This is a genomic window from Pseudoalteromonas sp. SG43-6 (assembly GCF_014164365.1).
Classification (GTDB): Bacteria; Pseudomonadota; Gammaproteobacteria; order Enterobacterales; family Alteromonadaceae; genus Pseudoalteromonas; species Pseudoalteromonas rhizosphaerae.
Map to the genome: position 1 here is coordinate 1 of NZ_JACJEZ010000006.1, position 57,671 is coordinate 57,671.

General features: G+C 40.6%; 61 protein-coding genes, 1 tRNA gene and 1 pseudogene (1 of these 63 running past the window's edge). 26 read left to right on the top strand and 37 right to left on the bottom strand.

What is annotated here, in order from left to right; translation table 11 throughout:
* Window positions 1-63: 63 nt before the first annotated feature.
* Complete coding sequence (locus H5201_RS03630) at window positions 64-1,038, bottom strand: transposase (protein WP_182740826.1); 975 nt, start codon at window positions 1,036-1,038, stop codon at window positions 64-66.
* 692 nt (window positions 1,039-1,730) lie between these two features.
* Here H5201_RS03630 and H5201_RS03635 point away from each other — a divergent pair.
* From H5201_RS03635 to H5201_RS03645, 3 genes are all read left to right on the top strand, one after another.
* Window positions 1,731-2,597 (top strand): alpha/beta fold hydrolase, encoded by an 867-nt coding sequence (locus tag H5201_RS03635; RefSeq protein WP_182719627.1) that lies wholly within the window; start codon window positions 1,731-1,733, stop codon window positions 2,595-2,597.
* A gap of 836 nt (window positions 2,598-3,433) precedes the next feature.
* On the top strand, window positions 3,434-3,712 hold the full coding sequence (locus H5201_RS03640) for a type II toxin-antitoxin system RelE/ParE family toxin (protein ID WP_054205928.1): 279 nt from the start codon (window positions 3,434-3,436) through the stop codon (window positions 3,710-3,712).
* Entirely contained in the window at window positions 3,712-4,005 is a 294-nt protein-coding gene (locus H5201_RS03645; RefSeq protein WP_182719628.1) for a HigA family addiction module antitoxin, read from the top strand. Before H5201_RS03640 ends, H5201_RS03645 begins: the two co-directional genes overlap by 1 nt.
* Window positions 4,006-4,463: 458 nt before the next feature.
* Here the strand turns inward: H5201_RS03645 and ggt are convergent, their stop codons facing one another.
* On the bottom strand, window positions 4,464-6,134 hold the full coding sequence (gene ggt, locus H5201_RS03650; protein WP_182719629.1) for a gamma-glutamyltransferase: 1,671 nt from the start codon (window positions 6,132-6,134) through the stop codon (window positions 4,464-4,466).
* A 92-nt stretch (window positions 6,135-6,226) separates the two neighbouring features.
* On the bottom strand, window positions 6,227-6,763 hold the full coding sequence (locus H5201_RS03655) for a GNAT family N-acetyltransferase (protein WP_182719630.1): 537 nt from the start codon (window positions 6,761-6,763) through the stop codon (window positions 6,227-6,229).
* A 95-nt stretch (window positions 6,764-6,858) separates the two neighbouring features.
* On the opposite strand from H5201_RS03655, the gene H5201_RS03660 reads away from it, so the two are divergent.
* A complete protein-coding gene (locus H5201_RS03660) occupies window positions 6,859-7,227 on the top strand; it encodes a hypothetical protein (protein ID WP_182719631.1) in 369 nt (122 codons plus the stop codon).
* A gap of 182 nt (window positions 7,228-7,409) precedes the next feature.
* Here the strand turns inward: H5201_RS03660 and H5201_RS03665 are convergent.
* From H5201_RS03665 to rlmE, 8 genes and pseudogenes are all read right to left on the bottom strand, one after another.
* Window positions 7,410-7,502: pseudogene (locus H5201_RS03665) on the bottom strand (transposase); the annotation flags it as partial.
* Window positions 7,503-7,892: 390 nt separating this feature from the next.
* Window positions 7,893-7,977: transfer RNA gene (locus tag H5201_RS03670), tRNA-Leu, on the bottom strand.
* 82 nt (window positions 7,978-8,059) lie between these two features.
* Complete coding sequence (gene secG / locus H5201_RS03675) at window positions 8,060-8,410, bottom strand: preprotein translocase subunit SecG (RefSeq protein WP_169019853.1); 351 nt, start codon at window positions 8,408-8,410, stop codon at window positions 8,060-8,062.
* Window position 8,411: 1 nt separating this feature from the next.
* Window positions 8,412-9,161, bottom strand: a complete 750-nt coding sequence (gene tpiA / locus H5201_RS03680; RefSeq protein WP_182719338.1) for a triose-phosphate isomerase — start codon at window positions 9,159-9,161, stop codon at window positions 8,412-8,414.
* A gap of 72 nt (window positions 9,162-9,233) precedes the next feature.
* Window positions 9,234-10,583, bottom strand: coding sequence for a phosphoglucosamine mutase (glmM, locus tag H5201_RS03685; RefSeq protein WP_145239192.1), 1,350 nt, complete (start codon window positions 10,581-10,583; stop codon window positions 9,234-9,236).
* A gap of 2 nt (window positions 10,584-10,585) precedes the next feature.
* Entirely contained in the window at window positions 10,586-11,440 is an 855-nt protein-coding gene (gene folP / locus H5201_RS03690; protein WP_182783748.1) for a dihydropteroate synthase, read from the bottom strand.
* Window positions 11,441-11,542: 102 nt separating this feature from the next.
* Entirely contained in the window at window positions 11,543-13,486 is a 1,944-nt protein-coding gene (gene ftsH, locus H5201_RS03695) for an ATP-dependent zinc metalloprotease FtsH (RefSeq protein WP_145239198.1), read from the bottom strand.
* 66 nt (window positions 13,487-13,552) lie between these two features.
* Window positions 13,553-14,182: a 23S rRNA (uridine(2552)-2'-O)-methyltransferase RlmE gene (gene rlmE / locus H5201_RS03700; RefSeq protein WP_145239201.1), complete on the bottom strand. Its 630-nt coding sequence runs from the start codon at window positions 14,180-14,182 to the stop codon at window positions 13,553-13,555.
* 88 nt (window positions 14,183-14,270) lie between these two features.
* Here rlmE and yhbY point away from each other — a divergent pair, with 88 nt between their 5' ends.
* Entirely contained in the window at window positions 14,271-14,567 is a 297-nt protein-coding gene (gene yhbY, locus H5201_RS03705) for a ribosome assembly RNA-binding protein YhbY (RefSeq protein WP_016707974.1), read from the top strand.
* Between the two features lie 93 nt (window positions 14,568-14,660).
* On the opposite strand, the gene H5201_RS03710 is transcribed toward yhbY, so the two are convergent.
* Window positions 14,661-15,137 (bottom strand): histidine phosphatase family protein, encoded by a 477-nt coding sequence (locus H5201_RS03710; RefSeq protein ID WP_182719336.1) that lies wholly within the window; start codon window positions 15,135-15,137, stop codon window positions 14,661-14,663.
* Window positions 15,134-16,312 (bottom strand): serine hydrolase, encoded by a 1,179-nt coding sequence (locus tag H5201_RS03715; protein ID WP_145239207.1) that lies wholly within the window; start codon window positions 16,310-16,312, stop codon window positions 15,134-15,136. Before H5201_RS03715 ends, H5201_RS03710 begins: the two co-directional genes overlap by 4 nt.
* A 116-nt stretch (window positions 16,313-16,428) precedes the next feature.
* Here H5201_RS03715 and H5201_RS03720 point away from each other — a divergent pair, with 116 nt between their 5' ends.
* The 6 genes from H5201_RS03720 (at window position 16,429) to H5201_RS03745 (ending at window position 22,187) form a co-directional block, all read left to right on the top strand.
* Entirely contained in the window at window positions 16,429-17,232 is an 804-nt protein-coding gene (locus H5201_RS03720; protein ID WP_182783780.1) for a hypothetical protein, read from the top strand.
* 104 nt (window positions 17,233-17,336) lie between these two features.
* Entirely contained in the window at window positions 17,337-18,194 is an 858-nt protein-coding gene (locus tag H5201_RS03725) for a MipA/OmpV family protein (RefSeq protein WP_149981433.1), read from the top strand.
* Window positions 18,184-18,576 (top strand): DUF3019 domain-containing protein, encoded by a 393-nt coding sequence (locus H5201_RS03730; RefSeq protein ID WP_149981434.1) that lies wholly within the window; start codon window positions 18,184-18,186, stop codon window positions 18,574-18,576. The genes H5201_RS03725 and H5201_RS03730 overlap by 11 nt, the downstream gene beginning before the upstream one ends.
* Before the next feature lie 13 nt (window positions 18,577-18,589).
* Complete coding sequence (locus tag H5201_RS03735) at window positions 18,590-19,294, top strand: response regulator transcription factor (RefSeq protein WP_149981435.1); 705 nt, start codon at window positions 18,590-18,592, stop codon at window positions 19,292-19,294.
* A 28-nt stretch (window positions 19,295-19,322) separates the two neighbouring features.
* A complete protein-coding gene (locus H5201_RS03740) occupies window positions 19,323-20,618 on the top strand; it encodes an ATP-binding protein (RefSeq protein ID WP_182719333.1) in 1,296 nt (431 codons plus the stop codon).
* Window positions 20,619-20,834: 216 nt separating this feature from the next.
* Complete coding sequence (locus H5201_RS03745) at window positions 20,835-22,187, top strand: sodium-dependent transporter (RefSeq protein WP_182719332.1); 1,353 nt, start codon at window positions 20,835-20,837, stop codon at window positions 22,185-22,187.
* 16 nt (window positions 22,188-22,203) lie between these two features.
* Here H5201_RS03745 and H5201_RS03750 read toward each other — a convergent pair whose 3' ends face one another.
* Both H5201_RS03750 and H5201_RS03755 read right to left on the bottom strand, forming a co-directional pair.
* Window positions 22,204-22,656, bottom strand: a complete 453-nt coding sequence (locus H5201_RS03750; RefSeq protein WP_182719331.1) for a GNAT family N-acetyltransferase — start codon at window positions 22,654-22,656, stop codon at window positions 22,204-22,206.
* A 78-nt stretch (window positions 22,657-22,734) separates the two neighbouring features.
* Window positions 22,735-23,478, bottom strand: a complete 744-nt coding sequence (locus tag H5201_RS03755) for a sporulation protein (RefSeq protein WP_145239228.1) — start codon at window positions 23,476-23,478, stop codon at window positions 22,735-22,737.
* Window positions 23,479-23,743: 265 nt separating this feature from the next.
* Here H5201_RS03755 and H5201_RS03760 point away from each other — a divergent pair, with 265 nt between their 5' ends.
* The 3 genes from H5201_RS03760 to H5201_RS03770 all read left to right on the top strand — a co-directional run bounded on the left by H5201_RS03760 (window position 23,744) and on the right by H5201_RS03770 (window position 26,219).
* Window positions 23,744-25,315, top strand: a complete 1,572-nt coding sequence (locus H5201_RS03760; protein ID WP_149981440.1) for a cation:proton antiporter family protein — start codon at window positions 23,744-23,746, stop codon at window positions 25,313-25,315.
* Window positions 25,316-25,601: 286 nt separating this feature from the next.
* Window positions 25,602-25,883, top strand: a complete 282-nt coding sequence (locus tag H5201_RS03765) for a hypothetical protein (protein ID WP_145239233.1) — start codon at window positions 25,602-25,604, stop codon at window positions 25,881-25,883.
* Window positions 25,884-26,000: 117 nt separating this feature from the next.
* Window positions 26,001-26,219: a DUF3820 family protein gene (locus H5201_RS03770; protein ID WP_182719329.1), complete on the top strand. Its 219-nt coding sequence runs from the start codon at window positions 26,001-26,003 to the stop codon at window positions 26,217-26,219.
* A 171-nt stretch (window positions 26,220-26,390) separates the two neighbouring features.
* Here H5201_RS03770 and H5201_RS03775 read toward each other — a convergent pair whose 3' ends face one another.
* The 5 genes from H5201_RS03775 to ilvY all read right to left on the bottom strand — a co-directional run bounded on the left by H5201_RS03775 (window position 26,391) and on the right by ilvY (window position 30,655).
* A complete protein-coding gene (locus H5201_RS03775) occupies window positions 26,391-27,626 on the bottom strand; it encodes an ATP-binding protein (protein ID WP_182739676.1) in 1,236 nt (411 codons plus the stop codon).
* A gap of 6 nt (window positions 27,627-27,632) precedes the next feature.
* Window positions 27,633-28,325 (bottom strand): response regulator, encoded by a 693-nt coding sequence (locus H5201_RS03780; protein ID WP_145239242.1) that lies wholly within the window; start codon window positions 28,323-28,325, stop codon window positions 27,633-27,635.
* Between the two features lie 14 nt (window positions 28,326-28,339).
* Complete coding sequence (locus H5201_RS03785) at window positions 28,340-28,726, bottom strand: DUF3019 domain-containing protein (RefSeq protein ID WP_182719327.1); 387 nt, start codon at window positions 28,724-28,726, stop codon at window positions 28,340-28,342.
* Between the two features lies 1 nt (window position 28,727).
* Window positions 28,728-29,588, bottom strand: a complete 861-nt coding sequence (locus tag H5201_RS03790; RefSeq protein WP_182731025.1) for a MipA/OmpV family protein — start codon at window positions 29,586-29,588, stop codon at window positions 28,728-28,730.
* A 152-nt stretch (window positions 29,589-29,740) separates the two neighbouring features.
* Window positions 29,741-30,655, bottom strand: coding sequence for an HTH-type transcriptional activator IlvY (gene ilvY / locus H5201_RS03795; protein WP_145239251.1), 915 nt, complete (start codon window positions 30,653-30,655; stop codon window positions 29,741-29,743).
* A gap of 164 nt (window positions 30,656-30,819) precedes the next feature.
* Here ilvY and ilvC point away from each other — a divergent pair, with 164 nt between their 5' ends.
* The 4 genes from ilvC (at window position 30,820) to H5201_RS03815 (ending at window position 36,582) form a co-directional block, all read left to right on the top strand.
* Window positions 30,820-32,292: a ketol-acid reductoisomerase gene (gene ilvC, locus H5201_RS03800; RefSeq protein WP_182731024.1), complete on the top strand. Its 1,473-nt coding sequence runs from the start codon at window positions 30,820-30,822 to the stop codon at window positions 32,290-32,292.
* Window positions 32,293-32,486: 194 nt separating this feature from the next.
* Entirely contained in the window at window positions 32,487-34,400 is a 1,914-nt protein-coding gene (locus H5201_RS03805) for a methyl-accepting chemotaxis protein (RefSeq protein WP_182783750.1), read from the top strand.
* 81 nt (window positions 34,401-34,481) lie between these two features.
* Window positions 34,482-35,675, top strand: a complete 1,194-nt coding sequence (locus H5201_RS03810; RefSeq protein ID WP_182783752.1) for a tetratricopeptide repeat protein — start codon at window positions 34,482-34,484, stop codon at window positions 35,673-35,675.
* Window positions 35,676-35,712: 37 nt separating this feature from the next.
* A complete protein-coding gene (locus H5201_RS03815; protein ID WP_246175529.1) occupies window positions 35,713-36,582 on the top strand; it encodes a M28 family peptidase in 870 nt (289 codons plus the stop codon).
* Between the two features lie 37 nt (window positions 36,583-36,619).
* Here the strand turns inward: H5201_RS03815 and H5201_RS03820 are convergent, their stop codons facing one another.
* Window positions 36,620-36,937: a GIY-YIG nuclease family protein gene (locus H5201_RS03820; RefSeq protein WP_149981449.1), complete on the bottom strand. Its 318-nt coding sequence runs from the start codon at window positions 36,935-36,937 to the stop codon at window positions 36,620-36,622.
* A 119-nt stretch (window positions 36,938-37,056) separates the two neighbouring features.
* Between H5201_RS03820 and H5201_RS03825 the strand changes: the two genes are divergently transcribed.
* Window positions 37,057-37,416: an outer membrane protein assembly factor BamE gene (locus H5201_RS03825; protein WP_145239264.1), complete on the top strand. Its 360-nt coding sequence runs from the start codon at window positions 37,057-37,059 to the stop codon at window positions 37,414-37,416.
* Window positions 37,417-37,476: 60 nt separating this feature from the next.
* Here H5201_RS03825 and H5201_RS03830 read toward each other — a convergent pair whose 3' ends face one another.
* Window positions 37,477-37,806 (bottom strand): RnfH family protein, encoded by a 330-nt coding sequence (locus H5201_RS03830; protein WP_145239596.1) that lies wholly within the window; start codon window positions 37,804-37,806, stop codon window positions 37,477-37,479.
* Window positions 37,806-38,243, bottom strand: a complete 438-nt coding sequence (locus H5201_RS03835) for a type II toxin-antitoxin system RatA family toxin (RefSeq protein ID WP_145239267.1) — start codon at window positions 38,241-38,243, stop codon at window positions 37,806-37,808. The genes H5201_RS03830 and H5201_RS03835 overlap by 1 nt, the downstream gene beginning before the upstream one ends.
* Window positions 38,244-38,389: 146 nt before the next feature.
* On the opposite strand from H5201_RS03835, the gene smpB reads away from it, so the two are divergent.
* Window positions 38,390-38,869 (top strand): SsrA-binding protein SmpB, encoded by a 480-nt coding sequence (gene smpB / locus H5201_RS03840; protein WP_064666579.1) that lies wholly within the window; start codon window positions 38,390-38,392, stop codon window positions 38,867-38,869.
* 189 nt (window positions 38,870-39,058) lie between these two features.
* Window positions 39,059-41,653, top strand: a complete 2,595-nt coding sequence (locus tag H5201_RS03845; protein WP_182719321.1) for a TonB-dependent receptor — start codon at window positions 39,059-39,061, stop codon at window positions 41,651-41,653.
* A gap of 66 nt (window positions 41,654-41,719) precedes the next feature.
* Here the strand turns inward: H5201_RS03845 and H5201_RS03850 are convergent, their stop codons facing one another.
* Together H5201_RS03850 and fadR are read right to left on the bottom strand one after the other, a co-directional pair.
* Window positions 41,720-42,325 (bottom strand): peroxiredoxin C, encoded by a 606-nt coding sequence (locus tag H5201_RS03850; RefSeq protein WP_145239274.1) that lies wholly within the window; start codon window positions 42,323-42,325, stop codon window positions 41,720-41,722.
* Between the two features lie 270 nt (window positions 42,326-42,595).
* A complete protein-coding gene (gene fadR / locus H5201_RS03855; protein WP_149981452.1) occupies window positions 42,596-43,309 on the bottom strand; it encodes a fatty acid metabolism transcriptional regulator FadR in 714 nt (237 codons plus the stop codon).
* 433 nt (window positions 43,310-43,742) lie between these two features.
* Here fadR and nhaB point away from each other — a divergent pair, with 433 nt between their 5' ends.
* The 3 genes from nhaB to H5201_RS03870 all read left to right on the top strand — a co-directional run bounded on the left by nhaB (window position 43,743) and on the right by H5201_RS03870 (window position 46,305).
* Window positions 43,743-45,326 carry a sodium/proton antiporter NhaB gene (gene nhaB, locus H5201_RS03860; protein ID WP_182718161.1) on the top strand — a complete coding sequence of 528 codons (1,584 nt, stop codon included), beginning with the start codon at window positions 43,743-43,745 and terminating at the stop codon, window positions 45,324-45,326.
* Window positions 45,327-45,490: 164 nt separating this feature from the next.
* Window positions 45,491-46,003, top strand: a complete 513-nt coding sequence (gene dsbB / locus H5201_RS03865) for a disulfide bond formation protein DsbB (protein WP_182739673.1) — start codon at window positions 45,491-45,493, stop codon at window positions 46,001-46,003.
* Window positions 46,003-46,305 carry a DUF6170 family protein gene (locus H5201_RS03870; RefSeq protein WP_182718163.1) on the top strand — a complete coding sequence of 101 codons (303 nt, stop codon included), beginning with the start codon at window positions 46,003-46,005 and terminating at the stop codon, window positions 46,303-46,305. The genes dsbB and H5201_RS03870 overlap by 1 nt, the downstream gene beginning before the upstream one ends.
* Window positions 46,306-46,321: 16 nt before the next feature.
* On the opposite strand, the gene H5201_RS03875 is transcribed toward H5201_RS03870, so the two are convergent.
* Window positions 46,322-46,618, bottom strand: a complete 297-nt coding sequence (locus tag H5201_RS03875) for a ComEA family DNA-binding protein (RefSeq protein WP_182783754.1) — start codon at window positions 46,616-46,618, stop codon at window positions 46,322-46,324.
* 261 nt (window positions 46,619-46,879) lie between these two features.
* Here H5201_RS03875 and H5201_RS03880 point away from each other — a divergent pair, with 261 nt between their 5' ends.
* Window positions 46,880-47,194: a YebG family protein gene (locus H5201_RS03880; protein WP_182718165.1), complete on the top strand. Its 315-nt coding sequence runs from the start codon at window positions 46,880-46,882 to the stop codon at window positions 47,192-47,194.
* 70 nt (window positions 47,195-47,264) lie between these two features.
* Here H5201_RS03880 and putP read toward each other — a convergent pair whose 3' ends face one another.
* Window positions 47,265-48,776: a sodium/proline symporter PutP gene (putP, locus tag H5201_RS03885; RefSeq protein WP_149981458.1), complete on the bottom strand. Its 1,512-nt coding sequence runs from the start codon at window positions 48,774-48,776 to the stop codon at window positions 47,265-47,267.
* A gap of 378 nt (window positions 48,777-49,154) precedes the next feature.
* Here putP and H5201_RS03890 point away from each other — a divergent pair, with 378 nt between their 5' ends.
* On the top strand, window positions 49,155-50,378 hold the full coding sequence (locus tag H5201_RS03890) for an EAL and HDOD domain-containing protein (protein ID WP_182718219.1): 1,224 nt from the start codon (window positions 49,155-49,157) through the stop codon (window positions 50,376-50,378).
* Window positions 50,379-50,445: 67 nt separating this feature from the next.
* Here H5201_RS03890 and H5201_RS03895 read toward each other — a convergent pair whose 3' ends face one another.
* The 10 genes in view from H5201_RS03895 to ccmA are tightly spaced (at most 9 nt apart) and all read right to left on the bottom strand, a layout consistent with a single transcriptional unit that may run on beyond the window.
* Complete coding sequence (locus H5201_RS03895; RefSeq protein WP_182718166.1) at window positions 50,446-51,177, bottom strand: VacJ family lipoprotein; 732 nt, start codon at window positions 51,175-51,177, stop codon at window positions 50,446-50,448.
* Between the two features lie 9 nt (window positions 51,178-51,186).
* Window positions 51,187-52,485, bottom strand: a complete 1,299-nt coding sequence (ccmI, locus tag H5201_RS03900) for a c-type cytochrome biogenesis protein CcmI (protein WP_182761086.1) — start codon at window positions 52,483-52,485, stop codon at window positions 51,187-51,189.
* Window positions 52,486-52,947 (bottom strand): cytochrome c-type biogenesis protein, encoded by a 462-nt coding sequence (locus H5201_RS03905; protein WP_182739671.1) that lies wholly within the window; start codon window positions 52,945-52,947, stop codon window positions 52,486-52,488. It lies immediately after the preceding gene.
* A complete protein-coding gene (locus H5201_RS03910) occupies window positions 52,944-53,516 on the bottom strand; it encodes a DsbE family thiol:disulfide interchange protein (protein ID WP_182718169.1) in 573 nt (190 codons plus the stop codon). Before H5201_RS03910 ends, H5201_RS03905 begins: the two co-directional genes overlap by 4 nt.
* On the bottom strand, window positions 53,513-55,480 hold the full coding sequence (locus tag H5201_RS03915; protein ID WP_182783756.1) for a heme lyase CcmF/NrfE family subunit: 1,968 nt from the start codon (window positions 55,478-55,480) through the stop codon (window positions 53,513-53,515). The genes H5201_RS03910 and H5201_RS03915 overlap by 4 nt, the downstream gene beginning before the upstream one ends.
* 1 nt (window position 55,481) lies before the next feature.
* Window positions 55,482-55,961: a cytochrome c maturation protein CcmE gene (ccmE, locus tag H5201_RS03920; protein ID WP_149981464.1), complete on the bottom strand. Its 480-nt coding sequence runs from the start codon at window positions 55,959-55,961 to the stop codon at window positions 55,482-55,484.
* Window positions 55,958-56,161: a heme exporter protein CcmD gene (gene ccmD / locus H5201_RS03925; protein WP_182739670.1), complete on the bottom strand. Its 204-nt coding sequence runs from the start codon at window positions 56,159-56,161 to the stop codon at window positions 55,958-55,960. Before ccmD ends, ccmE begins: the two co-directional genes overlap by 4 nt.
* Before the next feature lie 2 nt (window positions 56,162-56,163).
* On the bottom strand, window positions 56,164-56,901 hold the full coding sequence (locus tag H5201_RS03930; protein ID WP_149981466.1) for a heme ABC transporter permease: 738 nt from the start codon (window positions 56,899-56,901) through the stop codon (window positions 56,164-56,166).
* 1 nt (window position 56,902) lies between these two features.
* Window positions 56,903-57,589 carry a heme exporter protein CcmB gene (gene ccmB, locus H5201_RS03935; RefSeq protein ID WP_182718172.1) on the bottom strand — a complete coding sequence of 229 codons (687 nt, stop codon included), beginning with the start codon at window positions 57,587-57,589 and terminating at the stop codon, window positions 56,903-56,905.
* Window positions 57,589-57,671: the 3' portion of a cytochrome c biogenesis heme-transporting ATPase CcmA gene (gene ccmA / locus H5201_RS03940; RefSeq protein ID WP_149981467.1), read on the bottom strand. It continues 538 nt past the right edge of the window; only the last 83 of its 621 coding nucleotides appear in the window; its start codon lies off the right edge, out of view — the gene reads right to left on this strand; it ends in the stop codon at window positions 57,589-57,591. Before ccmA ends, ccmB begins: the two co-directional genes overlap by 1 nt.

Here is a 57,671-nt window from a genome sequence, read left to right on the forward strand (position 1 = left end):
ATAGAAAGGCTGCAAATTCGCAGTTTTTGAATTGCTTTAGATGGTTTACTACATCGCTCTATTTTATGCTAATAGCTTTTCACAATTTCTCACGTTTGCTCGCCGCTTTCTATTTAAATGTTCACAGTATCCTTCCTGCGATGTTGGCCTCCCGACTGCGCCATGAAACACCCGTGTAAAGTGGCTCGTGAGTTTTAACCAATTATCTGCTGAGATATTTACCCGCTCCAATAACCGTGAATGAGTATTATCTATATAACCGCGCTTATCTTCTCGTATACAACGACCTGTTAACTCTACAAGTTCTAAATAAGATTTTAACTCAAATGGTAAGCCCTTTGCCATGTGCTGCCTTGGCATACCGGCAAAGCGTAGTAACTGTATTGGTTGTTTACCGTCGGTTGCACTTTCAATCCGTTTTTGTACGCTCGTGTAATCCGATGTTTCTGGTGTGTGAGCTATCTTCGCTCTGATTGGGTTTAAATCAACATACGCCATACATGCAGCCAATGCGGCTTCATCTAACAGTGCTTGTGATTTGAAACGGCCTTCCCAAAATCGCCCTGTACATCCATCTTCTTTATTCGCCCTGCGAGCTATATCTTCATTTAATAATCGCATAAACCAGCTAATACTTGATAAACGCTCACGGTACTCATCGACGGTCTCATTTAAAAAGAAGCATTCTGCTTTCGTTAGCTTGCCCCCTTGAACATATTTATTTGTCAGCATGGTGCCTTTACATAATTTATGCCAACGGATAATAATGGCTTTATCGTTCAGTCGTTTCGCTTTTTTATCATCAGCATACAACACTAAATGCGTATGATTACTCATCACTGCATATGCGCAAACATCAATACAAAACACGTTAGAAAGAGCCAATAGCTTCTCTTCAACCCAACACCTGCGATGCTCATATGATTGGCCAGTAAAACGATCTTCGCCACATAGATAGGCTCGACGTACGCACCTAGAAATACAATGATAGTACTTTGTATCAGCCAAACTTATCTGACGCTTTCTCGCAATAGCCATGTGACAACCTGCTCATTTATTGTGCTAATAATAAAATTAGTACGTAACTGATACATTGCAAATCATAAGATGGGTGTCTTCTTAGCATCCTTCTATGGGCGGTTCATCTCCCGTTATCAATATTGATCCAAATATCTCTCAATGACACTAAACCTTGTGACGCTAAATAGTCATTACCTAGCGCAATGTTAATTCCTTTTGTTTTGAGCTTCGACAAGGGCCTTCGCTTCCAAGCGCCTACTTTTGGTACTGGTAATTCCACAGGCTATGGCGAGTCGTTCACTGACCCTCCTCCAAGCGTTAGCGCGAATGCGTGTTTATCAGATCTCCCCCTTTTTTACCTATAAAGAACAGGTGCATCGACTTTCTCTGCACAACTGCATCATTTACGGTGGCCGTTAGATCGCATGACTTCGCTATCTTGTGCTAGCTCGTCTCCAGCCTACGCCTCATATGATGTTTTTTCTCATCAGCTCACATTTATTTATCATAAAGAATGCTAGCTGCTTCCTCCAGACTATCTCTCGCGATTTAGCCCTTGCCATTCGCGAGTGTCTATCGTTTAATAATAGCGTGTTATTTAAACGGTGATCTTCCTACAGAGGACTTTCACCTCATAAGTCAATGCCCATGTCGGGCGTACACAATCGTGTCATGCCGAAGTTATGCCTCATCGAGGGAATGGAGTCTAAATGAAATCAATTATATGGTTATTCTCAATTTTTATTAGCTTTGGTGCACCAGGTACAGAGCAAGAGTTACAACCAACAACGTCAGGACTATATGATGTTGGTGGGTTTAAGTTGTATCTTGAGTGCTACGAAAATGACAAGCCTCAATTAATAGTTGAGCAAGGCTTCGGTCGTTCTGGTTCTGATGGGGTTTGGTTGGAGAATATTAAACAATTGAAAAATGATTTCAGTATTTGTTTATATGATCGATCAGGTCTTGGAAAAAGTGAAAAAGGTCCCGTGCCTTTCACCGTCGATGATATGGCTAAAAGGCTAAAAAAACTGCTTCAAGTAGCCGGTGTTAAAATGCCGTATTACTTTACTGGTGGCTCATATGCATCTTATATCATTACGGCATTCAATAACCTATATCCACAAGAGGTTATGGGGGCTGTGCTGATTGATCCACCTCCTTTAGGCTACTTTTACACTATGGGTACAAGGTGGCCTGAAAACTTTAAAACAAACAATGAAAAATTGGAGCGTTTTTATAATTTTGAGCAAAGTGTTCATGATCCAATGTTTGAAAGAGTTCCTGAAAACGTAGATCATATGAAAAGCTACAAAATTCTATCTGAAGCAGCTAAATTCGGTGATAAGCCAATTATAATTTTACGTTCAAAACAGACCGAAGAGCGTTATGACCCTCCTTTTGTTCCCGAGGAAATCGCGAAGTCAATGGACTCCCTATATGCAAATGCAGAGAGTTACTTTAAAAGTTTATCTACAAATAGCCGAATTATCTATTCGGAATCAGAAAAGCATCATCTGCACATCGCAGACCGTGATTTGGTTGTAAAAAGCATTAAGGAACTTGTTAGAAAATGAGGCTTAACAAGTTGCCCAAAATCGCCGCAAACAACGCGGCTGGGACAAATACTCACTGGGCTTCGCCCAACAACGTTCGCATTTGCCCATTGGCAAAGCGTTATGTTTTACGAGGCATCGAGTAGATGAAGCTAATCTATTACTCTAATGCGCAGCGTCTCTGAACCTCTTTATGAATAATTCAATAAAAGATTTTTTGCACAAAGAGCAGAGAATGAGAAGTAAATGAGGATTATCTTAAAGGCTAATATTAGCATGCGTAAAACACGATGCATTAATAAAGGTAAGCTGCTACCTCATCAAATAAGCCACTTAAACACCTGTCATACATTCCAAAACGCCCATTAAAGCAACAGCAAATGCTCTTTTTATATTTTACGTAAAAGTCAGTTGTCGATTGAATCAGAATAGGAACTCGGCTATGGTTAATGCATCAATAAAAATAAATTAAAAACGGGTTATTCTACAAGCTCGTTATACGTTTCAGGAGGCTTGGTTTAATTCCTTAAGTGACTCGGATAAAGATATGGTAAAAAGTATTATATCTGATGCTGTAAATGAATCTGTTTTTGGTTTCCTTTGTGTACTCGATGGTGTCAGGTCAATTTTTGATACAGGTGACTCTAACAACCTAAAGTTAACGCACGGTGACACACTGCTTAACGACATAGAAAATGAATGCTTGCACGATTTGTATAAAACGTATAACAAGCTGTTAAACAAGAACAAAAAACAGTTAGTTTCGCTTCGTTCCACATTTTAGCCCACTGTTTTCATCCGCTTAATTGGGCGATATTTTTATCGACGAGTGATGCGCATCGCGCTATACTTGTGCCATGATTAAATCTTTCAAACATAAAGGCCTCAAGAAATACTTCCAAACAGGAAGTGTTGCTGGAATTCAGGCCAAACATCAACGCAAATTGCGCATGCAACTTGCAGCAATAGATACCGCACAAGAAATTGATGATATCAATTTACCCGGTTTTAAATTGCACCCTCTCAAAGGGGATCGTGACGGGATTTGGTCTATTACTGTAAATGGTAACTGGCGCATTACTTTTGAGTTTATCGATGGTAATGCATACATTCTCAATTATGAGGACTATCACTAATGACTATGCATAATCCACCACACCCAGGAGAGTTTATCTATGACGTTTACCTAGAGCCTGCAGGCTTTAGTTGCCGTTATTTAGCTAAACAACTAGATGTAGCATCGTCTACATTAAATAGAGTTCTAAAAGGTCAAAGTGCAATCTCACCAGAAATGGCACTTCGCTTATCTAAAGCCATTGGCAGAACTCCTGAGAGTTGGTTAGCAATGCAAGATAACTACGATCTGTGGCATGCAAAACAACAAATTAATTTAACCAATGTCCACGCAGTAAACTTTGCAGTGCCATAAAAAATAATCGGGTAGCCGGAGGTCTCTAACCTCCAGCCCCCACACCACCCATCATGCACTTTTATTAACAGGAAGTGCTATGGGCGGTTCATCTCCCGTAATGAATATTGATCCAAAGATCTCAATGACGCTTAACCTTGTGAAGCTAAATAGTCATTGCCTAGCGCAATGTTAATTCCTTTTGTTTTTTAGCTTCGACAAGGGCCTTCGCTGCCAAGCGCCTACTTTTGGTGCTGGTGATACCAAATGCTATGGCGAGTCGTTCGCTGACAGCCAATTTCATTAAACTGCGTACTGCCCGAGATAAACTCGCGCCTACAACACACTCCCCTAGCACCTAGTTACCTAGCCCCTGAAACCTTTTTGTAATTGGGCTTCGTTACCCTCACCCCAACTACAATCGCTTAATTTAACACCAAGCAATCTTACAACTTATGACTTACCGCTTAAAGCTGCGATCAAAACACCATCGCCTTACCGCGCCCTGACGCTTCTGAGCCGGCATCTAGTTTGCCATCACGTTCGATGATCACATGCATATCACCAAAATGGCGCTCGTCTAAGGTGTAGCCCATTTTCTCTAGTGCTTTAACAACGTTTGCATCTAAACCTGCATGATGACGTATGACATTTTTAGGCCAAAGTTGATGATGAAAACGCGGGCTATTTACCACTTCATCGGCGCTCATATTAAATTCAACCGCATTTAAAATAGATTCGTACACCGAGCTTATTATGGTGGTGCCGCCCGGTGAGCCGGTGACCATTTTAACTTTATTGCCTTTGAGTAAGATAGTTGGCGTCATTGAGCTAAGCATACGCTTATGCGGCTGGATTTCATTGGCTTTACCACCGAGCGCGCCAAATACATTCATCACCCCTGGTTTGGCACTAAAGTCATCCATTTCATCGTTAAGCAAAAAGCCCGCGCCAGCAACGACTACACCACTGCCATAACCTAAATTAATGGTGGTGGTATTCGATACTGCATTACCCCATTTATCAACTATAGAAAAATGCGTGGTTTGTTCGCTTTCATATAACCCAGGTTTAATGTTTTCAGTCGTCGATATTTTATCGAGTGTGATGCTGCTACTGCGCTTTTTAAGATAATCCATGGCGATTAGTTCGCTCTTTGGCACATCAAAAAAGTCTGGATCACCTAAGTACTCTGCTCTATCAGCAAATACGCGTTTGCCAATTTCTGCTAATAAATGAATATATGCTGTGGAGTTGTGCTCAAGCCCTGCTTTGGGTTTAGTCAGCTCGTACATTTTTAACCATTGTATTATTGCAATACCGCCGGAGCTTGGTGGTGGTGATGTAAGTACTTGGTAACCGTTCCAAGCTGCTTTCATTGGGGTACGTGATTTTGCTTGATAGGCTTTTAAATCCGCTTGCGTAATGATCCCGCCATGTTCAGCCATAAAATCGGCAATGATTTTAGCCGTTTCTCCTTCATAAAATCCTGCCTTACCTTGCTCGCGAATACGTTTTAACGTGGTTGCAAGCTCAGGTTGCTTAAAGTTTTGATTAGCTTTAGCGCTGGCAAAATAATCAGCAAAGTTAATTGTTACGTCTTTTTTAGCCATGCGGGCAATGTAGCGCTCAATACTGCTGGCTAATTTCGGGTGAACAATAAAACCCTGTTCGGCTAACGTTACTGCAGGCTCAACAAGGATTTTCCAATCTAGTGTGCCGTGTTTTTGATGAGCAAGCCACATACCCGCCACACTACCGGGTACACCACTGGCGTAAATGCCGTATATCGATTTATTTGCAACCACATTACCTTTGTCATCCAAATACATATCGCGATGGGCGGCAATTGGAGCTGTTTCGCGGTAATCTATAAAGTCGCCTTGCCCGTCTTTTTGGATCAGCATAAAACCACCACCGCCAATGTTTCCCGCTTCAGGCAAAGTAACGGCTAATACAAATTGCGCAGCAATGGCTGCATCAACCGCGTTACCGCCCAGCTCCAAAATGGCTCTTGCTACGTCACTACTGTAACTATCGGGCATAGCCACTGCCGCTTGGGCTGTTTTTCCACTAGCTGCCAATGCAGTTATGTGTAACTGCATTACAACGACACTAAAAATCAGTAAATGTTTTACACCAGCAAACATATTTAATTCCTTGTTGATTTTATTTTTTGATTATTTTATTAACCCCATTAATACACATTCAGTTAACAAGGGTCAAACTACAATGAATAACTTTACACAAATTTTCGATATAACACGGCTGGTAACTCGCCGAACTCGTCGCTATAGGTATAGTGTTCAATAAACTGCAGACCCAGCTTTTCCATCACTTTAATCGAGCCGTTATTGTCTTTTAGTGCAGTGGCGCTAAGTGCCTTGATCTCAACATTGGCGGTGATCACATCGGCAACGGCTTGCGCGGCTTCACTGGCGTAACCTTTACCCCAACTTGTACGTTTAAAGCGCCAGCCAATTTCAATATCACTAAAATCAGGCTTTGCAGTAAAAAAACCCATTGGCCGAATTAATATCCAACCAATAAAACTGTCATTATCATTAAGGTTAACTTGCCAAAGCCCCCAGCCCTGTTGTGGATTGCGGTAGGCTTGCATGCGCGGAATAAAAACGTCTTTGATGGTACTTATGGTCGTCGTCTTGCCACGAGTAAGGTACTCCATAACCTGTGGGTCGTTATCGAGTTCAAACAGTAGCGCACTGTCATTTTCATCCATTAATTTAAAATTAAGTCGTGCTGTTCGAGGTATATTCATTTTCGAGCCTGTATATTGCTTGTTTTAAGATTGCCATCAATACTGTACCAGAGGAAATATTCCTCGGGACATCATTATTATACAAAGGAACAAATATGAACAAATTAGCAAGTTTAGTTTTATTAGGCTGTGTAGCACTAACCGGTTGTGAAGATGCCAGCGAAGCAAAAAAAGATGCCGCAGAAGCTAAAACTGAGGTTAAAAAAGCACTTAATGATGCATGGGATGACGTAAAAGAAACCAGCAATCAATTTAAAGGTGATTCACTTGATGAGCTACTACAAGAAAGTAAAAAACTTGGTCTTGATATGTATGATGATGGCAAAGAAGTTGCCCTTGATGCCTGGATTGAAAGTAAAGAAGCAGCAGGTGAATTAACAGAGAAAACCAAGCAAAAAGCCCAACAGCTCGTTGACGAATTACAAGCTGTACGTGAAGAACATAACAAAGAAAGTAATAACTAGTTTACCTGCGGCCTATAGTTTACTGAGGTAGCCCCTACTATTGTAACTATGGACTGACTAACAATTTAATAAACATCCCCGGGCAAGCCCTTCTGCTAACGCAGTACTCACTTCGTGAGCGGGGTATTTGGTTAGAACATAGCTAACTGATGATCCAAATGGAGTTGGTCATAATTATTTCCTTAGTTTTTCACATACTTTCTTATCATTGATCCGTCACCATGTTTTCCTACCGTATTTGCAAAATAACCATCAGACCAAAACTCTCCACCCCATCACTGGAAAATAAACACTCAATATCGCTTTATCAGCAATATTGAGTGTTTCGCCAAACAACAGGCCTACTGACGTGCACGTTGCAGTCACTCAGGCCTCCAATGGATAAATCCATATATCAAAGAACGTAATAGTTATTGATAACTTGGACTAACCGTCGTTTTTCGTCTGTGCGCTACAGCGCTATACTTGAGGTGATGCTAATTTTAATACCAATCGACTTAAATATTTAATCATTCTAGCGCGCTAAATAAAGCGCTAACTGCGTTAGTAACTTAACACGATTGATATAATAAACAGGAGGAGCTAACCGAGGTGAGAGTCTGTGCTAATTGCAGACCACGAAAAGCAAAAAACCAGTAACATCGCTGTTACTGGTTCTTAAAAGATGGTGCGGTTGGGGGGACTTGAACCCCCACGCCCGAAAGCACTACCCCCTCAAGGTAGCGTGTCTACCAATTCCACCACAACCGCATTGTTAAAGCTTTCGCTTTAGGTGTTAAACATATGATTTATTTGAGGATGATAAATCGTTTAACGATACTTTTAATAAATATTAATTTGGTACGTCAGATTTCTCTTTCGTTGATGTTACTGGAACATCATCAGCTGCAGGAGCAATTGTTTCAACTGCTGGTGCTGCTTCTAGGTTTTCCCACTCATCAGTCTTTTTTATCTGACCTGCAGTTAAGTTACCTAGTACAATACTTAGCACAAAGAAAACACTGGCTAAGATTGTAGTTGTTTTTGTCATAAAGTTACCTGCACCTGACGAACCGAAAACGGTTGCAGAGGCACCAGCACCAAATGATGAACCCATGTCTGCGCCTTTACCTTGTTGAATTAAAACCATACCAACAAGCGCTAAAGCAACAACTAAATAAACTACTAATAAAATTTCGTACATCTTATACGGTCCCTTTTGCACTTTCGCAGATTGCAGTAAATAACTCTGCTTTTAGACTAGCGCCACCAATCAGGCCGCCGTCTATATCTGGTTGTGCAAATAATAATTCACTATTTTTTTCATTTACGCTGCCACCATAAAGAATGGTCAGCCCTTGTGCTAAATCACTACTGTTAGCAGCAATTTTATCACGGATAAATTTGTGCACATGTTGTGCTTGTTCAGGCGATGCAGTCTTACCTGTGCCAATGGCCCAAACGGGCTCGTATGCTATCACAGAATCTTTCAGTGCTGCTAGACCTAATTTATCAATTACTGCATCAATTTGTGCAGCAACGACTAATTCAGTTTGACCTTGTTCGCGTTGCTGTTCACTTTCACCAACACATAAGATAGGTGTTAAACCCACTTGTTGTGCACGAGCAAACTTAGCTGCAACAGTGTCATTACTTTCGCCGTAGATACTACGACGTTCAGAGTGACCAACTAAGGTATATTGGCAACCTATATCTTTAATTAATTGCGCATCAACTTCACCAGTAAATGCACCCGGTTCATTTTCAGAAACCGTTTGTGCCCCAGTTGTTACACCTGTTGCTGTTAGCATAGGTAACAATGGGTAAGGTGGAAATACCACAACGTCTATCTGATCTGATTTTACGTTGTTGATAGCGTCAGATAATTGCTGTACTAACTCTTTCGAGCCGTTCATTTTCCAATTGCCTGCGACCATTGGCTTGCGTATTGCCATTTTTCCACTCCACATTAGAAAGCGGGCGAGATAGTAACTCGACTCGCCCAAAGTTACAAGAGGTTATTGTTCTTAATCAGTTTGTTTGCTCATAGATTCGACAACTGCAGCAATTTTTTGTGCACTATCAAGGACTATTTTCTCTTCTTCGGCTTCTACCATCACGCGAACAACCGGCTCAGTGCCAGATTTACGTAATAACACACGGCCTTTACCAGCAAGTTGTTTTTCAACATCAGCAACCGCAGCAATAACCTCTGGTGCAAGTGTTGGATCTGTGCCCGCTTTATAGCGCACATTAATCATCTTCATCGGGTATTTAACAAACCCTGCGCCAAGATCTTTTAGCGTACGATTTTGCGCCACCATAGCAGCCAAAACTTGTAGGCTTGAAATGATGCCATCACCGGTGCTGATCAAATCCAGATTCAATACATGCCCTGAGCTTTCACCGCCGATTTTCCAGCCTTTTTCTTGTAGTAATTCCATTACATAACGGTCACCCACTTTACTGCGAGCAAACTCAATACCTTTCGCTTTAAGCGCGTTTTCAAGACCCATATTAGACATTACCGTGCCAACAACACCGCCGCCTAACATGTCATCATTGGCGGCTTGGCAGGCAATAATATAAACAATATCATCACCATCAAAGACACGGCCATTGTGATCAACCATCATTACACGGTCGCCATCACCATCATAGGCAATGCCGACATCAGCATTATGTTCTAATACTTTGCGTTTTAATGCATCAACATGGGTCGCACCGCATTCTAGGTTGATGTTTACACCATTTGGCTCGCAAGCATGGCTAATTATCTGCGCGCCTAATTCACGCATTACTGATGGTGCGATATGATAAGTTGCACCATTGGCACAATCTAATACAATCTTTAAACCTTCTAACGACAGGCCTTGTGGGAATTGGCTTTTACAAAACTCAATATAACGGCCATCAGCGCTTTCTAAACGGCGGGCTTTACCTAGCTTATCAGATGCTACACAGGTCATTGGTTCATCAAGCATTGCTTCAATTTGTAGCTCAACTTCATCAGCTAACTTCAAACCTCGGCCACAAAAAAACTTAATGCCGTTGTCATGATATGGGTTATGAGATGCACTGATCACAATTCCAGCTTCAGCACGAAATGTTTGCGTTAAATATGCAACGGCTGGCGTAGGCATCGGGCCAAGTAATACCACATCGATACCTGCGGCGATCAAACCCGCTTCAAGTGATGTCTCTAACATATAACCAGAAATGCGAGTATCTTTACCAATAATGACTTTCTTAGTGCCATTTTTTGATAGTACCTTGCCTGCAGCCCAACCTAATTTAAGTGCAAATTCTGGTGTAATTGGGTATTCACCTACCATGCCACGTACACCATCGGTGCCAAAATACTTTCTTTCTTTCATTTTTAAATTCCTTGTTCGCAAGCTTGCCACACGCCAAGCACATCTGCGGTTTCTTTTACATCATGTACACGAATAATTTTTGCGCCATTTTGCGCTGCAATTAATGCCCCTGCTAAACTGCCAGCAAGGCGCTCGTTTGTTTGTCTATTTAATAAGTTGCCAATCATTGATTTGCGCGATAGTCCTGCTAAAACAGGTAAACCAAAGTGGTTAAATTCATTAAACCGCGCCAGTAATTGGTAGTTGTGACTGAGGGTTTTACCAAAGCCAAACCCTGGGTCTAAAATAAGTTGCTGGCGCTGAATACCCGCTGTTTCACAGGCATTGATCCGCTGTACAAAAAAATCATTTATATCACTGAATAAATCATCGTAATGTGGAGAGTTTTGCATACTTCGAGGTTGGCCTTGCATGTGCATTAAACACACCGCAACGTCTGGATACTGAGCAACTGTTGCCAGTGCGTTTGGCTCTTGTAAAGCACGCACATCATTAACAATATCAGCACCAGCTAGAATAGCTTGACGCATTACTTCACTTTTACTGGTATCAATCGAAATGATGCAATCATTAACGGCGCTATCACTGTGGGCACGAATTGCCTCGATTGCGGGTATTACTCTGGCTAATTCATCCTCAAGGCTAACATCAGGCGCACCAGGACGTGTTGATTCGCCACCAATATCTAATATGGTAGCACCATCTGCGAGTAACTTTTGAGCTTGTATGACAGCGCTGTCTGTTTGATAGTAGCGCCCACCATCTGAAAAAGAGTCAGGAGTGACATTCAAGATCCCCATTATAACTGGGGGGTCGAGGTGTAAACTGCGACCTCTAGGTAACTTAACTGTGGTCATCTATCACCTTCAATACATCCATTGCATTGATATATATACTTTATTTAACCAGTTACAAAAAAGCCCCGACAATCGGGGCTTTTCGTTTAGCTATTTTAACTGTTATTCAGCTTTATCATCAAGATTTGTTTCATCTTTTTGAGCTGGCTTGTCGTCTTTTTCAGCAACTGGCTCTGCTTTGCTCTCTTCAACTGCTGGTTTTTTATCAGCAGTATCACGGCGGTCATGCGCATCACGTGGTTCACGTACAGGCTGACGTGCCATTAGATCATCAATTTGCTTAGCATCAATCGTTTCATATTTCATTAATGCATCTTTCATTGAATGCAGAATATCAATATGATCTTTCAAGATTTGCTCAGCGCGTTGATAGTTGCGATCTGAGAACAAACGAACTTCAGCATCAATTACTTTTGCCGTTTCATCCGACATGCTCATGGCACGACCACCGCCGCCACCCATGTACATCTCATTTTGATCTTCAGCGTATAGTAATGGCCCTAATTTTTCACTTAGGCCCCACTGTGTAACCATTTTGCGCGCAATGTCAGTAGCACGTTCAATATCGTTACTAGCACCGGTAGTTACTTTATCTTCACCATAAATCAGTGCTTCAGCAATTCGGCCACCATATAAGCTTGAAATCATAGATTCCAATAGCTCTTTAGAGTGACTAACACGGTCTTGCTCTGGTAAATACATCGTTACACCAAGGGCACGGCCACGTGGAATAATCGATACTTTATAAACAGGATCGTGCTCTGGTACTATGCGGCCAACAATTGCATGTCCGGCTTCATGATACGCAGTCATTTCTTTTTCTTTCTCGCTCATCACCATGGTCTTGCGCTCTGCGCCCATCATGATTTTATCTTTAGCAGCATCAAATTCAGCCATGCTAACAACACGTTTATTACCACGTGCAGCATATAGAGCCGCTTCATTGACTAAGTTTGCAAGATCAGCACCAGAAAATCCCGGTGTACCACGCGCAATAACAGAAGCTTCTACGTTATCGCCTAATGGCACTTTTCGCATATGTACTTTAAGGATCTGTTCACGGCCACGGATATCAGGTAAGCCAACCACTACTTGGCGGTCAAAACGACCAGGACGAAGTAATGCTGGATCAAGTACATCTGGGCGGTTAGTCGCGGCAATAACGATAATACCTTCATTGCCTTCAAAGCCATCCATCTCTACTAGCATTTGGTTAAGTGTTTGCTCACGCTCATCGTGACCACCACCCATACCTGCGCCACGTTTACGGCCTACGGCATCAATTTCATCGATAAAGATGATACATGGCGCTGCTTTTTTCGCTTGTTCAAACATATCTCGAACACGCGAAGCACCCACACCAACAAACATCTCAACAAAGTCTGAACCTGAAATCGTAAAGAATGGTACTTTTGCTTCACCAGCAACGGCCTTAGCAAGCAAGGTTTTACCCGTACCTGGAGGACCAACCATTAATACGCCTTTAGGAATACTACCGCCAAGTTTTTGGAATTTAGATGGATCACGTAAGAAATCAACAAGCTCTGTTAGATCGTCTTTAGCTTCATCACAACCGGCAACATCTGCGAAGGTGGTTTTAATTTGGTCTTCACTCATTAAGCGTGCTTTACTCTTGCCAAACGACATAGCACCTTTGCCACCGCCGCCTTGCATTTGACGCATGAAGAAAATCCATACCCCAATTAGTAATAACATTGGGAACCATGAAATTAAGATGCTCGCTAAGAATGATTGCTCTTCTGGCTTCACACCTTTTACATTCACATCACTTTTTAATAAGTCATTAAGAATGTCTTTATCATAAATAGGCATGATCGTTTGAAAGCGATCGCCATTGGTTTTAGTGCCAGTAATTGTGCCACTGGTACTTTCGATTGCCACTTCTTGTATAGCGCCACTTCGGGCATCTTTTACAAATTGACTGTAACTAGTTTGACGGTCTGTTTGATCGCCACCATTAAAGCTCTGAAATACTGACATTAGCACAACTGCAATGACCAGCCAGAGTATTAGATTTTTCGCCATATCGCTCAAGGGGTTAACCTCTTGTATCCAATTAATTTAAATTCAACTAAACGCCTGACAACTGTACTACAGTTTGTAGCCTGTCGCTACTATATATACTTCACGTGATCGCGCACGTGAGGCGTCGGGTTTACGGATTTTTACAGTTTTAAAGCTATCACGCACTGTTTTTAAGAATTCATCAAAGCCTTCACCTTGGAATACTTTAACAACAAATGCACCATTTTTCTTTAAAACTTGGCTACACATATCTAATGCTAATTCCACTAAATACATGCTTCCAGCTTGGTCAACGGAGCTATTACCACTCATGTTTGGTGCCATATCAGAGAGCACCACATCAACATTTTTACCATTAATGCGATTTAATAACGCATCTAAAACAGCTTCTTCTCGGAAATCTCCTTGCAAAAAATCAACGCCGGCCAATGAATCCATAGGTAATATATCACAAGCGATCACCTGCCCTTTATCGCCTACTTTTTCTGCTAAATACTGTGACCAGCTTCCCGGCGCAGCTCCCAAATCAACAACAGTCATGGCTGGGCGTAGTAATTTATCTTTATTTTGGATCTCGTCGAGTTTAAAAATCGCACGAGAGCGCCAACCTTTCTTTTGTGCCTCGTGAACATAAGGATCATCAAAATGTTCCTTCAACCATCGCTGTGAACTGGCCGAAAGTTTCTTATTCGTCATAAATTAACACGCAACTAATTAGTAATATTCTCTAGATGGCGTTAGAATACCCTTAATTCAAGCCATATTCAGCAAAATTTGTAACAACATGAAATTATCGAACAAACAAAAGCAGTTTTTAAAAGGTCAAGCACACTCTCTAAAACCAGTTGTACTTCTTGGTTCTAACGGTTTAACTGAAGGTGTATTAGTTGAAATTCAAAGCGCTCTAGAAATCCACGAACTTATTAAAGTAAAAGTACCTACTGATGATCGTGAGACTAAAGCACTGATTTTTGAAGCTATTATTCGTGAAACCGGTGCTGAGAAATTACAGTCAATCGGCCACACCCTTGTGCTTTATCGCCAAAGCGAAGAAAAGAAGATCCAATTACCACGTAATTAATTTTCTATTCCGCTATAAAAAAACCAGCAATTGCTGGTTTTTTTATATCTGCGACGCAACTGCAATAAATTGTAAATAAATATATTACATTGCTCAAAAATTCATCTTCATATCACTCAACTGATAACCTTGCGCTTCGCTTTGTAAGATAAAATAGCGGTTAAATTCAGTTTCAGGCATCTTTTCAACATCTATTTGCGCTATTAATTTTGCCAATTCTGCCGTGGTATTACTATGGCCTACAATCACCACTACGCCATCTTGCGCTAAAACAGTGTGTTTAAATGCGGCTAAGTCACGAGGGTCGTAGCTTTGAATTGTAATATTAAAATGTTCAGCAATAGGAGTTGCGGTCTCGATAGTGCGATTATAGTCCGTACTAAAAACTGCTGTTGGCTGGACTTTACTAAGCAGACTCACTAACTGCTGCGCCCGTTGCTTGCCGGCATCCGTAAGATGGGGATCGTTGCCTGTTAATTTTTCACTATGGCGAAACAAAAAAATACTTTGCGGTGCTGCTGTTAAATTCGCAGTAAACAGTAATATTACGCTCGCTAAAATATAGTTCATTTGTCTTCCTCTTTATACATTGCTAGTTGTTGTGAGCGTTTGAATAGCAACACACGATCAATAAACTCTGTCGTTAATTCATTAATGATACCGGTTTCGGCGTTAAGGATCAGACTGAAACCTATGTTTAAGTGCGGTATTACTACAAGGTCACTGCGATATCCTTGCACCCAGCCGCTATGATAGTAAATGGTTTCATTATCATATTCGTAAACCCGCCAGCCTAAGCCATAATAGGCCTCGCTAAGGTGCTTTTTCCACACTCGACGCCGTAACTCTTTTTTTGTATGCGTATAAGGACGAGTTTGACTGGCTAGCACTGCACTGGATAATACCGTTGGGTAATATCCTAACTGCGCTTTTAACCAAATAGCCATATCACTGGCACTAGCATTAACGCCGGCTGCGGGAAGTACCTTGTAATAATTTTTTTTCAATTTTGCGGTATGCCAGCGTTTGCGCCCTCTTACATGGGGATGAGCATAATTATCATCTGTTACCATCGCGGTATAACCCAGGCTTGCATCATTCATATTTAATGGTGAAAATATAAATTCACTCATCCACCGAGAGTAATCCAATTTAGTACTGCTTTTGATCACTTCAGCAATTAAGCTAAACATCACATTTTGATAGCCATAGCACTGCCCTGGCTGGCAAATAGGTTCCACACTCAACAACTTTTGCACTATATCAGGGTAACTCATTCTTGATTCAATCAAGTTATCATACGCATTAGGTACTAAACCGCTGGAGTGACTGAGTAAGTGAAAAACTTTTAAATTATTTTTGTAATCCGTATTGGCGAAGGCTGGAATAAATTTACTGACAGGGTCGTCTAAAGAAAACTTCCCCTCATTGGCTAACTTTGCACTGAGTGAGCCTGCAAACGTTTTAGATACCGATGCTAAGCGAAACCGAGTATGGGCATTGACTGCTAAGCCCTTATTTAGCTTTGTTACCCCAAACCCTTGTATATGCGTATCATCAGGGCCATTAACTATCGACAACGCAGCCCCTGGGATCCCTTTGCTTTTTAATTTATGTTCGAGATGTTGTGTGTAATCATTGACAAATTCTTGCCACTGTTGCTCGCTGGCATGAACCTGCGATTGAAATAACACTAACGTGATAACGAAAAAAAAGGAGTTGATTAACGACACAAAGGACTTCATTTTTTATTATTTTTATCTAGATTAAGACATTCTTAGCTTTATAATACCATGAAGTTTTATTAAGACTAACGTACAATATTCCGATTATCGAGCTTTCAAAGGGTTTTACAGTGTTTATACGTTATTTATCAATAGTTTTTTTCACTTTCATTACAACAGCTTGTGTGACTGCGCCGCCACCTGCTGCGCCTTTAGAAATGCCACTCAAGCCGCAATTAAAAAGCCAAAGCTATCAAGTAGCCTATGAAACCGAACATGCTTCACCGAAAGTAAAATCAGTACAATTGCCAGCGCATAAAATTACTCGTAACCAAACTGTGCAAGTTATTGCCGATAAAGCAAGTGTCACGGATACCCTATTTAAACAAATAACTGATGCATTAACGACTATGAACTTACGTGTCGTTGATCAAGGTAATAGTGATTATACCCTAGCTATACACCAGCTAGAGCTCAACTTTATTGAAGATACCGAATATCAAATACAACCACCAAATAAAGCGTATCCTTTATTTGCGCAAATAATACAACTGTATCCGATCCAACAATGCTCAACCATCAATGCAGAGGTTAGCATGCGCCTGATCCATCGTGCATCAGGTGATGTAGTGTGGTTTGGAAAATCCTCAATCGACAGTGCAAGCTTCCACCGCGAACCACTTATTTACAGCTTCAGTGATGAACAAGTGATCAGTAATGAGCTTGAAGTAGCCACTTTTATCCATCAACAAAATACTGAGCAAGCACGTCTTGCCCGTGCCAATCAAGAAGTCAGTATACCAAGCTATAAAACCATTTCTAAAATGACCAGTTTAGCTAAACTTCAAGGACCGTGTAATCGCACTGAAGTGAGTGCTCTAACACCGATGATGCACTATTATCTGAGTAGTATTTTGATCGATAAAATTAAAGTACACTAAGTTCATGTCTGCAGAATGACTACTGGCTACAATTTTTTACAGATCAAAGGAACTCTTTGACAATATAATACACTTAACAACTGCTTAATTTATTTGGATCATGGATGCAACGTAAACAACACACTCTACAGAAACTACTGTTATTACTGATCAGTGTGGGTTTATGGAGCACCTCTAGCAATGCCAGCAATCGCTATTATGCTGATAATACCTTAGAGCCTACCTCAGGCTTTGCTTGGGATTGGAGCGCGGGTGCGGGCTATTATGTTGAAGATTCTTATTTAGTTGGAATGGATTCTTACAGTGACGGCCTAGAACTTGATATTAACCTTGCTATTTCTTACGAACGCTTTTATTTAGATATTGATCATAGCCAACTCAGTGGCGGCATTATTATTGGTTATAGCATCATCAATAAGTATGATTGGGATCTTGATATTCTTGGCACTAATATGCAAGCTGGGTTTGATGAAACAGGACTCGACTTTTATAGCAGTGGAGTGGTGTCAGAACTTAAAGGAATACGAAGCCGAAAAAGTGACTTTGATACTGGCTTACGCCTTACCCGCCGCTTTGAAAACTCACAAATCTCTTTTGAATACTTACATGACATTTCCAGTGCTCATAATGGCTGGGTTGTAAATAGCTTTTTTAGTCATATTTTACCATGGCAAAACTGGGAGTTTCGCACCGGTGTTGGTATCAGCGCTTACTCAGCTGATTTCACCAATTACTATTTTGGCATTACAACAGAGGAAGCCACCGCTACTCGTGCGGTCTATCAAACAGACACCGCAATGAGTATGATTTTTGAATTCCACGCCGAGTACCCACTCAATCAACACTGGGTATTTTTAGGTGGCTGGCTATCTACCTGGTTTTCAAATGAAATTTCCAACAGTCCCATTGTATCTCAGGATTATCAGCATAAAGCCATGGTAGGCGTGCGCTATGTATTTTAAAACCACAGTAATTTTATTACTGTTACTTAACACAAAGCCGTTATTGGCCGATGGCGAAGAACCGCACGACAGTAGTTTAATTGCATTGCCCGATACCTGTGTTGCACTGCGAGAAGGACGCAGCTGCTATGCTGATATTGAGTTAAGCTGGCAACAAACTAGCATCGGTAATTACTGTTTACGTGATGCAACATCGAAGCATATTATGCAATGCTGGCTTAGACAAAATAGCGGGAAGTTAAATTATGCTTTTGATTCTGTTGAAAGCATTTCATTTGAGTTAATAAACAGCGATACCGGTAAGATCATTGCATCAACACAAGTACAGTTGCAATGGGTGTATCAAAATCGCCAAAAGAAACGCCGCTGGCGGCTTTTTTAAAACGAGATAAAGCATGAATAATTACGGCACAATATTACTTGTTGAAGATGACGGCTCTTTAGCCCAGTGGGTGGCAGAGTATTTAACTGAGCAAGGCTACACAACTCATATTTGTGAGCGAGGCGACCAAGTTGTCAGTCATGTAAAAGAGCTCAAGCCTGACTTAATTTTACTCGACATTATGCTCCCCGGCCAAGACGGTATTAGTGTCTGTCGTGAACTACGTCAATTTTACCAAAGCCCTATTATTATGCTAACCGCTCGAGACGAAGAAATGGACGAAGTGATTGGTCTTGAAGTCGGTGCCAGTGATTATATAATGAAACCGGTCAGGCCGCGTGCATTACTAGCGCGGATCAAAGCGGCGCTGCGCGCCAATAACGATAATTCGGAGTCGCAAGCGGATGATACCATTATTCAGGTAGGCTCTTTAAAAATTGATACACAATCTCGCAATGTTTTTATTAATGATATTGATCAAGGGGTATCCAGCGCTGAGTACTTATTACTGCATTATTTAGCCTGTAACGCAGGGCAAGTTGTGTCGCGAGATGCTGTATTCAAAGCAACCAAGGGCCGTGAATATGATGGCCTTGATCGCAGTGTCGATGTGCTCATTTCTGCGCTGCGTAAAAAATTTAATGATGATCCCCAGCAACCTGAAAAAATTAAAACAATTTGGGGGCGAGGCTATTTACTCGTCGCAAGCGCTTGGTGATCGCCGCTAAGGTATACTGGCGAACGCTATGAAAAAGTTTTATCTTTCCTTATTAGCCAGTGCCCTGCTCTCGATTGTGATATTAGGTTGGTTAATTGATGCTTTTAGTCAGCAAACTCATACCTCGCAGGATGAGTTTGGCTTTCAAAGTAAACTTTTAATGGGCTTCAGCCAGCAAATTGCCAGCCAACCCTTCATGCAAAGAGCAGACTACACCGCCTTACTTGCACAACAGTTTTCGTTGGGATTAAGTTATCGAGCCACGCAATCTTTAGCGCTGCCACCATCACTGCTGGAAGAGATCAATGCTGAAGGCGGACTGATTTTAGAAGATCAAGAAGGGTATTACCTACTCTACAGTAATGATTTGCTTGCGCCTTTTCATCTTAAATTACGTTTAGAAAAACCCCACGAACAAGATCAACAAAATGATATGTTACTTACCTTAATGTTTTACGCTGGGTTATGTGTGTTTATGGGGTTTATTATTGCACCATTAGCTAAACGACTAGGCGTGGTTAATGACGCAGCTAAAAAGTTTGCCAGTGGCGACTTACATGCTCGCATTCGGGTATCCCATTTCACTTACATTAAAGATGTTGAGCTTACTTTTAACCGCATGGCAAGCCAGATCGAAAAATTACTCGATGAAAATAAACTGATGGCCTCGAGTTTATCTCATGATATACGCACCCCCATTGCCTGCCTACGATTTGGCTTAGATGCGGCACTAGATAGTCATAGCGAAGAAAAAATAAAACATTATTTAAATCGTATGGAAGCTGATTTAGACCAAATGGAATCAATGTTGAAAAGTTATTTAGCATTTGCCACGCTTGAGCAAAAAGCCAACCAACTGACCTACTCACACACTGAGTTAAACAGCTACCTAAGCACCCTAATACAACAACTAGAGCCTAAGTTAGTACAGCAACAACTTGATTTACAACTTATCTGTCATGATAATTCTCATATTTATGCAGATTTACACTGGTTAGCACGCGCAATCACTAATCTGCTTAGCAATGCCTGTGACTTTGCCAAACAAAAAATTATTCTCACAGCATCAATGAAAGAGCAAACACTGATAATCACTGTTGAGGATGATGGTCCAGGTATCGAAGAGCAAAATTGGCACAAAGTTTTTAGTCCTTTTTTTCAAGAACAGAGTCATCGCAATCGAGCCGATCAAAGTTATGGCCTAGGACTTGCCATAGTAGCTAAAGTAGCTGATTGGCATCATGGCAGTGTAAGCGTAAATCGCAGTAAGCAGCTAGCGGGTGCATGCTTTACCCTTAAAATACATAACCCAGAACAATTGTAACTTTTATGTTACAGTTTACATTATCATAAATCACCTCATTATGATTAGATAACAACAACTTAAATTATAAATGTTAACAGCATTGGCATTCTAAGTTTTGTAAATACAGTCAGGCGTTAATTCTTCACGGCTGCAGTTAAAAATAAGAGCTTTTTATTTTTTAACATTTACAGTAGATTGTCAGCGCCGTCACTATATAGAGAAGAAAAAATAATTATGAGCGCAGTCAGAGGGGAGTTTAGCTCCCGTTTTGGATTCATTATGGCCGCAGCAGGATCTGCAGTAGGTCTTGGTAATATCTGGGGTTTCCCAACACAGACAGCCAGCAATGGAGGCGCGGCCTTTTTAATTGCTTACCTTGTATTAGCATTTTGTTTAGCTTACCCAGCACTGATGGCAGAGCTAACAATTGGTCGCCATGGTCAAGCCAATGCGGTTAGTTCATTGCGGAAAATTTCAAATAACCCGCTCCAAAAACGTTTTGCGTTTGTGGTCGGTTTTGGCGGTATCATATGTGCCGGACTGATCCTCAGCTTTTATGCCATTGTCGCCGGTTGGATGATCAGTGCCACTCTAGAGCCCATTGCGACTTTAGTGGGCAGTGAGAGCTCTTCAACTTGGTTGAGTGAGCAGTCAATCTCTAGAAACCTTATATTTACTGCTGGATTTATTATTCTTACTGTCGCAATCATTAGCCGCGGAGTAGAAAATGGCATTGAAAAATGGTCAAAACGCCTAATGCCCGCATTGCTGACTATTTTATTTGCACTGATTGTTTATGTGATGATGCAAGAAGGCGCTATGACAGGCCTAAAAGCCTACTTAGTGCCTGATTTCAGCTCTATTTTAGACCCTGAATTACTTGTTAGTGCACTGGGACAAGCGTTCTTTTCGTTGTCATTAGGCACTAGTGTGATGATCATTTATGGCTCTTACATTAGTAAAAAAGAAAATTTAGTTTCACTTGGCGCCTACGTTACCCTGATTGATGTGTTTATTGCTTTTGTTGCTGGGTTACTAATTATCCCTGCGATGTACGTTGCGCAGGCACAAGGGGTGGAAATATTCTCAGCTACTGGAGAGTTGCTTTCTGAAGACACTTTAGTATTTCAAGTATTACCCGCTCTTTTTGATGGCATGGGCACCATTGGCTTATTCGTTGGCTTTGCCTTTTTTGCATTGATGAGTATAGCTGCTCTGACATCATCTATTTCAATGCTTGAAGCACCGGTTTCGTATGCTGTAGAGCGCTTTGATCTTGGCCGTGTAAAAGCCACCTGGTTAATAGGAACGATTATAGCATTGGTGAGCTTTACAATAGTTCTGAACTTTAATGCGCTGTTTGGTTTAGTTATTGCGCTCACAACTAAATTTGGTCAACCTATTCTTGGTTTAATGTGTTGCTTGTTTGTCGGCTGGATTTGGTATCGCAACTCACTATTAAACGAAATACAACAAGGCTGCCCAGAAGTTGCTACCAGCCTATTTTGGAAAATATGGCCATGGTATATTAAATTCATTTGCCCAATTGCAATTGGTTTAGTGTTTGTCAGCTCACTATTAGGCTAACTCAAAAAACCGCTCTTTACACTGAGCGGTTTTTTAAAATCATATCTTGATGTGCAATATTATCTTCTAAATAAGGCTCGCCAATACATTGAAAACCCAGCGACTGATAAAACGCGAGTAAATAGGTTTGCGCGCCAATGTATATATCCTTGTTCGGCCAGTGCGTAAAGCAACACTGGATCGCCTCTTTAACCAATAACGCTGCTAACCCCTTACCTCGTTGTGATTTTTCAACCAGCACGCGGCCAATAGCGCTGTACTGCTCATTTTTCTCATAACAGCGTGCGTATGCAGCTAATTGTTCAGCCTCGAGCCAATAGAGATGCTGAGTTGTTACAGTGCAATCAATATCGTCTAATTCAGGGTATGGGCATTGCTGCTCGACTACAAATACATCGACCCGCGTGCGCATGATAGTAAACAGTACCTGCGCAGACAGTTGAGAAAATGGTTTTGTTGTTAATTGCATAAAAACTCCTAACATAAAAAAGCCCAGTCAATGCAGGGCTATTTACTAAGCTTAGCTAACTAACCGAGCTCTGAATAGCTAGGCAAGCAAACGTTCTAATTGATCACATAAATGCGAAAGATTAACGTGATCATGTTCAATCGTCAGGTCAACATAGCCATCACCACGAAAACCACGGTCAAGCTCAATTAAAACATGAGTTTTATGAGCTTCAGGCACAAACGATAGTTCAATCTCTTGAATACCGAACAAGCTACGGCTATTTGGTTTATATTCCAGCTCTTGATAACAACCAGAGACAGAGTTAAACGTACTAGCACGTAAGAAGCCCTTTTCAACATCCGCTTTTACCAAGCTAAAACCCAGTTTATCCATCGCTTGCATAAAAGTAGTTACGGCATCATTTGGATAAATATGAAGATGATCTTTATCCGTAGGATCAAGTGCTAAATCAATATCTAAACCTGTTTCAAGCCACACATGTGATTGGTTATAACCGGCGTTGATTTCGGTGATCGGTGTTTCTGAATGTAAGCGCGCTTCAAACGGTATGTGTTTTTGTTGACCAGGTTCAATTGTACCAATATCGGTTATACGCCACTTATCAATAATATGATTGGTAAAATAAGCACCGTCTTCACCTTCCACTTTTACGCGCGTCATTAATGCTAAATCAAGACCTGTTATCGCTTGGCTAACATCCCCTGCGGTGATCACTATTTGGGCATTAAATAATTGCCCAGGTTGTAAATGCTCAGTTTCAAGCACGGTATCTACTGTTGCTGCACCAATACCGACTGATGCAAGAATTTTTTTAAACATCTATTTCTCCTTAAGCTTAATTCACCTAAACCTGAATCACGCTTAAATTCCTTTGTTACTGCATCTTAACCATATTTAAAAGCTGCTGTCAGTGAAAAAATAACTATTTTTTGAGTTTTTAGCAGAATAATTAACTAAACGAGTGTTTTTCATACACAGGTATATCTCTATGCGCGCAATTTATATGCATAATATACACGAATGATTTTCAAAAATGCTGATATTTCGCTACACTAGGTAACCAAATGAAGTGATATTAAGAATTATGGAACTATTATATTTTGCTGTCGCATTTGTGTGTGGCTTTGCCGTGTACCAACTTAAACTTCCTCCGCTAATCGGTTTTTTGATTGCTGGCTTTGTACTGAACTTATCTGGCTTTAAAACCACTGAGCTACTTAATACGATTGCTAATTTAGGGATCACGTTATTACTATTTAGTATTGGTCTAAAACTAAAAGTTAGTCATCTTATTAAGCCACAAGTTTGGGCCCCAGCCTCTTTACATATTATTATTAGTAGCGCTATTTTTTGCAGTTTGATGCTGTTCTTAGGCGCACTTTCGTTGCCATTATTTGCTGACCTAAGTTGGCAAAGTGCGTTACTTGTTGGTTTTGCTTTTAGCTTTTCTAGCACAGTTTTTGCTGTAAAAGTACTTGAAGAACGTGGTGAAATGGCAAGCCTTCACGGCAAAATAGCCATTGGTATTTTGGTTATGCAAGATATCTTTGCAGTGATCTTTTTAGCCATCAGCACAGGTAAAACCCCCAACGGTTGGGCTTTTGCGCTATTAGTTGCCTTGCCATTGTTACGACCAGTCATGTTTTGGGTGTTAAATCGTTCTAAACATGGTGAGCTACTACCTTTGTTTGGCTTTTTCTTTGCACTTGTCGTTGGCTATCATGCATTTGAATTTGCAGGCTTGAAAGGTGATTTAGGCGCGTTGATCATCGGTATGATCTTTGCTCCTCATAAAAAAGCCAGTGAGCTTGCAAAATCACTACTTAATTTAAAAGAAATTTTATTAGTTGGGTTTTTCTTAACAATTGGTTTAGGTGCTGATCTGACGCTCAACTCATTACTTATAGCGCTTATTATTGTATTGGTGCTACCAGTCAAAGTTGCCCTGTATTATGTACTAACGAATGCCTTTAAGTTACGCGCTCGTACTTCTTTATTAAGTGCTTTTAGTCTAGCTAACTACAGCGAATTTGGCTTGATAGTCTGTATGGTTGCTGCCAGTAGCGGGTTAATCACCTCTGAGTGGTTGGCTGTTATGGCTATTGCAGTATCAATGACCTTTATCATTGCATCCCCACTAAATAAACGTTCAAACGAAATTTATGTAAAGATCGAAGCTTGGCTCATGCGTTTTGAAAGCCCTACTCGCTTAGCAGAAGAACTTCCTGTGAACTTAAATGACACCAAGATTGTTATTTTTGGTATGGGTCGTATTGGCACCGGTGCATATGAAACAATTAACATCACCCATCCTGGCGTTGTAGCGGGTATAGATATCAAACCTGAAGTGGTCGAAAAGCATGTTACACGAGGTCGTAAGGCACTCTTGGCAGATGCAACCGATCCAGACTTTTGGCAAAGGGTAAATCACTCCCATGTAGAGATGATCATGCTCGCGATGCCGAAACATATGCAGAACATTTTTGCTTTAGAGCAATTGCGTGCTTCGGGTTACCAAGGTCAAGTTACTGCCATTGCTAACTATCCAGATCAGCAAAAAGAATTAGAAGATATGGGCGTTGACTCTACTTATAACTTCTATTTAGAGGCCGGTAGCGGCTTCGCTGAGCATGTAAAACAAAAATTATTTCCATAATATAGAAAGGTTCTCAGTACCACAAAAGGTACTGAGAACTATTTTCATTTAATTTTCATATCCTTATATATAGCCGCCTGAAACAATCCCGCAGAAGTCCCCAAATAAGAGTCAAGCGCATTTACAAAGCTTTACATCCAGATTGGCATTTACCCATGAAAAAAGAGTAAACTGCACTTGTTGAGTAATACGTAAGTATCTATTTTTAGCACAAAAAAAGCCTTCTCATGTTTGTGTATGCGTATTTATCGGCATTTTGTCTTTTACTATTAAATAAGGTTTTTAGATGAAAAATAAGTTTGCTACACAGTTTCAGACAGTGGCGGATGATGTAAATAACCCAAAACTGGTTGAACTTCAAAATCGCCTTGATGAAATACAAAGAAATGGAATGACAGCGTTAACAATGCGCGCAGTGCTATTTCAAAAAATGCTCGATATATATCAAGTGCCGGAAAATCATTTCTTGCGTGATAGCGAAACACCAAGCCGCATCGATGATCCGTCAATTATAAACAAACTTAAACAACTTGGATTTACCAAAAAGCATCAATACCAGATCCATTAGTAATTATGAGGGCCCTACTCTCCCTCATTAAATAGGCTGTTTCTTGCCCGTCACAGCCTATTTTCTCTCTCTCTTTTGTAATACACTTCACGCATAACCTAGCAAACTAAGTTAACCATGGATCCAGAGCTTTTAAAAATAGCGATTAATACAAAAATGCCATTTGGTAAATATGCAGGCCGCCCTTTGCTGTTATTACCAGAACCATACTTAGTCTGGTTTAAGCAGCAAGGATTTCCTCACGGCACACTCGGTGCTCAATTAGCAATGATGTATGAAGTTAAACTCAATGGCTTGGAGCAGATGCTCATGCCGCTTTTAAAAACACATAAATAAATTAAAAGTAATAAATAATGGAACTTACTTAGCAAAGTGAAGTCTACTCTTTTGCTACTTGTTGATTTTGGTTTTAACCGCAGAAAAGCGCCTATTAGGCGCTTTTTTTTTGAGTATCAATTTAGCCACAGATATAGCAATAGAAAAGGAGTTACTTACCCTGAACTCTGGTTACTTAGGCAAATAGATTGTAAATTTGGCGCCACCTAATTCTGAATTCGATATCGAACAGCTGCCTTGGTGCCAAGACACTATTTTTGCCACAATGGCTAAACCAAGCCCAAAGCCTCCAGTCTTTTTATCGCGACTTTTATCAAGTCGGGCAAAAGGTTTAAACACTGCATCCCATTGTGATTGTTCAATGCCAGGGCCATCGTCTTCGACCGATAAAATTAACTGCCCAGTATTTTCAACTAAGCTAATTCGCACTTCGTGACGAGCATATTTCAACGCATTGCCTACTAAGTTTTGGATACTGCGGGCGATAAAGTGACTGTCACAAGTGTAACTGCATAAAGCTGGTAATTGCATATTGAGTTTTATTTGCGTAGCAAAATCAAGTTTAGTGACAACACTTTCTACTAGCTGCACTAAGTTACATGTTTGCACCGTAAGATTAGGTTGTTGGCTATCAAGGCGAGCATAATCAAGCATTTCTTTAACTAACGACTCTAACTCCACAATATCTAATTGCATGTTATCGATATATTCAAAGGCTTTTTCGTCAGCTACTTTATCCTCAAGCATTGCCAACGCAAATTTTAAACGTGCCAGTGGCGTTCTAAACTCATGCGATACCGACGATGTAAGTTCTTGTTGAGCGGTTAATAAATGCTGAATACGCTGCTGCATAGCACTTAAGGTGTCGGTAATTGGTAAAAAGAATGATTTCGAGGTGGCGCTCAGCTCAAAGTCTTGTGATCCACCAACGGCTTCACAGGCCAGTCGCAACTTAGCAAAATCACGCCACAGTAAAAAACTCCATAAGCCAACAGGGATCCCAACGACACACAATAATAATAGATAAGGCCAAACGGATGAGAATACTGGCGCAGAAACGGTAATTGGACCCACTTGCAATAATTGCTCATTATCAACAACGATATACCAGATAGCTCGCTGTTGTTGATCAAATAGATAAATATAATTATGTAGGTTAAGTTCTTGTTGTTGTTGTGCGGGCAACATTAGGTCTTGTTTTTGTACTATTTCACTTTGAAAGCGAGTGGCTATTTTAGTAAGTCCTTGCGGGGTTTGCGCTAATAGCCATAGGGATTGACCAAACTCATCATCGAGCGCAATTTGTTGTTGACTGTCTTCATAGGGCCAAAGTTGTTCAATTACCCCACTGACTAAAAACAGGGAAACTATAATATACACATATAAACTTGCAAATAGCTTCCCCATTAATAGTTACATACCCCATGCATCGGAGACAAATAAGTAGCCTTGTCCCCAAACGGTTTTAATACGGTATGGTTTATCGCTGTTATCACCTAATTTTTTACGGATCCGAGATACACGTACATCTACGGTGCGGTCTAATCCATCATATTGGCGACCAATCATGTGTTGATGAACATGTTCACGACTTAGTACTTCACCGGAATTTGAAGCTAATAACCACAGTAATTCAAATTCATGGGAAGTGAGGGTGATTTCGTTATTCTTTAAGCGAACAATACGGCTGGTTTTATCAATACATAAATCGCCAAATTGTAATTCCTCTGGCGCTTTTACTGATGCTTGGCCACGGCGTAATAGCGCATTAATACGGGCAAGCAATACTCTTGGCTCAGCTGGCTTAATAACATAATCATCGGCACCAAGTTCCAAACCAATGACTTGATCAAAGTCTTCACCTTTGGCGGTCAACATTAATATTGGTAAGCTAAATTTATCTCTCACTTGACGACAAACACTAAAGCCATCTTTACCTGGCAGCATTACATCGAGGATCATCAAATCAACCGGATTGTTTTCAAGGTAACTAAACACTTCATCGCCACGGTCTAGCACCGCCACTTCAAGGCCATTATTTTCAAGATAGTCACGGGTTAATTGCTGTAACCCTAAATCATCTTCTACAAGTAAGATCTTTGCCATTTGCAGCTCCAAGATTAAAAAAAGCTCCACGGAGAACGTAATCGGCGCCGAGTTGTTTTAGCGCGAGTGCTCTGTACTTCAATGCGTGTTGTCGCCAGTAATTCATCCGTGTGAGGATTGACTAGGGAGTATATGGTTTCAACCTGAACACGCGCTTTATGATTGAATTCTTCTAAGGTAACCTGTTGCCAACATTGCAGTTGTTGATCTTCGCTGTATAAACAAACGTCCATTTTATGGGGCATATTTAAAGCAAATTTTACATCAACATCGCAAAAGTCTTGTTGTTCGGAAACCACACAGACTTTTGGAGTAACTGTTAATATATCTTTTTTTGCGGCAGCTAACTTTGGCCATACCAACAAAAAAATGACGCACGCACCAAGTTGTAAATACTTCATATTAAAAAATATGATCAAACCCTATAAAGGCAGTCAGAGAATACGTTTGTTCAAACAGCGGACTGTCGTCAGCTAAGGCGGAATAATCATAATAAGCCAGATGAAAACGCAATGAGTTGGCTCCATTTAAGGGCCAGCGGGCATCTATTTTAGCATAAGGCTGCCAACTACTGCCAACCTCAATTGCACGAACTGGAGACTCTTTTTCTGTTACGCCATAAAAATATGTATTCAGTGCTGCCGATTTATACCAGATGCCAATAGTCGGCTTAATCTGTAACTCACCAATGTTCTTGTGCATTTGCCACTGCAGTGCACTTCGCCACCCGTCATACACTCCGGATACATCAGCTAATGCCTGCACGGAAAATACATGCTGCTGATAGCTATAATGGTAACTCAGGCCAGCATCGAGTGCCCATTTACGTTTATTAAGCTCACGGATATCTAGACTAGGTTGTTGGATTTGAAGTTCATTTTCACTGTTCGTAAATGAACTTTCTGATCTTAATGCAAAAATGTTACTTGGATGCCAATCAACAAAAAAACGAGTTTCCGAATTAAACTCAGTGACTAGATTAAAGGTATGTGGGGAGTCTTGTATCAGGCTATAGCCTAAGCGACCATTATCAAAAAAGAACTGTTCACCGTAATAAGCTATATCTGGGATCAACACTAATGGTAAATCACCTCCACCAGCTAATGGATTTGTTATGACTCCTAATCCCGTGTTAAGGCTCAAGTGCCACTGCCCTGTTGTTATATCCTGCACAGGCTCAATTTCTGATGGCTGTGCAAAACAAGGTACTGTAAGCCATACAGAGATGCAAAGCGCAGTAAGAATATTAACTATCGACTTCATTGTTGTTATTTATGCCAAAAGAGACAACCCAATATCGTTATCATAGCAAGGTATTAATAACTAATCCCTAGACGATTACAATCATTCACACTTTTGATACATATGGAACGATTCAAGGTAAATAAACTTTACATCTGCGTATTTAGACTCGGCTAAGGAGCTAAGCTATTAACGTTTTTCAGTGATTGAGCAATCTCCCATAATGCATTTAACGCGGCATCTGGTAACTCTTTACGTAATACTGCCAAACCAATCTCAAACCCGGCAGGGGCCTCTTTTTGATCACTGATCACCTGAACGCGATCTTTTAATGGGCTATTATCTAAAACAATTTTTGGCACCATGGCAATGCCTAGCCCTAAACTCACCATTGACACCATAGCTTCATGCCCCGCTACTTGCGCATAGATCTTTGCATTAATACCGTGCTTACGCCACCACAGCTCTAACCTTTGACGAGTAAAACCTTGCTCTGGCACTATAAACTCAAGCTCAGACCAATCTATCTTATCGCCAAACTGGGCCAGTTTTTCAGTGAGCAACGACGGAATACGTGGCGCGATAAATACCAAGGATGAATAACCAATACTGGCAAATGCAATTTGCGTCGGTAATTTATCAGGCTTTGCGGCAATTGCCATGGCTTCGTGTCCGTCAAGCACACGGTTTATTGCCACTGCGGGATCGCCAGTATTAAGCTTTATTTCTATATGTTGATGTTGCAAACGCAGTTGCTCTAATAGTTGATGCAAAAAACTATAAGAGGCCGTTACTGAACAGTAAATGCTTACTTTACCGTAAATAGTTTGCTCAGGATTTTGTACATTTGCTCGAAAACGCTGCCAATTAGCTAACGTAGCCGTTGCATAGTCGATAAACGATTCTCCTTCAGCTGTTAACTTTACACTGCGATTATCGCGACTGAATAATGCGACTCCAACTTCATCCTCTAACTGTTTAATATTGCGACTTAAGGTGGGAGCACTTATGTGGCATAACTCGCTGGCACGGGCAAAATGTAAGGTTTTGGCAAGTGCCAGAAAGTAATGTAATCGTTTATGGTCCATAGTGATCCCAATAGTTAGCGGTTATTAATTAAAGCATTTCATTTTTTGAAATACTTTAATGCAAATATATCATTTTACGCAAGGGTAAAAATTCCTTATGGTGACTTTAAGCAAAGCAGCAAGCGCTTGCATCTAACAAATACGAAATTTATAGGATACTAACAATGGCGAATTATTTTAATACTCTTCCCTTACGCGAGCAGTTAGCACAACTAGCACAATGTGAATTTATGGATCCGGCTGAATTTGCCGATGGTGTTGAAGCACTTAAAGGCAAAAAACTTGTTATTGTTGGGTGTGGTGCACAAGGTTTAAACCAAGGACTGAACTTACGAGATTCAGGTTTAGATGTTGCCTACACATTGCGTGATTCTGCAATCAGCGAACGTCGTCAATCATTTCTTAATGCGTCAGAAAATGGTTTTACTGTAGGTACTTACGAAGAATTGATCCCTACTGCTGATGTTGTGTTAAACCTAACACCTGATAAACAGCATACTGCGGTTGTAAACGCAATCATGCCGATGATGAAACAAGGCTCTACGCTTGCTTATTCTCATGGCTTCAACATTGTTGAAGAAGGTATGCAAGTACGTGATGATATCACTGTAATCATGGTTGCACCTAAGTGCCCAGGCTCTGAGGTTCGTGAAGAGTATAAACGCGGTTTTGGTGTCCCAACTCTTATTGCTGTTCACCCAGAAAATGATCCTCAGGGACATGGTCTAGCCCAGGCTAAAGCTTATGCAGCGGGTACTGGCGGTCATCGCGCTGGGGTATTAAAGTCTTCATTTATTGCTGAAGTAAAATCAGACCTAATGGGTGAGCAAACAATTCTTTGCGGCATGTTACAGACAGGCTCAATTTTATGTTTTGATAAGATGATCGAAAAAGGTATAGATGCCGGTTACGCATCAAAACTAATTCAATACGGTTGGGAAGTTGTTACTGAAGCACTTAAATACGGCGGCGTTACAAATATGCTTGACCGTTTATCAAACCCAGCGAAAGTAAAAGCGTTTGAATTAAGTGAAGAATTAAAAGTAATCATGCGCCCGCTTTACAATAAACACCAAGACGACATCATCGATGGCACGTTCTCTCGTGTAATGATGGAAGATTGGGCGAATGATGATGCAAACCTTTTGAAATGGCGTGCAGAAACAGCTGAAACAAATTTTGAAAAAACCCCTGCCGGTGATGTTGAAATCACCGAACAAGAGTTTTTTGATAACGGTATATTGATGGTTGCAATGGTGAAAGCCGGTGTAGAATTAGCGTTTGAGACCATGACTGCAGCGGGTATTATAGCTGAGTCAGCATATTATGAATCGCTACATGAAACGCCATTAATTGCCAATACCATTGCACGTAAAAAATTATTCGAAATGAACCGCACGATCTCCGATACTGCAGAGTATGGTTGCTACTTATACAATCACGCATGTTTGCCACTGTTACAAGACTTTATGCAAAACATCGATACTGATGTGATTGGTAGAGGCTTAGGCGAGCGCTGTAATCATGTTGATAACCAAACACTAATTGCAATCAACAAGTCGCTGCGTGAGCACCCTGTTGAAATCATTGGTACCAAATTGCGTGGCTACATGTCAGCAATGAAGAAAATTGTTTAACCCTGGAAAGTAACAATTTCGCTTGTTAGAAACCAAGCCCACATGCTAAACGCAGTGGGCTTTTTCATTTTATTTACTTTGTCAAAATACATCTTAGAGTAAATTACAAACTGAGTACTTACTCTAATAGATGATGAACTGCATGAAAAAAACATGCTAAAATACCCGCATAATTTGTAAATTCAGTACCCACAATGTCGTATAAAACTCTTAGTATCACGCGTAAGATCACTATTTTAGGGATCGCTATTGCCCTGTCAGTTGCCAGCTTAATTGGCATTACGGCGCTGTTATCCGCCAAAACCATTATCGAACAACGGATGATACAATCTGAGTTGCCCAGTAAACTACACGCAATTAATAACTATATCAGCTTAGAAATAAATGAATTGCTTAGTGCGGCCGAACAAGTATCAAGTAATCATTTTATACTCGCGTGGGCAAATAGTCGTGATAACAATGATGAAGTTTTAATCAAAGAATTAAATCGTCTGGTAAAACAATACGGCTTAGCAACCGCATCATGGGCAAATCGCGATACCGCGCAGTACTGGAATCAAGATGGCTTTTTAAGAGTATTAGATAGGCAGCAAGATGGCTGGTTTTTTGATTTTAAAAACGCCAATCAAGCTTACTCTATTAGCTTATATCAAGAGCCTAATGGCGACACAAAAATGTTTGTAAATCATCAACAGATCAATGGCATCGGCTTAACTGGACTGGCAAAAAGTATTGATGATATGCAGGCACTGCTAAATAAATTTACTATCGAGCAAACCGGTTTTGTATTTATCACTGACGATAAAGGCGTAATTAAACTCCATCAAGACGTTAATAAAGTAGAAAAAACAAATCTAGATAGCTTGTATGGTCATCAAGTAAGTGGTCAATTATTAACAAGCAATGAATTTAACTTGCAAGAAGTCGAACTCAATGGCGACACTTTTTTCCTAGCGGCGAGTCCGATTAAAAACACTCAACTCTATGTGGTTGCACAAGTACCAAAAGCAGAAGTGTTTGCCGGGATCACCACTTTACAATGGCAAATTTTAAGTTTTGCTATCGCAATTGCGCTGTTGGCATGTATCGTTAGTTTTTTACTGGCTCGTTCGTTAGCTTCACCGCTATCAAAAATGGCAGAGTTATTTACTCGTTTAGGATCTGGTGATGCCAATCTAGCTTACCGTTTACCTCACAGTGACCAGCCTGAGCTATCAGCATTAACGAATGGTTTTAACCAATTCATTGATAAAATTGAAACCGCCATTGCGCAAGTCTCCCACGAAAGTTTAAAAATTCGTCAAAGCTCAGATCAGGTATTTACTCAAGCCAAGCATAACTCACAGGCAATGGACAACCAAAAAGAGCAGACTATCTCTGTTGCAGCAGCAATCAACGAAATGGGCGCGACAGTGCAAGAAATTGCCCACAGCGCCGCAACTGCCGCAAAACTGACCGAAGATAGTAAAGCGAATACATTACAGAGCCACCAGCAAGTAGTGCAAAGCCAACAGAGTATTACCGCATTAGCCAGTGATATTGACACAATTGCGAGACAAGTGACTGAGCTTGCCAATAAAACCCAGACTATTGCCAGTATTGTTGACTCTATTCGTGGTATTTCAGAGCAAACCAATTTATTAGCACTAAATGCAGCAATTGAATCAGCACGTGCTGGTGAACATGGCCGCGGCTTTGCCGTGGTTGCGGATGAAGTACGAGCCTTAGCCAACCGTACGTCACAATCAACGACTGAAATTCAATCAATGATTGAAGAGCTCGCGAAAACAGCTACCAATGTGGTTGAACATATTGCCCAGTCCAAAGATAAAGCTCAACACAGCGTAGCAACAATGCAAAGCTCTGTGCAGTTGCTTGATGCCATTACCAATACCGCTAATGAAATTAATGATATGGCAACCTTGATTGCTACAGCTACTGAGGAGCAAAGTAGCGTGGTTGCTGACGTCGGCCGCAATATTGAACAAATTAGTGAGATCAGCGATATGGCAATGCGAGAACAAATTGATACCGAGCAGGCGATCAAAGGACTTGCAACCAGCGCACAAACCTTAGCAAGTTTAGTCGCCACCTTTGAAAAGCGCTGACACAGTTTGTAACATTTAACATCTACCCCGACTAAAAAACAGACTAAACTTAATAAGTCAGTAATTAGTTGGGGTATGATTATGACAATATTAACGCGGCTTTATAAGCTAGCAGTCATTGTGCTGCTTTTTAGTATCTCTGCCTGTACCAGTGTGAGTAATCAACCAATACTCATCCCGCCACCAGTGACTGAAAACCAATCTTTCACGCTTTACCCGGTAGAAAGTAGTGAACAGATTTTTACCTTAAGCGATACAATAACACAACAACTCGATGCAGCCTTTCCAAGTACTAAACGCAATTTAAACACAACTCGAAAATTACTAAACTTTTTGTTAGAAAATGGCGATGCATCCTTACTATATCAAGCAGGGGCTACCCTAACCGCCAATCAAGCCTACCGAGATTTAAATGCTAACTGTTTATCATTATCGATTTTGGCCTATAGTATCGCGGAATATTTAGGCATGCAGGGGCAATTTCAAACGGTTCATATTCCTGAGTATTGGGCGCTAAATAAAGGCTATAACTTATTGACTGGGCATATTAATTTGATCGTCACACAGCGTCGTAATAACCACACTAATGTGACTTATGTGTATGACGCAAAAACCTCATTAGTGATTGATTTTGATCCGAACTCGCGAGGCGAGAAATTTCAGACGACCCCCATCAGCAAACAACGAATTACCGCGATGTTTTATAACAATAAAGGGGCAGCGGCAATGCTCAATCAAAATTATGATTTAGCCTATAGCTACTTTTTAGCGGCAACAAAAGCAGATAAATATTACTCTGCTGCATGGGGTAACTTAGCCGTATTACTTCGCCTTGATTCTCAGTATGATAACGCCGAATTAGCCTATAATTATGCTTTGCTGCTTAATAACGACAACAATACAGCACTGGGCAACTTAGCTTTACTGTATCAACTCACCGACCGTCCTGAGCTGGCCGACAAGATTTTATCTAAACTTGATTTGAAGCGCCAAAGTAATCCGTATTATCATGTGTCATTAGGAAATAACGCATACCTTGAACAAAACTATCAAGATGCCATCAAGCATTTCAATAAAGCAAAAAGAATTGATGATAATATTCATGATAGCTACTTTGGTCTTGCCCGCACGTATTATCAGTTAGGTGATTTTAAGCAAGCGTATCGCCAATTACGTTTGGCTAATAAACATGCCGATTTTGACCATGATAAGCAACGTTATCAAAATAAATTACAGGCACTAAGTGACATGACCGCGCGAGTAATTAATCATTAACTATTTTATTTTGCTATTGAGCCTCAGCTTTTCAACATTGTGCCAAAGTAATAGCAGCGCGCAGCAACAGCTGATTGATGATCTGAGGCATCTGAGCTCTACGGCTCTAAGCGGTAGAAAAACCAATACCGACGGCGCGCATACCAGTGCCCAATACATTAGTACGCGACTGCAAACGCTCGGTTACAATACACAATTACAGCCGTTTAGTTACAGCCATGGCTGGTCTTCAAAAGCAACGGGGCAAAATGTAGTTGCGACTTTAAAACCACCGCACTTAGTCAAGACTCATTTGGTAATTACCGCTCATTATGATCACTTAGGTATGCGTGGTAACACTTTATATGCAGGCGCAAACGATAATGCCAGTGGCGTCAGTGCCTTGTTATTCCTAGCGCAACGCTTCGCACACACAAATCTGCCTTTCCAACTTAGTTTTGTTGCTACTGACGCAGAGGAAAATGGTTTACATGGAGCTGAATATTTTGTTAGTCAATTGCAAATCGACGACAGCGTAACCGTGCTAAATATTAATTTGGATATGTTAGCAGTAAAGCCGCCAAAAAAAATCTTATATGCCTTTGTCTCACATGCACAACGCAGTGCTTTACAAGCACAACTACAGCAGGTGCCTGAGCATAATTTAAAGATAAAAGTAGCTAGTTCATCAACCACAATGAACAGAATGACCCTCGGAGATAGTATTGATTGGCGCCGAGCAAGCGACCATTATGCGTTTGCTAAAGCCGGAATTGCTTATATTTACTTTGGTATGGGTCATGACCCCCACCATCATAAAAGTTCCGACCTACTAAGTAATATTGACCAAGCACTTTATATTGATGCTGTTAATTATATTGCCGTATTTATTAGCCAACTTGATATAAATGATATAAACACTCTTTGAGCTAAATTGTAGATAGTAAATATATTTTAAACTAAATTCAGGTTAGCAAAATCCCAGAGCTAACAAACACTCGCTTTTGTGCCTTACTTAAGCGTTTAATTTTTATCTCAAGCTTGGTGGCTTCACTGCGAGAACCGACTTCACATTGATATATTAAAGTCAGTGGCCCCTTCCCCTTTAAGTTTTTAGCCCCTTTGCCCGCTTGATGTGCGGCAAATCGTTTTGCCACATCCGTGCTGATCCCAGTGTACCAATGCCCTAAACGTGTTTGTACAATATAAAGTGACCACGTGGAAATCTTAGTTGTCATAGTATTTTCAGTAGTAGTTAAACTTTTTGCGGACTCAGAGGTCAAAATTACGCTCCAAACATCGATAGTAAAAATTAAGTCACAAACAATTACTCAAAAGGGTTTTACCTTAGGTGACTAATCGGTATCATGCAGTTTATAAAAAATAAGGATCCAAACAAACAATGCAGTCGTTAAAAACTTTTTCTCTTTGGTTTATCGTTGCTCTGACCTTAAGTGCAACCGCCGGTTGTTCTAGCTGGGTTTATCGTATCAACATCCCACAAGGTAACTTTTTAGAACAAACCGATGTTGACAAGCTTCGTATCAATATGACCCGTGAGCAAGTTCTTTATGTATTAGGTAAACCTGTTGCAGAAGACGCTTTCGATAAAAACACGTGGCATTACTTATATTCTTTTAACCTTGGCCGTGATAACGAACAACGTAAATCACTGACTATTAATTTTGAAAATGAAAAATTGGTATCGCTCAGTGGTGACTATGAACAACCCGCAGAGTTTAATACACCGCTTGAGCAATAACGCTCCAGTTCAGTAAATTACGAAAAGGTTAGCAACAGCTAACCTTTTTTGTTTGAGCTATTATTTAGCTTTATCAAGCGGTCGCCCACCTGTAATTTTATTAGCACGACCTTCGTCTTTAGCTTTTTCTGCACGTTTTCGTCGTGCGTCTTTAGGATCAGCAATTAAAGGACGGTAAATTTCAATTCTATCGCCATCCTCAAGCACTTGCGTAAGCTTGCAGGTACGGTTCCATATTCCTAAGGTTAATGCTAAGCCATCAATTTCAGGGCACTTAGCGAGGATACCTGATTGCATCACGGCATTTTCTGCCGTTGTACCAACTGGTACTTCAACAAGCAAACACGTTGCCGTGGTAGGTAATGCATACACAACTTCAACTTTTATCATCATCGCAGTCCATATACCTGTTTAGCGCGTTGAGTAAATGCATTCACCATGTTTTTTGCAACATCGTTAAATACGCGCCCAAACGCAAGTTCAATTAATTTACTCGCAAATTCAAACTCAAGCTGTAGCTGAACTTTACATGCATTGTCATCCAACACTTGAAAATGCCAACGCCCTTGCAAGGCTTTAAATGGCCCATCAACTAAGCGCAATGTTACTGTATTGTCATCTAAAAAGGTGTTTTCAGTAGTAAACCATTTTTTTATACCCGCTTTGGAAATTTCCAAACTTGCCGTCATGGTATTACCTTGCTGTGCAATAATTTTTGCATCCGAGCAATGGGGTAAAAATTCAGGATAAGCATCCACATCATTGACTAAATCAAACATTTCTTTGCTGCTATACATTACTAGCGCACTTTTTTCTATTTGTGGCATACTCACTCCCAACTGTGTGGGCGAATTTTAGCAAGCTTTGCGTTTTTCCCCAAACTTTCATGGCGCTTTATTTACAAACACTTTTTTATTAGCAAAAATAAAAAATCGATGTAAAAAGCAGAGCTTTACGTATAATATGGGCCACTATGGCTAAGAAAAATTCATCTAAATCGACAAGTAATACTATCGCGCTAAATAAAAAGGCGCGTCATGAGTATTTTTTACACGACAAGTTTGAGGCTGGTGTTGAACTACAAGGCTGGGAAGTAAAAAGTATCCGAGCTGGTAAAGTAAACATCTCTGAAACATACATTCACCTTAAAAATGGCGAAGCGTTTTTGCTTGGCAGTCAAATACAGCCTCTCAATAGTGCTTCAACCCATGTTATTTGCGATCCATTACGTTATCGCAAGTTATTATTAAGCAGACGCGAGCTAGATCGCTTAGTCGGTGCGACTGAGCGCGATGGCTATTCATTAATCGCCACTGCCATGTATTGGAAAAAATGCTGGGTGAAACTTGAGTTCCACCTTGGTAAAGGTAAAAAAATGCATGACAAACGTGAAGACGGTAAAAACAAAGACTGGTCTCGCGAAAAAGAACGGTTAATGAAGCACAAAGTTTAATCTATCTAAACAACCTCAAAAACGCCTAACCCAGTTAGGCGTTTTTATTTATATCCCTTAAATCCTTCTAACTGTATCAAATATAGTACACCTCTTTACAATTCAATTTGATAACAAACCTGTTACATGGTATTGATGTGTGTGGTTCATTTGACCAGATAAAATTAACATTATAACAAGGATTTAAGGATGAAGAACATACTCCCATTTAAACCTAAGCTAATCGCTTGTGTAACACTTGCACTTTCAACAGCGGGTTATACTTCTCAATCATTTGCTGCGGACGAAGCAAAAAAAGTTGAACGTATTGAAGTGACGGGTTCTAGAATAAAGCGAACAGATATTGAAGGCCCTTCCCCAGTACAATCAATTAGTCGCGCCGATATCGATAATATGGGCTATGACAACTTACAACAATTACTGGAAAGAATGCCTGCTGCTGGTAATGGTACTTTTTCTACTCGCGGTAATAATCAGGATTCGACCGCTAACGGCTCTGCAGCGGTATCGCTACGAGGTTTAGGCGCTGATGCAACACTTGTATTAATTAATGGCCGTCGAGTAGCTATAAGCGCATTTGCGGAGAGTATCACTAACTCATTTGTTGATATTAACAGTATTCCGGTCTCTGCTATCGAACGTATTGATATTCTTAAAGATGGTGCCTCTGCAATTTATGGTTCCGATGCCGTTGCAGGTGTGGTGAATATTATTTTGAAAAAAGACATCGATGGTTTAGAAGTTAATTTAGGTTATGGTGGTACTGACGGCCCTAACTATGAAGAAACCTCAGCAAGCATAGTTTGGGGTACCTCAAACGAAAAAAGCAGTGCGTCTGTGATCATCGATTACTTTAAAAACACCTCTTTATCATCAGATGAAATGGGCCGCTTAGGCACTGCTAATCAAACCGCGAATGGTGGTGAAGATTTCCGTTCATCTCGTGGCTTTCCAGGTACATTTGGCGTGAATGGCGTCCAAACTCCAGATCCAAGTTGTCCTGCAGATCAAATTAGTGGTAGCGATAGTTGTGTGTTTGATTATGGACCCTATGGCTATATTGCCCCAGCTTCTGAACGCGTTGGCGCGATTTCTCAGTTTGAATATAACTTTGATAATGGTATTACTGCCTTTATGGAAATGGCTGTTCAACACAACAATTCAATTGCCGCAGGTGCTCCAACACCATTAGATAAAGATGCAGGTTTAACAGTCCCAGGGAATCATCCAAATAATCCTTTCAATCAAGAAGTAATTATCAACTACTATAGAACTGTTGATGCGGGTGCCCGTCAATGGGATATTGAGTCAGACACTTTGCGATTTGTTGCCGGTCTACGTGGTGAAATTAGCGATTGGAGCTGGGAAGCCGCTGTACAAAAAGGCCGTAGTAAATCAATGCAAACCGGTGATCGTACTCAAGGCTGGGTAAGAACTGATTTTTTACAGCAAGAAATAGATGCCGGCAACTACAACCCATTTGGCGGCACTTATAATGATCCTGCAGTCATTGAACGTATTTCAACCAGCCTAGTTCGTCGTGGTGAATCACATATGACCTCTTTTGATGCCAACATCACTGGCGAAGCGTTTAGTTTTGGTGACAATGTCGTGATGATGGCGGCTGGTATTGAGTACCGTGAAGAGGATGTCAGTGATACCCCTGATGATCAATTTCAGCGAGGTTTAATTTTTGGTACTGAGTCCGTTTCTGCTGCCGCTGAGCGGGACCAATACGCTGCCTATGTTGAATTCTCAATCCCATTAGCTGATAGCTTAGAATTACAACTTGCAGGTCGTTACGATGATTACAGTGACTTTGGTACCACAACCAATCCTAAAGTAGCGCTGCGCTGGGCACCTACTGATGAAATTACTGTTCGCGGCTCTTGGGCACAAGGTTTTAGAGCACCTTCACTAGCACAAATAGGTCTAGGTCCATCAGAGAAAAGTCAATTCTTTATTGATAATTACCGCTGTAGTGCTACAGGTCTTGATTGTAAAGCTCTTGATTACAATATCCAATTTGCTGGTAACCCTGATTTACAAGCTGAAGAATCTGAATCATGGAACGTTGGTTTTATTTGGGCTCCTATGGCTGAACTTGGCTTTAGTATTGATGTATGGAGTATTACTCAAGATAACAAAATTGATGAACAAGCATTCGGCCCAATTTATGACGCAGAATGTAACAACCAAAACAGTACGATTTGTGTTCGCCTAGCCCCAGCCGGAAGCGAAACCCTTGGTGTTATCCAAAAAATTCATAGCACTTTTAAAAATGTCTCTTCGCAGGAAGTGTCTGGTGTTGATTTCTCAGCAAATTATAATCACTCCTTGGATGATCTTGGTTTACTTAAGTTCAACTTAGAATGGTCCTATCAAGACAAGTTTGAAAAAGACGGTCGCGATTATACTGGTGAATATGGTTACCCTGAACACCGCTGGATGTTCTCAACTAATTGGGAGCTTGGTGAATTCAATACTAATGTAAATATCAGCTATGTGGGTGAGTTTGAAGATACGCCTGATATTGATTTTGATGGCACCCTCGATTTTGATAGCAACACGTCAAGAATGGTTGATTCACAAGTCTTAGTTGATTTACAAACGGCTTATCGTATTACCGAATCGACCAAGATCTCGATTGGCGTAAATAACCTATTTGATGAAGAGCCACCATTTGCAATTGGTGATGGTGATGGTGATTTATACGGTTATGCTTCCGCGGTTCACAACCCTCGCGGACGTTATATCTACACCAAAGTGTCATTCGCTTTCTAGCGACTACCCTAAATAAAAAACCCGCCAAATTGGCGGGTTTTTCATATTCTAAAACAAAGGCCTAAATTATAGGTCGCTTTCGTTTTCTGAAAGGAACTTAGCAACGCCTGCTGGGCTTGCATCCATACCTTTTTTACCTTCAGTCCAACCAGCTGGACATACTTCACCGTGCTCAGTGTGAAACGCTAGAGCGTCAACCATACGAAGCATTTCGTCGATGTTACGACCTAGTGGTAAGTCATTTACTACTTGATGACGTACATTACCTTCTTCATCAATTAAGAATGAACCACGAAATGCAACGCCCGCTTCTGGATGCTCAACATCGTATGCTTTACAGATTTCGTGCTTAACATCTGCAACTAGTGCGTATTTAACTGCACCGATACCGCCGTCTGCAACAGCAGTGTTACGCCATGCGTTGTGTGAGAATTGTGAATCGATTGAAACACCAATTACTTCTACGCCACGCTTTTGGAATTCTTCATAACGCTTGTCAAAAGCAATTAGTTCAGAAGGACATACGAAAGTGAAATCTAATGGGTAAAAGAAGATGACTGCTTTTTTACCTTTGATTGTTTCGTGAAGATTGTAGCTATCTACGATCTCGCCGTTACCTAGTACTGCTGCAGCGGTAAAGTCTGGTGCCTGGCGGCCTACTAATACACCCATTTTATTCTCCAAATATTTGAGTTTGCTTTTAATTGCTTACGCAATGCTTGCCTTTAATATGGGATCTAAAAAATAAATACCAAGGGCTAGCATGCATAATTATCAGAATATTTTAGAGACTAAAGACTTAAAAGAACAATCGTATTTTCCGATGTCACTCATCGAAAAATACGAACGCAGTGTATCACTCGCTGTTTGTCATTAATAACAGCGAAAAAAAACCTGCATATGCAGGCTCCTTATAGATATAACTACACAGTAAATGCAGAGTTAATCCATGATATTTTCCGGCATATCACCACGGATTTTTTGCCAGATCTCACCTGTTTGATGACCATATTTCCGCATCATTGAAATTGCGCCGTCATGTTCGCGTTTCTCAGCAAGTATGGTTAAATCTTTATAGAATTGACGCGCTAACTGACGCGTGCCTGGATCTGAAAAGTAATGACAGCCAATTTTAGAGTAAAAACCCTTAAAACCATTAAGAATAAGTACATAAATACGGTTATTACCTGCAACAGCCAACTCATGATGTACTTTATAATCATAATCAGCGAAAGCTTGTGCACTATCTTCAAGTTCATCACTTTTTGAAAGAATTTCTATCACGCGATCAGGTGCTAGTTTAATGGCAGCGCGAGTATAGATAGCGCTAATATTAGTACGCGCAGAAAGTAACTGGTCGGTTAACTCGGGCATTTTATCTTCATCAAGACGCGCTAAGGTCTCTAAAATATTAAGTCCTGAGGTTTCCCAAAAGTTATTTACTCGAGTCGGTTTACCGTGTTGGATTGTTAACCAACCATCACGCGCTAAACGCTGCAGTACTTCACGTAAGGTTGTACGAGTAACACCGATTAATTCTGATAACTCTCGCTCAGCGGGAAGAATAGAACCTGGTGGAAAATCACCATTCCAAATTGACTCAACAATGTACTCTTCGGCAAACCCTGCTGGGCTTTTCGCTTTAAAAATTCTCATTCAATTCCCACTTGAGTTACCACATAACATTACTTTAAACGATTAACTGACTGATTGTACCAGATGAAGCCAAACTAACAAGTAAAGTCACTTCATTAATTCACCCACGACGACAGGCTTAAGCCTCTACTCTCGCCACGTTTTTAAAATGGATACAGGCTAATTTATCACTCTTTCAGTGTCGCTTTCTTTTATACTAAATTGAAGGGATTGACCACAAAGAGTAATAGACATTTAACGTCATTATGCACACTATACGGACTGAATAAAAATACCCATTTCGCTATTTCAGCTACACTTAATATAGCGCGGCATATTAAATGGATAAAAGGTACGTGATGTTGTTTATAGCTTTTTTGTTTACACCACGGCTAGACTGAATTAACTTAACCAACAACAGTTATACTTAAATGTACAATAATAAGGAACACCTATGCAACAGAGTGTTTTCAATGCAATTTTTAAGAATTTTTTAGGCTCTGCCCCACAGTGGTATAAATACACAATTATTGCTTTTTTAGCTATTAACCCTGTGTTATTTCATATCAATCCCTATATGGCTGGTTGGGCATTAGTTTTAGAGTTTATTTTTACTCTCGCGATGGCGCTGAAATGTTATCCACTGCAACCAGGTGGTTTACTTGCAATTGAAGCACTGTTTATAGGCATGACAACTGCCGGGCAAGTAGAGCATGAAATTGTTCAAAATGTAGATGTAATCTTACTGTTGATCTTTATGGTCGCAGGTATCTACTTTATGAAAGATTTATTACTCTATATTTTCACCCGCTTGGTGGTATCAGTTCGCAGCAAAACTGTACTTTCCTTAGCATTTACTATTTCTGCAGCATTTCTTTCTGCTTTTTTAGACGCACTTACAGTAATGGCGGTGGTCATAGCTGTCGCTATGGGCTTTTACAGTATTTACCATAAAGTCGCCTCAGGGAAAGACTCCACTAGTGAACATGACATTAACGATGATAACCAAGTACGCCCAGTTAATCGTCAGGAACTTGAAGAATTTCGAGCTTTTTTACGTAACTTATTAATGCATGCTTCGATTGGTACCGCGCTTGGTGGAGTCTGTACTATGGTGGGTGAACCACAAAATCTTATTATTGCAGAACGAGCAAGCTGGCAATTTGGGGAGTTTTTCTTGCGTATGTTGCCTGTTACTATGCCTGTATTCATCGCTGGTATTGTTACTACAATATTACTCGAAAAAACAAAAACCTTCGGTTATGGCGCAAAGTTACCAGAACCGATTCATCAAATACTTGCTGATCACGCAAAAGAGCTCGATAACAAACGCACTAAACGCGATAAAGTTAATCTGATGTTTCAGTCATTTATTGCTGTATGGTTGATCATTGCATTAGCTTTACACCTTGCCACGGTTGGCTTAATTGGCTTATCCGTCATTATTTTTGCAACTGCGTCCGCTGGTATAATCGAAGAACACCAACTAGGAAAAGCGTTTGAAGAAGCATTGCCGTTTACTGCACTGTTATGTGTATTTTTCTCAATCGTTGCAGTAATTATTGATCAACACTTATTTACTCCTGTAATAACTTGGGTACTGACATTTGAAGGGCAATTACAGTTAGTTATGTTTTTTGTCGCTAATGGCCTACTCTCGATGGTCAGTGATAATGTGTTTGTTGGCACTGTTTACATCAACGAAGTAGCGGCGGCTTTAAAAGCAGGACAAATTAGTCGCGACCAATTTGATTTATTAGCAGTAGCAATTAATACTGGTACTAACTTACCAAGTGTAGCCACACCGAATGGACAAGCTGCATTTTTATTCTTACTAACATCAACACTTGCTCCCGTATTACGTTTATCTTACGGGCGTATGGTTTATATGGCACTTCCCTATACCATTGTACTTACGGTTGTTGGTTTAAGCTCTACATATCTAGGGCTTAGTGAGGTAACTGATTTACTCTATCAATGGGGTTGGATTGAACACCACAGCGCAAGCTTACAAAGTATAGGAAGTTCAGGGCATTAAATATCCAAACTCTGGACAGTAAATCCCTTAACCCATATTTAGGTTAAAGAGTAAAAAACAAAGCTGCTTCGGCAGCTTTTTTATTGTTACAAATCATATTTATCCTTGCGCCTAGTTTAATGACTAAGTCATAATTCATCTACAAATTATAGATTGGATATTTTATGACTTGGTTAGCAAATTTAGCCCAACAGCGCAGTGCTTGGTTACTGCTCGCTTTTAGTGCTTTTATTTTTGAAGTAATCGCATTGTTTTTTCAATATCAAATGGGCTTAGAGCCATGCATTATGTGTATTTACCAACGTACTGCCATGCTGGGGTTATTAGCCGCAGGGTTACTCGGTGCAATTAAACCCACGAATGTAATATGCCGTCTAACAGCATTTTCTGCATGGGCAGTTGCCAGTATTTGGGGTTATTTAATTGCACGCGAACATATCGATATGCAAACTACCACCGATCCTTTTGCGTTTAGCTGTGAATTCGAACCTAATTTCCCATTACCATTGCACGAATGGATGCCACATTTTTTTGCTGCAACAGGTGACTGTGGCAACATCGATTGGCAATTTGCAGGGCTAAGTATGCCGGCGTGGATGGAGATCATTTTTGCCGCATTTACTCTGATACTAATGGCCGTTGTAGCAAGTCGTTTAATAATTAAAAAGTCGCTGTGATGATGGCATTATTTTCAAGTCAAGTAACGCAATTAAAATCGTTTAAAATACGTCAACGTCAGCAAATAATTGCGATTGCAGTGAGTATGTTAACTCCAATGCAAAAAATCAGTTTGCGTATTATAAAGCTGGTTTTATTGATCCCAGTATTTCTATCATTAGCGTATGTTGAAGGTTGGTTGTTACTTCCAGCTTTACTTCTGGCCGGGTTAAGCTACCCGTTGTTAACCACTCCAGTCGAAATTCAATTCTCTAAACGCTATTTAAGGCACGCTATTAAGCAATTTGAGCAGGGCGAATAATTCGCCCTGCTGATTTTTAGAATGTAACTTTGCCATCCAATTTAGCGACTAATTTATCGCCAATACCTTTCACCTGCGCTAAATCTGCAACAGACTTAAACTTGCCTTGCTTGGTACGGAAATCAATTATCGCTTGCGCTTTTGATTTACCAATACCCGGCAGCTGAGTAAGCTGTTCGACTGTTGCTTGATTCACATTGACTAACTGAACTTTCTTCATACTTTCAGCAGTCTCTGTTTTAGTTACAGCTGCGCTACTAGGCAATGAAATAGCTAAGCCAAGCACTACCACTATTAAAGTTAAAAACTTCATGTTTCTCCTCCATGATATCCATACGTGGACTCAATTAATAGTTGATTTTAATGCCTTCACTTTTGGACTACCTCCAAATAAAGTCATACTAAAAAAGTGCGACTATTTAAATAAAGTAAAGTTGTACCTCTTTGTCAAATCCTAGTAGTAAAAAATAAAAATGTTCACTTGCAAAAAGACCAATAAACAATTACTGTACATAAAAACAGTAATCAATCAAGGTGAACTTGTTATTCACCAAGCAAATTGGCAGGAGAAATCATGGCTGTTGTTGTTAAATATGTTGTAGAGAGAAACGGAGTCGAGCGTATGACGTTTACTACTAAAAAAGAAGCTGACGCGTATGACAAAATGCTTGATATAGCAGAGTCGCTTGAGGTTATGCTTGAGAAAGTTGATGTGCCACTAAGCGAACAACAAATCGAATCGCTCGCACTTGAGATTGCTAAAAGTAAAGACGACTTTATGAATGTACTTAAAGGCGGCAAAGAGGCAATACAGAAAACACCTACGGCGAAAGTAAAAAAAGAAAATGTAGCGTCGATTAAAGCCAGCGCAGATAAAGAAGCAAGCTAAAAAATTACAAGTTAACTTACTAAAAAAGGGCAATTAATTGCCCTTTTTTAGTTATAAAAATTACTACCCGTTATAGCCCTCGTTCAACTTCATCAAATAATTCGGTGATCTCTTTATTTGGTGGCGCTGTTGATAAGCTCACTGTAATGATTGCAATTGTTGCAAGTATAAAGCCCGGTATAATTTCATAAATGATACTGCTGAGGCTCTCACCATTTATAGTGATTGGCGCGTATATCCAGATCAACACTGTCCCTGCACCCACAACCATGCCACTGATCGCACCTTGTAGATTCATTCGCTTCCAATACAAGCTAAGTAATACTAACGGGCCAAACGCAGCCCCAAAACCAGCCCATGCATTACTTACTAAATCTAAAATAGAACTATCGCGATCATAAGCCAAATAAATAGCAAATAATGCAACGAGTAGTACACTAATTCGCCCAACTAAAACCAGCTCGGTTTGTGATGCATCACGGTTTAAATAAATTTTATAGAAGTCTTCAGTCAAAGAGCTTGAACAAACCAATAACTGAGATGAAATAGTACTCATAATCGCAGCTAAAATAGCAGCAAGTAAAAAGCCGGCAATAAGTGGATGGAAAACCAATTCAGATAATACTAAGAATATCGTTTCTTTATCGTCAATCAGCATTTGATTTTCGATCATGTAAGCGGCACCAAATAGTCCAGTTAACACTGCACCAATCGCTGATAAAGTCATCCACGACATACCAATACGACGCATAGTTGGCATATCTTTCACTGACCGTACTGACATAAAACGTACTATGATATGCGGTTGACCAAAATAACCTAAGCCCCATGCCATTGCAGAAATAATAGCGATAGTTGAACCACCAGCAAACCAATCTAACATATTAAGCGAGTGGACTTCGCTCTCTTTCGGAGCGCTTAACAGCAAGTCATAGCTGGCATTAGCAAGTGTGTCTAACACTGGCTGGTCTAGCATCGTATAAGTAACAATAGGTACAGCAAGTAGCGAGACAAACATAATGCAACCTTGCACAAAGTCAGTCAAACTAACAGCTAAGAAACCACCAAACAATGTATAGAGTACGACGACTCCGGTTGTCACATAAAGCCCTGTTTCGTAACTCATCTGAAATGAGTTTTCGAATAATTTACCGCCAGCGACAACGCCTGAAGAAGTATAAAGTGTAAAGAAAACGATGATCACGATTGCCGAGATGACTCGTAATATATTTTTATTATCAGCAAAACGATTAGCAAAGTAATCTGGGATGGTAATCGAGTCATTCGCTTTTTCAGTATAGACACGTAGCCTTGGCGCGACTAAAAAGTAGTTTGCCCAAGCACCAAGTACTAAACCTATCGCAATCCAAACTTTACTTAAGCCAAATAGATACATAGCACCGGGTAAACCCATAAGTAGCCAACCACTCATGTCCGATGCACCTGCAGATAGTGCAGCTACAGCTGGTGATAAACTTCTGCCACCCAACATATAACCCGACACATCGGCGGTAGACTGCTTATAAGCGTACAAGCCAATACCTAGCATTACGATAAAATACGCAGCTAAAGAAATAATCATTCCAGTTTCCAAACTCGCCTCCAACTCTGAAGTTAAAACCTGGCTTTCAATCCTAATAATGACTCATAAATCAATACTATATAAAGTCATTATTGGTGTAAAAACCAACCTAGAACTTGACTATATCACGCAAAGGGTGAATAACTCCACTTACTGAGGTAGCCAAGTAATGATATAAGGTGGAGTTGTTTTTATCTGATGGTTAATTATTTAACTACAGAACATGGTAATTAATACTTAATTACCTTAGGATTAGATCGATGATGTATCAATTAATTAATACTATAGCATTGATATTCTAAATATAATTAATGCTATTTATGCTGTTTTATCTTATATTGCCCAAGTAATCGCTTAACTGATGTGGACCCGCTGTTTATGTATTTTTATGCTGCACGCCAACCAATTTTAGATCGAAACAAACAACTTGTAGGGTATGAGCTACTCTTTCGTGATGGCGTTGATAATGTATTCCCTGATATTGATGGTGACGAGGCAACCACTCGGCTAATTGAAGGTAGTCAATTCAATTTTGGTTTAGAAGATCTCACCGATAATAAACCAGCGTATATCAACTTTACGCTTGAAACATTACAAAAAGGCTACCCAACTCTGCTTGGTAAAGATCAGATTGTTGTAGAAATACTCGAAACAATTCAACCTGGGAAACGCTTGCTCGCGATCGTCAAAGACTTAAAACAAAAAGGTTATACGCTCGCGCTGGATGATTATATTCACCAGCCTGTATGGCGTCATTTTTATCCTTTTATTGATATTATTAAAATAGATTTTATCAATTGTGACGTTGACACTATCCACACCATAATCGAAGAAATTAAACCTTATCCGCATATAAAATTATTAGCAGAAAAGGTAGAAACCTACGAAAAGTATCAATTAGCATTAGATCTTGGCTTTACTTACTTTCAGGGGTTTTTCTTTTCCAAACCAGAAATGGTGCAAAGTAAAACCTTGCCGCCATCAGAGATAGCTCTTGCCGAGCTGCTTTATGAGACATCCACTGTTGAAGTCAATTTAAAGAAAATTACCGACGTATTTGAGCGAGATGTAAACCTCTCTTATAAATTATTACGTTATAGTAATTCAGCGGCATTTAAGCGCAGAGCTGAGATCAGCACCATCAAACAAGCACTAATTGTGCTAGGTGCAGCAGAAATTAAAAAGTTTTTATCCTTGTTGTTTGCAGCTCAAGTTGCTGGTGATAAACCCGCAGAGTTAATACGCTTATCGTTAACCAGAGCACGCTTTACTGAGTTGCTAGCTATAAACCATAATAAACTCAAAGATACGGGCATGGCTTTTTTAACCGGTATGATGTCATTAATGGATGCCATATTAGATGAAGATATGCAAAGCGTGATGAAAAAGCTACCATTATCCAACGACATAAAGTTAGCATTATTAGAGGATCAAGGTTTACTGGCACAATATCTGCGCTTAGTAAAATTATACGAACAAGCCAATTGGCAAGGTGCAAACGCGATTAAAGATGAGCTTGGTCTTGGCGCTGGTAAAGTGCCAGATGCGTATCATGATGCCGTTAACTGGGCTAATGAACAAATGAAAGTGCTGGCAGGATAATAAATAATACCGTAAATAACAATGCCAGCTTAGACGCTGGCATTTTTATTTAACCTGAAAATACACATTAAAGGCTTTCTAAAAAGTCTTCATCAAAATCGTCGGGCTCTTTTTCAACCGGTGGATTACCATCATACAACTCATATAACTGACGTTGAAAGTAAATGTCTTTCATAAAAATATACGGATCGAGTGACTCATTCAATAAGCTTTCTTGTGGTATTAAAGAAGCCCGAGCTTCTACAGCCTTTAACGCAAACACCAATACAGTTTGTGGCGTGGTTAAGGCAATTTTTGGTAACACATAGCCATCAACCACTGCACCCGTTAGGTTACGCGCTGTTGACGGTCCCATTCCCGGTAGCATTAAATAAGCACCGTCGCCTATTCCCCATACCCCCAGAGTTTGACCAAAGTCTTCATCGACAATATTCAAACCAAGCGATGTCGCAACATCAAATAAGCCAAAAATACCCACAGTTGAATTAACTAAAAACCGCGCTAAGCTCACGCCTGCGTTACCCGCTTTACCTTGTAGCGTGGCATTAACTACATCAGTTGGTGCACTAATGTTGCCAGTAAAATTGACGATACTACGGCGCACCGGTGTTGGTGTTACGGCCACATACCCTACCGCAACAGGGCGCAGAACATAAGCATCAAGTACATCCATATTAAAATCATACATTGGACGGTTAAATGATTGTAGTGGATCTCGCTCATCTATTTTTTCGTCAGGCACTTGCGCGCATCCTGCTAGCACCAATAGCCCAAACAAAACTAAACTCTGTCTTAACATCTTTTATCCTTAAGGTATTAATTCATTGATAAGTAAATCGTAAGCCTTGGTTTGGCTACGTTCTAACACATCTGAACGCCCTTCCAACTCACCCGTTGAAGGCATTACTGATGCATCCTTTGAAATGCGTGCAGTTAAAATAATTTTATCAACGCTTGAAAGCGTTAACCCTGCGACCATAGCATTACTATCACTTAACTGTACTTCAATTGGAAAACTATAATCTGTTAATTTTACCACTGCGAGCGGCATTGGCGGACCATTGGCAGCTTTTGCAAATACGAATAAGGTACCTTGGATTGGAAGCTTGTCCGCAAGCTGTGGCGCAAGATTAACGGTAACTTTGATAGCACTCATTTTAGCTGCGTTATTATCCTCGCCACTGCCCTGCTCAGCTTGTGGTTGCAATGCAGGTGCTAGTTGTGTGTTTTCAGCTGTAATATTTTGTTCAATTTCAGTAATTCGCTGAGCAATCATGTCATAGCGAGTATCTTGCTCATCCATACTCTTTAAAAGCACTTCGAATGCTGCTTTTGCTTGCAACCAATCATGACGCTCATAAGCAATTAACGCTAACAATGAAATAGCATCAAGGTTAGTTGGATCGTCTTTGAGCACTTTAGAGAGCATACCCGCAGCGCGCGTCATATTTACATCACTGCCTTCAAGTAATAGTACTTGGCTGTAACTGATCAGCACAGGCATGTTGTCAGGATCCATGCGTAGCACTTTATCAAATGACTGTTGCGCCATGTCGTATTCATTCAATGACATTGCAACACGACCGAGTAGCATCCAAGCCACTTGATCATCACCACTTTGCGCAAGTTTAGTGCGTAGCCCTAACGCAAACGCTTGTAATTCATTTTGGGTTAAAGGTTCGCCTTGTTGCATCACGGCTCGTTCACCATAAACTGCTAAATTATCCATGGCGCTGTGCCAGTTCTGCAACTGTTGTTGTGAACCAGTTGCGGTATAAAATACAGCGGTAAAAGCGATTAAAAATGCACTGCCTGTTAATGCAAAAATACGGTTATTGCCTCTGCTCATCAGTGATTTTTCAGGCGATAACTCATTTAGTAAACGACGTTTGAGCTCAATCACAGACTCATCATGGTTAACTTGGTCAATACGTTGATTTGCTAAATCATTTGCCAGCTCGCCAAGGCGCTGATGGTAGATGGCAATAAGCTCTGAATTAGCATTGTAAGTGAGACTTTGTACCCGCTCTTTACTCAAAAACGGCAATGCCACAAACGTCACAGCTAATAAGGTTAATAATGCAAAAGAAACCCACATTAGTATCATTTAAATCTGCTCCTGACGTTCATTTTTCGCAATGAGCTTGGCTAATAACGCCTCATCTTGCTCACTCCATGTTTGCTTAACCGCAGCCTTACGTTGACGAAAAATAATAAAGCCAAAGCCAAATACCACTATCAAAATAGGTAATACCCATAGCACTAATGTTGCTGGCGTTACTGGCGGATCGTAGTGAACAAAATAGCCATAGCGGTCAATCATATATTCAATCACATCGTCTTTCGATTTGCCTTCTTTGACTAACGCCAATACTTTTTCGCGCAAATCTTTCGCAACCACAGCATCTGAATCTGCGATATTTTGATTTTGACATTTAGGGCAACGTAATTCTTTAGTTAACTCAGTAAAGCGTTGCGCTTGTTCGTTGTTATCAAATTGGTAACGATCTTGCTCTGCCATAGCTATGCCACTGGCTAGTATCATTAAAGCAATTAAAAAATATTTCATGGCTGTAATTCCTGCATCAAGGGAGCAAATTTAGCACGCCAAACTCGTGGGTTTATATCGCCAGTATGGTGCAATAAAATGGTGCCTTTGCTATCCACTAAAAATGTTTCAGGTGCACCTGACACACCTAAATCAAGCGAAAGAGTACGGTGTAAGTCAAGAATATTAAACTGATACGGATCACCGGCACGACTTAACATTGACGTCACTTCTTCACGTAGCGCTGGCATATCAAATTCACCATCAAAGTCAGCATCATAACTTTGTACATAGTAAAGCCCGATAATTTTAACGCCTTGCTCTCGCAATTGGGTTAAATAATCTAATTCAGCTAAACAGGTAGGACACCAAGTGCCCCATACATTGAGTAGATATACATCGCCTTTTAATTGGCTATCTTGCCAACGCTTTGAATCCTGCATTAAATCAGGTAAATCAAAGGCTGGCATTGGCTGACCTAACCGACCGGTTTGAATTTCTCTTGGGTTTGAAAACAAACCTTGAAATAAAAACACGCACACTAAAACAAATGCCAGCAGAGGTATCAGCGCTAACAACTTGCGGTTCATACCAGTTTCTCCTGTGACTTATCGGTTTTTTTCTTGCTAGTACGGTAACGTTTGTCACCTAAAATCATAAAACCGGCAAGTGAGATCAATACACCACCAATCCACATCCAACGTACAAATGGCTTGTGATAGATGCGCAATGACCAACCGCCGTTATTTAATTGCTCACCCAGAGCAAGGTATAAATCACGGGTAAAGCCAGCATCAATTGCAGCCTCAGTCATAAATTGCATACCAATATCGTAACGGCGCTTTTCAGCATGCAGTACAGTGACTAGTTTATCATTTTTCAGGACGCTCACTTCTCCAGCATGACCACTGTAGTTTGCACCACGAATAGTGTATACCCCTTCAAAACGATACTGATATTGATTTAACTGTACGATTTCGCCCGGCTTCATCGAAACATCACGTTCAACCGAATACGCCGAAGTTAAAGTGACACCTGCGATAACAAAGGCAATACCAACATGCCCTAGTACCATAGCCCAATAACTAAGTCCTAACCTTTTAAGACCTTGGCTAAAGTTAGTTTGCACAGTAGCTTTAACATATAAATCAACACCGGTGGTGATCACAATCCATATCGCAAGCGTGGTCGCCAATAAAGTTAAAGGCGCTACGCTGGCATAACTTGAATATAACCAAGCAGCACTGATCACTATGCTCATTAACGCTGATACAAGGAGTTTATTTTGTAAAAAAGACCACTTATTTTGCTTCCAACGTAACAGAGGGCCAATGCCCATTAAGATGGCAAACGGCACTAAAATAATGGCAAACATTTTATTAAAGAATGGTTCGCCAATTGAAATACTGCCTAAGCCCATTTCTTTATGAACCATAGGTAGTAAAGTACCCAGTAACACAATAAATGTAGCAACCACTAAAAATATATTATTGAGCCATAACGCCACTTCACGTGATACCAGTTTGTAACGACCTTCGCTGCGTACTTGCGATACCCTAAATGCATATAACGTTAACGCACCACCAACCACTATCGCTAAAAACGCTAAGATAAATAAGCCACGATCAGGATCGGTAGCAAACGCATGCACTGACACAATAATGCCAGAGCGAACAATAAAGGTGCCCAGTAAACTCAATGAAAATGCAGCAATCGCAAGTAATACGGTCCATGATTTAAATACACCGCGTTTTTCGGTTGCCGATAATGAGTGCAATAATGCAGTAGCTACTAACCAAGGCATAAGCGATGCGTTTTCAACGGGATCCCAAAACCACCAGCCACCCCAGCCAAGCTCGGAATATGCCCACCAGCTTCCAATAGTAATACCTAGTGTTAAAAAACCCCACGCAGTCATTGTCCAAGGACGTGACCACTTAGCCCACGTATTATCAAGTTTACCTGTTAATAACGCTGCAATTGCGAATGCAAAAGAAACCGATAGACCAACATAACCCATATATAATAAAGGTGGATGGATGATCATCCCTGGATCTTGTAATAGTGGATTAAGGTCGCGCCCTTCGACAGGAAAATACGGCAGTAATAATTCAAATGGATTTGACATCCACAGGGTGTAAAGCATAAAGCCAACACCTAAAAAGCCTAACACACCTAATACACGAGCACGCAGTATCCAAGGCAGTGAATTAGAGCGCAGTGCTACTACTGCAGTCCAACCGGCTTGCATTACTAGCCACAATAAAATAGCACCTTCGTGCCCACCCCAGGTTGAAGTGATTTTATAATACCAAGGCAAGGTACTGCTAGAATGATAAGCCACGTACGCGACGGTAAAATCATCGGTTAAACTGGCATAAATTAAGGCAGCGAATGACATTAATACAAATACAAATTGGCCAACAGCTAATGAAGGAGCTGCACGCATTAACCGTAAATTACCAGTATGTGCGCCCCATAGAGGAAAAATACACAATAAAACACTCAGCACCATGGCCAGTGTTAGGGAAAAATAACCGAGTTCTGGGATCATCTTAATTGCCACTTTCTAAGTTATATTTAGGTTTTTCGTGTTTGATCCCCTTCACCGCTTCCGCAACTTCAGCAGGCATGTATTCTTCATCATGCTTAGCCAATACTTCAAACGCTTCTATTACATTAGGTTCAATCAACACACCTTGAGCAACAATCCCTTGCCCCTCGCGAAATAAGTCAGGCAAAATACCTTGGTATTTGATCGTTACTAAAGGGCCTGTATCAATCAAGGTAAAGCTTACTTGTAGGCTGGTTTCATCTCGAATAACTGATCCTGGGACCACCATACCGCCAATACGCAACTTTTGACCAATGTGCGGCTTTTCTTTATTCGGGCCTTTTCCTTCAATTAACTCACTTGGAGTATAAAATAAGTTAATATTTTCTTGCAGCGCATACAATACTAAACCGATGGCGGCACCAATACCGAATACAATAGCGACGACGCCAAGCAAACGTTTCTTACGTCTTGGGTTCATGCTTGATTCTCCTGTTGAGCGTGTTTAATGCGAGCCTCTCGTTCAGCTTGTTGCTGCACAGAAGCCATAATGCGCTTAGTATCATTAAAAGAGCTTACTAAAATACCTAATAAAATCAGTGCACATGAACCAAAAGAAAGCCACACGTAAAAGCCGTAACCGCCCATGGCAATAAAATCAGAAAAAGAATCAAACTGCATAACTAGCCCCTATTTAACAACTGACGCACCCAAGGGCGATGCTTTTCACGTTGTAAAATTTCATTTTTAAGACGCATCAAAGTCACCATGCCAACAAAACCAGCAAATGCGACTATATTTACCATTAATGGCCAAAACATACTTGAATCAATGGCTTTCGTATCAAACTTGGTAATAGTGGCACCTTGATGCAAGGTGTTCCACCACTCAACCGAAAAGTGAATAATGGGTAGGTTAATTACCCCCACAATAGCTAAAATAGATGCAGCTCGACCTGCTGCTTTTTTATCTTCAAAGGCATGATATAAAGACAATACCCCCAAATATAGAAATAATAGAATGAGCTCAGACGTAAGTCGTGCATCCCATACCCACCAGGCACCCCACATAGGTTTACCCCAAGCGGCGCCAGTAATAAGTGCAATTGCAGTTACACATGCGCCAACAGGTGCGATGGCAATCACCGCCAACTCGGCATTACGAAGTTGCCATACCAAAGCGATCACTGCCGCAATAGCCATTGATGAATAAGCCCCCATCGACAAAATAGCTGACGGTACATGAATGAAAATAATGCGATAACTGTCTTTTTGTTGATAGTCAGCTGGTGCATAGGCTAACCCCCAGACCCAACCAATAATCATAAAGACAACCGTTATCACGGCAAAATAAGGCAGTAACGTATTGCATAATTGATATGCACGATCTGCTTTAGCGTAGGGATGTAACCACTTCCACATATTAACTTACACTCACTTTCAATGCTGACGATATGGCGATTGGTGCGCTGATAATTGCAATGACAAGCATCGCACCAAGGATGGCAAGCTGACCACTATAATCCAGCGACATTGTGCTGGTATCGATAGCAGACGTTGCAAAAATTAATACGGGGATATATAAAGGCAAGACCAATAAACTCATCAAAATGCCGCCTTTTTGTAATCCCACTGTAAGCCCAGCGCCAATAGCGCCGATAAAACTAAGTAATGGCGTACCCAATAGCAAGGTAAGCACAGTTGCAATCAATGCTTGATTGTCTAAATTTAATAACAAGGCGAACAGCGGCGTCATCAACACCAACGGCAAGCCTGTAATAATCCAATGGGCAACGACTTTGCCAAGCACCGTTAACGGTAACGGGTACGATGAAGCAATCAATTGCTCTAAACTACCATCATGATAGTCATCACGAAATAGTTTATCTAAGCCTAACATGGTTGAAAGTAACGCAGCGACCCAGATAATACCGGGTGCCATACGGCTAAGTAGACCGGGCTCAGGACCAATTGCTAACGGAAATAATGTAATAACAATTAAGAAGAACAAAATGGGGTTTACGATTTCAGCACGCTGGCGAAATGCCAGCCGTAAATCTTTTTTACAAACGGCACTAAATAGCTGCCAATATGAATGCTGGCGTAACATCAGTGTCGGTACTCCAGAGTAACGGTTTGCAACTCATTAAAGTGGGTCGTTAAGTCTTGGTGGGTGGTTAATAAAATCGCCC

Bases quoted from the DNA above. Each gene is read 5' to 3' on its own strand.
- H5201_RS03630 (WP_182740826.1), bottom strand. From the start codon at position 1,038: ATGGCTATTGCGAGAAAGCGTCAGATAAGTTTGGCTGATACAAAGTAC.
- H5201_RS03635 (WP_182719627.1), top strand. From the start codon at position 1,731: ATGAAATCAATTATATGGTTATTCTCAATTTTTATTAGCTTTGGTGCA.
- H5201_RS03640 (WP_054205928.1), top strand. From the start codon at position 3,434: ATGATTAAATCTTTCAAACATAAAGGCCTCAAGAAATACTTCCAAACA.
- H5201_RS03645 (WP_182719628.1), top strand. From the start codon at position 3,712: ATGACTATGCATAATCCACCACACCCAGGAGAGTTTATCTATGACGTT.
- ggt (WP_182719629.1), bottom strand. From the start codon at position 6,134: ATGTTTGCTGGTGTAAAACATTTACTGATTTTTAGTGTCGTTGTAATG.
- H5201_RS03655 (WP_182719630.1), bottom strand. From the start codon at position 6,763: ATGAATATACCTCGAACAGCACGACTTAATTTTAAATTAATGGATGAA.
- H5201_RS03660 (WP_182719631.1), top strand. From the start codon at position 6,859: ATGAACAAATTAGCAAGTTTAGTTTTATTAGGCTGTGTAGCACTAACC.
- secG (WP_169019853.1), bottom strand. From the start codon at position 8,410: ATGTACGAAATTTTATTAGTAGTTTATTTAGTTGTTGCTTTAGCGCTT.
- tpiA (WP_182719338.1), bottom strand. From the start codon at position 9,161: ATGGCAATACGCAAGCCAATGGTCGCAGGCAATTGGAAAATGAACGGC.
- glmM (WP_145239192.1), bottom strand. From the start codon at position 10,583: ATGAAAGAAAGAAAGTATTTTGGCACCGATGGTGTACGTGGCATGGTA.
- folP (WP_182783748.1), bottom strand. From the start codon at position 11,440: ATGACCACAGTTAAGTTACCTAGAGGTCGCAGTTTACACCTCGACCCC.
- ftsH (WP_145239198.1), bottom strand. From the start codon at position 13,486: ATGGCGAAAAATCTAATACTCTGGCTGGTCATTGCAGTTGTGCTAATG.
- rlmE (WP_145239201.1), bottom strand. From the start codon at position 14,182: ATGACGAATAAGAAACTTTCGGCCAGTTCACAGCGATGGTTGAAGGAA.
- yhbY (WP_016707974.1), top strand. From the start codon at position 14,271: ATGAAATTATCGAACAAACAAAAGCAGTTTTTAAAAGGTCAAGCACAC.
- H5201_RS03710 (WP_182719336.1), bottom strand. From the start codon at position 15,137: ATGAACTATATTTTAGCGAGCGTAATATTACTGTTTACTGCGAATTTA.
- H5201_RS03715 (WP_145239207.1), bottom strand. From the start codon at position 16,312: ATGAAGTCCTTTGTGTCGTTAATCAACTCCTTTTTTTTCGTTATCACG.
- H5201_RS03725 (WP_149981433.1), top strand. From the start codon at position 17,337: ATGCAACGTAAACAACACACTCTACAGAAACTACTGTTATTACTGATC.
- H5201_RS03730 (WP_149981434.1), top strand. From the start codon at position 18,184: ATGTATTTTAAAACCACAGTAATTTTATTACTGTTACTTAACACAAAG.
- H5201_RS03735 (WP_149981435.1), top strand. From the start codon at position 18,590: ATGAATAATTACGGCACAATATTACTTGTTGAAGATGACGGCTCTTTA.
- H5201_RS03740 (WP_182719333.1), top strand. From the start codon at position 19,323: ATGAAAAAGTTTTATCTTTCCTTATTAGCCAGTGCCCTGCTCTCGATT.
- H5201_RS03745 (WP_182719332.1), top strand. From the start codon at position 20,835: ATGAGCGCAGTCAGAGGGGAGTTTAGCTCCCGTTTTGGATTCATTATG.
- H5201_RS03750 (WP_182719331.1), bottom strand. From the start codon at position 22,656: ATGCAATTAACAACAAAACCATTTTCTCAACTGTCTGCGCAGGTACTG.
- H5201_RS03755 (WP_145239228.1), bottom strand. From the start codon at position 23,478: ATGTTTAAAAAAATTCTTGCATCAGTCGGTATTGGTGCAGCAACAGTA.
- H5201_RS03760 (WP_149981440.1), top strand. From the start codon at position 23,744: ATGGAACTATTATATTTTGCTGTCGCATTTGTGTGTGGCTTTGCCGTG.
- H5201_RS03765 (WP_145239233.1), top strand. From the start codon at position 25,602: ATGAAAAATAAGTTTGCTACACAGTTTCAGACAGTGGCGGATGATGTA.
- H5201_RS03770 (WP_182719329.1), top strand. From the start codon at position 26,001: ATGGATCCAGAGCTTTTAAAAATAGCGATTAATACAAAAATGCCATTT.
- H5201_RS03775 (WP_182739676.1), bottom strand. From the start codon at position 27,626: ATGGGGAAGCTATTTGCAAGTTTATATGTGTATATTATAGTTTCCCTG.
- H5201_RS03780 (WP_145239242.1), bottom strand. From the start codon at position 28,325: ATGGCAAAGATCTTACTTGTAGAAGATGATTTAGGGTTACAGCAATTA.
- H5201_RS03785 (WP_182719327.1), bottom strand. From the start codon at position 28,726: ATGAAGTATTTACAACTTGGTGCGTGCGTCATTTTTTTGTTGGTATGG.
- H5201_RS03790 (WP_182731025.1), bottom strand. From the start codon at position 29,588: ATGAAGTCGATAGTTAATATTCTTACTGCGCTTTGCATCTCTGTATGG.
- ilvY (WP_145239251.1), bottom strand. From the start codon at position 30,655: ATGGACCATAAACGATTACATTACTTTCTGGCACTTGCCAAAACCTTA.
- ilvC (WP_182731024.1), top strand. From the start codon at position 30,820: ATGGCGAATTATTTTAATACTCTTCCCTTACGCGAGCAGTTAGCACAA.
- H5201_RS03805 (WP_182783750.1), top strand. From the start codon at position 32,487: ATGTCGTATAAAACTCTTAGTATCACGCGTAAGATCACTATTTTAGGG.
- H5201_RS03810 (WP_182783752.1), top strand. From the start codon at position 34,482: ATGACAATATTAACGCGGCTTTATAAGCTAGCAGTCATTGTGCTGCTT.
- H5201_RS03825 (WP_145239264.1), top strand. From the start codon at position 37,057: ATGCAGTCGTTAAAAACTTTTTCTCTTTGGTTTATCGTTGCTCTGACC.
- H5201_RS03830 (WP_145239596.1), bottom strand. From the start codon at position 37,806: ATGATAAAAGTTGAAGTTGTGTATGCATTACCTACCACGGCAACGTGT.
- H5201_RS03835 (WP_145239267.1), bottom strand. From the start codon at position 38,243: ATGCCACAAATAGAAAAAAGTGCGCTAGTAATGTATAGCAGCAAAGAA.
- smpB (WP_064666579.1), top strand. From the start codon at position 38,390: ATGGCTAAGAAAAATTCATCTAAATCGACAAGTAATACTATCGCGCTA.
- H5201_RS03845 (WP_182719321.1), top strand. From the start codon at position 39,059: ATGAAGAACATACTCCCATTTAAACCTAAGCTAATCGCTTGTGTAACA.
- H5201_RS03850 (WP_145239274.1), bottom strand. From the start codon at position 42,325: ATGGGTGTATTAGTAGGCCGCCAGGCACCAGACTTTACCGCTGCAGCA.
- fadR (WP_149981452.1), bottom strand. From the start codon at position 43,309: ATGAGAATTTTTAAAGCGAAAAGCCCAGCAGGGTTTGCCGAAGAGTAC.
- nhaB (WP_182718161.1), top strand. From the start codon at position 43,743: ATGCAACAGAGTGTTTTCAATGCAATTTTTAAGAATTTTTTAGGCTCT.
- dsbB (WP_182739673.1), top strand. From the start codon at position 45,491: ATGACTTGGTTAGCAAATTTAGCCCAACAGCGCAGTGCTTGGTTACTG.
- H5201_RS03870 (WP_182718163.1), top strand. From the start codon at position 46,003: ATGATGGCATTATTTTCAAGTCAAGTAACGCAATTAAAATCGTTTAAA.
- H5201_RS03875 (WP_182783754.1), bottom strand. From the start codon at position 46,618: ATGAAGTTTTTAACTTTAATAGTGGTAGTGCTTGGCTTAGCTATTTCA.
- H5201_RS03880 (WP_182718165.1), top strand. From the start codon at position 46,880: ATGGCTGTTGTTGTTAAATATGTTGTAGAGAGAAACGGAGTCGAGCGT.
- putP (WP_149981458.1), bottom strand. From the start codon at position 48,776: ATGATTATTTCTTTAGCTGCGTATTTTATCGTAATGCTAGGTATTGGC.
- H5201_RS03890 (WP_182718219.1), top strand. From the start codon at position 49,155: ATGTATTTTTATGCTGCACGCCAACCAATTTTAGATCGAAACAAACAA.
- H5201_RS03895 (WP_182718166.1), bottom strand. From the start codon at position 51,177: ATGTTAAGACAGAGTTTAGTTTTGTTTGGGCTATTGGTGCTAGCAGGA.
- ccmI (WP_182761086.1), bottom strand. From the start codon at position 52,485: ATGATACTAATGTGGGTTTCTTTTGCATTATTAACCTTATTAGCTGTG.
- H5201_RS03905 (WP_182739671.1), bottom strand. From the start codon at position 52,947: ATGAAATATTTTTTAATTGCTTTAATGATACTAGCCAGTGGCATAGCT.
- H5201_RS03910 (WP_182718169.1), bottom strand. From the start codon at position 53,516: ATGAACCGCAAGTTGTTAGCGCTGATACCTCTGCTGGCATTTGTTTTA.
- H5201_RS03915 (WP_182783756.1), bottom strand. From the start codon at position 55,480: ATGATCCCAGAACTCGGTTATTTTTCCCTAACACTGGCCATGGTGCTG.
- ccmE (WP_149981464.1), bottom strand. From the start codon at position 55,961: ATGAACCCAAGACGTAAGAAACGTTTGCTTGGCGTCGTCGCTATTGTA.
- ccmD (WP_182739670.1), bottom strand. From the start codon at position 56,161: ATGCAGTTTGATTCTTTTTCTGATTTTATTGCCATGGGCGGTTACGGC.
- H5201_RS03930 (WP_149981466.1), bottom strand. From the start codon at position 56,901: ATGTGGAAGTGGTTACATCCCTACGCTAAAGCAGATCGTGCATATCAA.
- ccmB (WP_182718172.1), bottom strand. From the start codon at position 57,589: ATGTTACGCCAGCATTCATATTGGCAGCTATTTAGTGCCGTTTGTAAA.